Consider the following 46,689-nt stretch of genomic DNA (forward strand, 5'->3'; position numbering starts at 1 on the left):
TCATACCACTCGGCCTTATATTTTAATTTTAAAAGCAACCGATTCCAATCACTTAAAGTAAAATTATCCTCAAAACTTGGGAAAACAGTGGTGTGTTTACTTTTTTTTACGGTTTTAGCCGCTTTGCTTTCTTTATTCTCCCGCAATTCTGGCGGTTTTGTGATAATAATACAATCAAACTGACGCAAAAGAGCAATAGAAAGTTGTTCGGTGAAATCCTCTTTTTGTTTCAGCTTGTGAATATACAATTGTTGCACCTGGGATTTTTGCTTTTGATAGTTTTTCGCTTGTTCTAGTTTAGCATTGCGGCGTTGCGCACTCTTAGCCCGACAACTAAGTCGGCGTTGCGCTTTTTTTAGTTTTTCTAGAACTTGGGTTTGGCAAAAGGTGGGTATCCCCACAATAGGTTTATTCGTCACCACCAAGCCTGTTGGATCGTAGGCAATTTCAATTTCACTGCCCGTTTTGGGTAATGCCGGAATGTCTTCTTCACATAATAAAGAAACATAAAATTCTTGCCGATTTTTAGCTGAAATAGTTGCTGAACGAATTTTCCCTGCAACGCTGCGATGTTGATGCACTAAAACTTTGCTTTTTAACTTAGGAAGCTTCAAACCGTCTTCTGCTAGGTAAATAGTATGTCCTTGATTATTCGTCGTATACGACTGCCAAGCACTTTTCTTACTTTTTAACTTGGGATAACTGGCACGACCGCGATAATAATTTTGAAAAGCTTTTTCCAAATTACGCTGTGCATTAGCCAAAGCTAAGCTATCTGTTGCTTTTAAAAAAGGATAATCTTTTTTTAACTTAGCTGGCGTCATCTTCTGTTTTTGTAAACGTGCTGAAGTACGTTCTTCAACAGTTTTGCCACTTTCTTGCTGTCGTAGTGTTAACAGCATATTATACGTAAAACGAACGCAGCCAAAAGTCTGAATAAAAAAATGTTTTTGGGCTTCGTCAGGATAAAGCGCAAATCTATAAGCCTTTAATGTCTTAATTGGTACCTGCCTCCCCTCACTGATTATTCCTTCAGTTGTGGCGGCTTTTCGTAGGAACATTCCCCTTGCCCTACTTAACCTGACCTAACAAATTTTCTCATCTTACAAAAATACTTTCTAAATTCATTAGTACGAGATTTAAGCTAGCATTTATATCGGTTTCGTAAATTTTTTGAAATTTTGACTTATCCCCAAAGAACACAAAGGAAAACGTTAACCCTCCTACAAAGCTCTTTTTTATCTAAAAAGCAGCTTCAACTTGGCCTTGTGTTAATTTCCGCTGTAATTTTTCTTTAAAAAGCGGAATTTCATCTTCTGAACAATACACATAATGTCCTTCAGCAATTTCGTGCATTCCCCTTTGTTTTCCGTCATCTGGTTGGGGTTGATACTTGATGCGTTTACGATTACGTTCGTGATCTGGATCAGGTAATGGGATTGCTGACAAAAGACTTTCTGTGTAAGGATGAACACCATAATTATAAATGGCATCGCTCGTTCCGACTTCTAATAATTTACCTAAATGCATAACCCCAATCCGATCACTGATATGTTTCACCATAGATAAATCATGGGCAATAAATAGATATGTTAAATTTTGCTGTTCCTGTAAGTCTTGTAACAAATTAACAACTTGTGCTTGAATGGAAACATCCAAAGCCGAAATTGGCTCATCACAAATAATAAATTTTGGTTTTACCGCTAAAGCACGGGCAATACCAATCCGTTGTCGCTGCCCACCGGAGAACTCGTGAGGATAACGGGTGCCATGACTGGGATTTAAACCAACTGTTTCCAATAACTCATCCACGCAGGCATTGCGTTCTTTTTCATCTTGCGCAAGCCCGTTTATATCAATTCCTTCTGCAATAATATCCCGCACTTTCATACGAGGATTTAAAGAAGCATAAGGATCTTGAAAAATCATTTGTACGTCGCGCCGAAATTCTTTTAAACCTTCTTTGCCTTTAATTTTCATTACATCTTGACCATCAAAGTCGATTTCTCCGCCAGTAGGTGTGTTTAAACGGATAATCGTCCGCCCGGTTGTTGATTTGCCACTACCGGATTCTCCCACTAAGCCAAAGGTTTCACCTTCGTAGATGTGAAAGCTAATATCATCTACTGCTTTGACTTCATCTTTACGCCCCACATTGAAGTATTGCTTCAAATGATTTACGTTTAACAAAACTTTTTTCACGCGGCTACCTCCTTAGGCATTTTGTTTTTCTTTGAAAATTTCCCAACGACGGACAATCTCTGCCGGTGGTGTTACTTTAGGAGCTTGTGGTGCCAATAGCCAGGTGGCCGCCTTATGCGTTTGGGAAACTTCAAAGTAAGGCGGTGCTTGCTCCGTATCAATTTTCAAAGCAAATTCATTTCGAGGATAAAAAGCGTCCCCTGTTGGTGGTTGTAGTAAATCTGGTGGTGAACCAGGGATGGCATATAAGCGCTCTTCATCCCCTTCTAAAGTCGGCATTGAACCCAGTAACCCCCATGTATACGGATGCTGTGGATTATAAAAAATTTCTTCTGCCGTTCCGACTTCCACAATCCGTCCACCATACATTACAGCCACCCGATCGGCTACGTTTGCTACCACGCCTAAATCGTGGGTGATAAAAATAATTGAGGTATTAATTTTTTTCTGAATATCTTTCATTAATTCCAAAATTTGAGCTTGGATTGTGACGTCTAAAGCTGTTGTTGGTTCATCCGCAATAAGAACTTCCGGGTAACAAATAAGCGCAATAGCAATCACTATCCGTTGCCGTTGCCCACCAGAAAATTGATGAGGATAGTTTTTCAAACGTTTTTCGGCATTCGGAATACCCACTAAATTTAATAATTCTAATGCAGAAGCCAATGCTTCTTTTTTAGAGACTTTATTGTGAATAATCAAAGACTCTGCAACTTGTTTGCCAATAGGCATCGTCGGATCTAAGGAAGTCATAGGATCTTGAAAAATCATAGCGATTTCCTTACCCCGAATTTTTTGCATTTCTTTTTCCGTTTTTTTGACAATATCGGAATTTTTAAAAAGAATCTCCCCGTTATCGATATTTGCATTACTTGCTAGAAGTCCCATAATACTGCGAGTGGTTACCGATTTACCAGAACCAGATTCCCCCACAATCGCCAGCGTCTCTCCTTTATAAAGGTCAAAACTAACATTGCGAATTGCGCGAACAGTTCCCGCATAAGTATCAAAGGAGATTTCCAAGTCTTTAACTTCTAATACTTTTTCTGGCATCATCATCACTCTTTCATTTTCGGATCAAAGGCATCACGAAGACCATCAGCTAATAAGTTGAAGGCAATCATGATGACTGACAACGTAACTGCTGGTACCCACAACAGGTAAGGCAGATATTGGAAGGTTTTGTAACCATCGCTTAACATTGTACCTAATGAAGCATTCGGCGGTGTCAAACCTAAGCCAATGAAGCTCAAGAAAGCTTCAAAGAAAATCGCCGTTGGAATACTAAACATCATCTGTACAATAATAACACTGGAGATATTGGGTAAAATATGTTTAAAGGCAATTTTGAAATTACTTTCGCCTAACGTTTGAGCAGCCAAAACAAATTCTTGATCTTTTAATTTTAATGTTTGCGCCCGCACAATCCGCGCCATTGGAATCCAGTTGGTGATTGCCATAGCTGCGATGATCGACGGGATCCCTGGTTCAAAAACAACCAACATTAAAATCATTACGACTAAATTGGGAATACCTGAAAGAATTTCCAAAATTCGTTGCATCAAAGTGTCGACAGTGCCACCTTTTAAACCGGAAATTAAACCGTAAGTAACACCAAAAATAATATCAAACATCGCTGCAATAAAGGCAATCAATAATGAAACTCGTGTCCCCATCAGCAGACGACTCAAAACATCACGACCTAAGCCGTCAGTACCAAAATAATAATTTAAATTATCCGGGACATTTGCCGCTGCATATTTATCAACCAATTGTCCGCCCACCATCGCTTTTCCGTTTAAACCATTGATATTAATCCCAGGAATGCGAGGCGGTAAATTCATGTAAGCAACATTTTGTTTGGTTGGATTATGAGGTGAAAAGAGAATCGAAATAATGGAGACAAAAATAATCACTACCAAAATGGCCATACATATTACTGCTGCTTTATTTTTTCTCAGGCGCCGCCAAGAGTCTTGTAAGAAAGTCAAAGACGGCGCAGCGATCATTTCTCGTTCTTTAATGGTACTGCCGTGGTACAACTCAAATTCTGACGCTGGGATTTTGGCAATCGTATCGTATTTAGGTTTTACATTTTCCATTAGCCTTTACTCCCTCCTGACACGCGGATTCGTGGATCAACAATACCGTATAATAAATCAACAACCAAAATGACGATGATTAACATTGCCGAATACAAAACTGTTACCGCCATAATTGTAGGATAGTCATTAGTGGTAATTGATTTTACAAATTGCTCTCCTATACCAGGAATAGCAAAAATATTTTCAACTACCAAAGAACCTGTCATTAATGCTACTGCCAAAGGACCTAATAAGGTCATTAATGGGATTAGACTATTTCGCAAACCGTGCTTAAAGGCAATTTCCCAACGGCTTAGACCTTTTGCACGTGCTAATTCTACATAATCACTATGCATAACCTCTACCATTTCCGTTCGAATAAATCGAGCCGAGTCAGCCAAAGGCGACATCGCCAGTGCGATAGTTGGCAAAATGGTATAAGCAAAACCTTCCCATTTGGCGATTGGTAAAATGTGTAATTTTATTGCAAAAACATATTGTAGTAAAACAGCAAAGACGAAGTTGGGAATAGAGCGACCTAAAATTGCAATTAAAGTAGCTAACGTATCCACCCATGTATTTTGTTTCATAGCAGAAATTGTCCCTAAAATAATTCCAATTAAAGTCCCCAGTAAAATTGCCTGTATCCCTAACTGTAAAGAAGGCCCCACGCGACCAGCCAATAACGCGGCCACTGGTTGATTCTTAAATTGAAACGAAATTCCAAAATCACCTTGAAGTAAATTTTTCAGATAGGTTCCATATTGCACAATAACTGGTTTATCCAAACCCATTTGTTTGTTTAGCAACGCAATTTGATCTGGGCTCAAACGTTCCGCGTTGGTATACGGCGTCCCTGGTAACATTTTTGATAAAAAGAATGTGATCGTTGCAATCAACCACAGCGTTACCAGCATAAAAAACAACCTTTTTAGAAAATATTTGAGAAAGTCATTCAAATTATTTCTCCTCCTAATAAATAAAAAATGCAGTAACAAAAACGTGTACAATCCAAATTAATCAACAATTTATTTTTCTTTCAGAAGCAAATTTAATTTCACTAAAGCGATAAAACCAAGGTATGATACTTTGCTGCCATTTTGAAAACTCTTTTGACTTTGGCAAATGGATTCGCTAAAGTAAAAGAAAAGCTTTGAAAACTTGAATTGCTCTTAAGCAATAAGACGCCATCTGACAAGTTGAAAAAGGATAAACAAGGAGTTTACTATGAAAAAATATCGTCCCTATTTTATTTCCATTCTTATCTTCGGTATCGCCATCATTTGGGGGCTTGTTAAAAATAATTTAAGTCTTCTAACGTTATCTGACACCCTCTTCATGCTGGGATTACCTTTTTTGATTGTCGGCATCTTGTTATGGGTTTTTTCCTCTGGCTTCTTCGATACTTTTCAAAGATCCATGCATGAAGCGCTGGGAAGAAAGCAAAAGAAAAAAGCTAACTATACGCCTTTATCACAAGTTGGCGATGGCGTGTATGGCTTCTGGTTGAAAATTGCCGGCGTGATTTTCGTCTTATCGCTGATTTTTTTGATGCTAAATAACTTTTAATAATTATTAATTTCTAAAACACCAATCACCTTCTAAAAATAAGCAAATAGTTGCAAGAGGCTGGCAGTGCCAGCCTCTTTTTACTATTTAATCATTTGATGATGTTTTAAGTGTTTGTTTTTTGTTGTGCTTATTATTCTGTTACATACGTCCATTTGTAATCCCATGAAGCACCGGCAGCGTGGTGTACGATACCTTTTACTTTCGGATTAATCATGTGGCCTTCTGCCTTTTGGTAAACACCAATTACCCCAGCAGTTGAGCTGATAATTTTATCTGCTTCTTGTAAGTTTTCCCAACGTTTAACCGGATCACCCGCATTTGTTGTGTTAGACTCTTTGACTACTTTGTCATAGTCTGCATTTGACCATTGACCGCGGTTATAAGAATTACCTGTAACAAACAAGTCTGTGAAGCTTGATGGATCAGAATAATCAGCACCCCATCCACCTAATACCATATCGAATTCACCATTATTTGAACGGTCAAGACGAACAGAAAACGGTACTGGTGTTGGTTTAATTTTGATACCCTCCAACGTTTCTTCCAATGTACTTTGCAAGTACTCTAGCACTTTTTTGGTGCCGTCATCGTCAGAAGCCACGATATCAAAAGTAAAACTGTCTTTACCCAGTGCTTTTTTCGCTTTTTCCCAATGATCTTTGGCTTTTTTCTTATCAAAACTTACCAAATCACCAGCTTCTTTAGTGAAATCTTCATTGGTTTTAGGATTTTTAGACATATCCGATGGAATTAAACCAGTCGAGGCAACAGAACCGTCCCCTAATACTGAATTTACAATTGCATTTCGGTCAATCGCGTACGAAATTGCTAGACGTAAATCTTCATTCATAAATGGTGAATCTTTTTTCCGTTGATTCAATTCAATGTATGAAGTTCGCGCTTCTTTTACAGATTGGAAAGCTTCTTGATTTGCATTTTGTTGTGCTAATTCACCACTTAAAATTGCATCATCTGTTTGGCCGTCATTGAATAAATTCAAACCTGTTGAAGATTCTTTTACAACACTAACTTTAACAGAATCTAATTTCACTGTATCTTTATCCCAATACGTATCATTTTTCTTATATTCCCACTCTGTATCTGTTCCCGGACCATCAAACCCTGCTAAAACAAAAGGTCCGTTATAAACTGACTGATCAGATTTTGTTGCAAATTTGTCGCCATTTTTTTCAACAACTTTTTGCGGTTGCGGGAAGAATGAAGGGAAAGCAAATAAATAATCCATGTAAGGTGTAGGACGTGTTAACGTAATTTCTAATTCGTAATCGTTAACTGCTTTAATCCCTAATTCAGATTTATCTTTTTTTCCGGCTGTAATTTCAGCTGCATTTACTACTGGTTCATAAAGATATGCGTACTCTGAAGCGGTTTTTGAATCCACTGTCCGTTGCCAACCAAAAACATAATCAGATGCTTTAACAGGTTCCCCGTCAGACCATTTTGCATCTTCTCTTAATTTAATTGTATATTTCAAACCATCTTCACTAACCTTCGCTTCTTCAGCGGCGCCTGCTGGAACTGGCTTGCTATCTTTGTCTAACCGATAAATTCCTTCGTAAACATTGTTTAACGCAGTGAAACTAATCGTGTCTGTTGCAAGTGATAAATCAGCACTTGGCATTTCTTGTAAGACAGATACTCTAAACTCTTGTTTGTCCGCTTCTTTACCAGAACCGCCTGCAGCACTGCTGCCATCTGTTGTGCCGCCGTTACTGCCGCATGCTGATAACACAACACCGCAGACAGCAATAACACCGAATAATGATGTCTTTTTCATTTTCATTCCCTTTACCCCTTGTCTTGTATTGAATTTTCAGAATATTTAACATTTTCTGAAGTTAACGAAAATTTTAATCAATAATTATTAAAAAAGCAACACTTTATTCATAAAAAAACAAATATATATAAATATTCTGATAATTCAAAAAACAAAGAGTGATTTATTTGTAAAAAAAATACTCACAATCAAAATTCAGAAAACTAGGATAAAACGCAGATTTTCCATTCAATTTATTTGTAAAATACTTCAAATTAATTTGTTTAATTGATTAATAACAAGCGGTTTAAATAAATTGAAAAAGCTATAAAAATTTTCAAAAATAACTAAATTATTCTGCTGCAGCTGCTACTTTAACGATTTCAATAATCGTATCGCGCGCTTTTTCCATTGCTTCTAGGGTAATAAACTCATATTGTCCGTGAAAATTTTCACCCCCAGTGAATAAATTCGGCGTAGCAATCCCTTTGTAGGAAATCTTCGAGCCGTCTGTTCCACCACGAAACGGGGTGATAATTGGTTTTATGCCTAAATTTTTCATGGCAGCAAGTGCATAGTCCACGACACGCGGTTCTTGGTCAATTATTTCTTTCGTATTGTAATATTGATCAAACAATCGATAAGTAATACGAGGATACGTAAACGTTTCATTCAATTTTGCAATAATGGCTACGAGTTCTTCTTTACGGGCTAAAAATTTCGCATGGTCGTGATCTCGAATAATATAATCCAGCGCTGCAAATGAAATATCTCCCTGGAATTTATTTAATAAATAAAATCCTTCGTAGCCTTGTGTTAATTCCGGTACTTCTGCTTGTGGCAAGTGACTGTCAATGGCTTCACCAATCTTAATCGCATTCACCAACTGTCCATAAGCCGTACCCGGGTGAACGCTAGTTCCTTCAATTGAAATTTCAATTTTGGCAGCATTAAACGTTTCATACTCAAAATGTCCAACCCGCCCACTGTCGATAGTATATGCAAAGTCTACCGGAAAATCTGTCACCTCAAAATTATCTGCCCCTTTGCCAATTTCTTCGTCCGGACCAAAAGCTACCCAAACATCTCCGCGCTCTTTTAAGGGAATTTGTTTCAAATGACGTAAAGCATCGATGATTTCAGCAATTCCAGCCTTATCGTCGGCACCTAAAAGGGTCGTGCCATCCGTTGTAATCAGTGTCTCTCCTATATAATCTTTCAAATTTGGAAACTGTTGTGGGGATAAAACAATCTTTTTTTCTGCATTTAAGATTACCTCTTGCCCCTTGTACTGGTGAAACACTTGTGGACGAACATTTTCTGCATTAAAATCTGCCGTGTCTACGTGAGCAATAAAACCAATTGCACTCTTTTTTGGATTACCTTTTAAAGCACCAATCACAAAACTATTTTTTTCAAAATAGGTTACTTCTTGTAAACCCAATTCTTCCAATTGCTCTTTTAATTGCAACGCCAAGTCAACTTGACCGGGCGTTGTCGGAATTGTAGTCGCTTTTTCATCTGAACGGGTATTCACTTTGACGTATCTCAAAAAATCTTCCAATAATTGACTCATTTTTTACTCCTTTACTTTACAGAGGCTGTCCGTAAATTGAAATAATCCCCATAGGCATGAAAAACAATGCCTTTTACTTTTTGATTGATTAAATAATTTGAAGCACTTTGATACAATGGAACTTGTGCTGCGTCTTGGTCTAGCAATATTTTTTCTGCTTCTTTGTAATCTTTAAAGAACGCAGTTGGATCATTGGCATCTACTGTGCGGGCTTTTTCGACTAAATCCGTGTAAGACTTGCTATCGTAACCACCATAATTATAAGAGGAACCTGTTTTGTATAAGTTGAAGTATGAATCCAATTCACTTGATCCTGCAATCCAACCAGAAACTGATAACTCATAGTTTCCGTCTGTTCGCGATTGATTCAAATTCACTTTTGGTTGTTTATTAATCGTAATTTTCAAACCAGGTAGTGTTTCTTGTAATTGACTTTGTAAATATTCCCCAATTTTTTCACCATTATCATCATCAGTCACTAATAATTTCAATTTCAGCTCATCGCCAATAACCGCTTTAGCTTTGTCCCATTCACTTTTGGCTGCCTTGGTGTCATACGTGTTGTAATCACCGCTATACTTGCGGAAATCTTCATTTGTCTCAGGATTTTTATATAAACCTGTTGGAATTAAACCATTTAGCGGTGTGGCACCGTCATTTAATACATTTTTAGCCAGTTGCTCTTTATTAATTGCAAGTGCAATTGCTTTTCGAACGTGCACATTTTCTAACGCTTTATTCGCCTTTTTATTGAAATCTAAAAATTGATTGGCTACGTCTTTTTCTGTTGTTAAGCGGGGATCGTTTTTAAATTGTTCTACGTATTGACCACTAATCCGTTGCAAATCTAGTTCACCACTATCTACAAGTTGAATACCCGTGTTTTCTTCTTTAATAGTGGAGCCGTGAACCTCTGCCAATTTGACATCTTTTTTATCGTAATACGCATCATTTTTCACCAACGTCCACTCGTCACCGGTTTGTTTCCAATCTTTTAATTCAAAAGGTCCGGTATATAAAAGATCTTCACTAGTACGAGCATAATTATCTTTTTTCTCGGTTACAAATTTTTCATTTTGAGGTGCTAGCCACCCAATTGATACCACGGACAAAAAGGAAGGTTGGGCTTGTTTTAATTGCACTTCAAATGTTTTTTCATCCGGCGCTTTTAACCCAATCTCATCAATTGCTTTTTTACCTTCCCGGATATCTTGACTATTGATTACATTATCTAATAAATAGGCATTTGGTCCCATTGTCTGAGGATTTACCAACCGTTTCCAAGCAAAAAGAAAATCATTTGCTGTTACTTTTTCACCATTACTCCACTTGGCGTCGTCTCTTAAGGTGAAGGTGTACGTTTTTCCATCTTTACTGATAGCAACTTTTTGAGCCAATGCAGGAACTGGCTGACTCTTGTCATCAAAACGATATAAGCCTTCAAATAAATGTTGTACCACTGTAAAAGTTACTTTATCGGTGGTTTGCGTGGTATCCAGCGTACTTAAAGGTGCCGGAAAACTGACACTAATTTCTTGTTTTGCTGCTTGTTTGGTTGCAGAACTTGCGCTTTTACTTGTCGCACCACCTGACGTGCACCCTGCTAATGTTAATGCCGCCAAAATTCCTGTTGCCACCAAAATACTCTTTTTCCTTTTCATCTTTCCAACTCCTCAACTTGATCTAGATACTGCTAAATTTACTTTGCTTAAAAAATTCACTACCTTGAGATGAAATCTGTCAAAAAACAAAAAAAAATCTCCATCCCTTTGCTTGTCAAACTATGACAAACAAAGGGACGAAGACTTTTCGCGTTACCACCCTTATTCATATTATTCTCACGAATAATATCTCAACGGTACCTGTTGATACCCGGCAAATTAACGATTGCTTTTCGTTCAAATAGCGTAAACCATTTGAAATACTCAGAGCTCATCTTCACTAAATTGCGCAATGTCCTTTCCCACCGGCCGGACTCTCTGAAACTGCTCGTTTTAGCTACTCTTCTCTTCAACGTATAAATTCTTTAATTGATTGTTAGCTTACTTAGGTTTTTATTATTTGTCAACAAATTTTTTTGTAAAATTTTTAAAAATCGGAATATTTCCGGACATAAAAGAGCAAAAAAAGCTATTGAAACAAAGAACGCGCGTAAAAAAGAAGGAGAAAAAATTTTTTAGCACGTTGAAAAAATAGCACGCATAAAATAAGGCCGCTTGCTTTTATTTTTAAATCTCCCTGTCTACTCCTTAGTAAAATACCACAAGTTAAGACGGCTATAGCAAAAATGCCCCATTTAAATAAACGTCAAAAATCGTCCATCCCAAATTTTCTCATAAAACGTAATGTTCTGTGTGGCTGTCATAAATTCATTGTCATAGGTAGTAGACATGTTTTTTTGCATCCGCAAATCATACCCCATTCCGTGGGCAAACTTAATGGTTGCATCGATACAATATTCCGTTTGCGCCCCACAAATTTCTAGCGATTTCACGTTATTTTTAGTCAAGATACGTGACAAATCTGTTTGATAAAACGAATTGGCATGGGTTTTATTTACAAAGTGACTTTTCATACCTATTTGTATTCCTGACAGAATTTCCCAGTCAAAAGAGTTTTTGCGTAATGTAGCATCTTGGTGTTGTACAAAAATAATGGGTAGTTCTGCGGTGTGATAGAACGCAATGCGCTTATTTACTGCTACCACCAATTCTTCTAAATGATCAATCTGCTTGCCTTCAGCATGGCAAACGCCATTTTGTAAATCAATGATTATGAATGCGTCACTTAATTGTTCCACTATCCCCACTCCTTTTTATCATCTTATGTCAAATGTTATTTTTTGCAAAGTTTTTCGACTTTTTTATTGTAAATAGCGGCCATAAAAAAGACAAAGGGGTATCTGCGTAAAGCAAGACCCCCCTTTGTACTATAAAAAGATTTTATTAGCTGCGTAAACCTCTTCCACGACTAATTAAATAATAGCAAACCGCATAAAGTACTGCGATAAACAGGACTAGAACAAGCAGTGAAAATACCACCGATACATCCGTAGTGCCTAAAAATCCATACCGAAAACAAGAAATCATGTACACAATCGGGTTGATTTTAGATACTGCTTGCCAAAAAGGCGGCAACATCGAAATCGCATAAAAGACCCCACCCAAATAGGTTAATGGTTGTAAGACAAATGTTGGCACAATGGATACATCATCATAGGATTGGGCAAAAACACCATTAATTAAACCCGCTAAGGAAAATAAAATGGCTGTCATCAGCAAGGTCAAAACCACTAACAACCAAGAGTGAACATGTAAGGGGACAAAAAATAAAGATATTATCGTGACCAACGTCCCTACTAATGTACTACGACCTATTCCGCCGATTACAAAGCCCCAAATAATAATGTGCGCTGGCACTGGTGCCACCAATAATTCTTCAATATTCTTTTGAAACTTTTGTGAAAAGAAGGAAGAAGAAACATTCGCATAAGAACTCGTAATGGCAGACATCATAATCAAGCCTGGAACAATAAATTCAATATAAGAAAATCCTCCCATATCCCCAATACGTCCACCAATCATCTTGCCAAAAATAATAAAATACAAAGAAGTTGTAATGACTGGTGGAACCAAAGTCTGCACCCATATACGCAGATAACGATTGGTTTCTTTCACGGCAAGACTTTTTAATGCTGTAAAATATAGACTAAACATGATGCTCCTCCAATCCATTTTTATCTTCTGTAATCTTTAAGAACAGTTCTTCCAAGCGATTGGATTTATTTCGCATCGACAAAATTTTGATACCTTGTGCGCTTAGTTGCTGAAAAATTTCATTCATTCCTTGCTCCCTCTGCACTTCTACAGCTAATGTGAATTCGTCTTCTAAGGTAGCTTTATAGCCTTTTATCACAGGAGCGTGTTCAGATGGTGCTAAATCCAAAATAAACGTTTCATACTGTAACTTGGCTAAAAGCGACTTCATACTGGTATTTTCAATCAACGTACCAGCTTGAATAATGCCAATGTTTCGGCAAAGCATTTCTGCTTCTTCCAGATAATGTGTCGTTAAAATAATTGTTGTACCACTTTCATTTAAAGCAGTTAAAAAAGCCCACATCTCTCTTCTTAATTCAATATCCACCCCAGCAGTAGGTTCATCTAAAATTAATAAACGTGGTTCGTGCATCAATGCTCTTGCAATCATTAAGCGCCGTTTCATCCCTCCTGAAAGCATTCGTGCCCGCTCATTTCTTTTTTCCCACAAATTCGATTGCTTTAAATATTTTTCACTACGTTTTAACGCTTCTTTACGGGAAACGCCGTAATATCCTGCTTGATTGACCACAATTTGTTGCACTGTTTCAAAGGGATTAAAATTAAATTCTTGTGGAACCAGCCCAATTTGTTGCTTGGCTTTATCTAATTCTTTGTCCAGATCATAACCAAATACTTTTACTTGACCAGAAGTTTTATTGACAAGAGAAGTAATAATTCCAATCGTCGTGGATTTTCCAGCACCATTTGGCCCTAAGAGGGCATAAAAATCACCTTGTGCTACTTGCAAATCAATTCCTCGCAAGGCCTCGACACCTGTACTGTATACTTTTTTTAAATTTTTTATTTCAAGTGCATCTACCATTTATTTGTTCCTTTCATCATAAAACATTGTTACAAAAATGCGTGTCTCTGACACAGTTTGTACTTCTTTAGCTTTCCTTGACGCAATTTTCATTTGGATAAATAGCAACCGTCTCTTCTTTTATTGAAAATAGCTGCAGCATACTCTGCATAAACGCTGTTACAAAGTGCTCTGTCAATTTGTAATGATGCCAAATTCCCTCTTTTTTCACCACCACTACGCCAGCTTTTTCCAGCACTTTCATATGATGAGATAATGTTGGCTGCGTAAAATCAAAGTGCTGTAACAAATCACAAGCACATAAACTCCCACCTGAAAGTAAATCAATAATTTTTAATCGGTTAGGATCACCTAACGCCTTTAACACAATCGTCATCTCTTCATAATTCATTTCGTTTTCTCCTATATAGATAAACATCTATATAAAAACCTAACGAATTAACTTCAGATTGTCAATGGCTACAACCGCAAAAAAAAAACCGTATCGCTCTTTAAAAGAGGATACGGTTTTTTAAACTATTAACTTTAATCACCACCAGCAGCGATTTTAGCACGATTGTAAATAGCTTCTTTTTTGGGAACGTATAGACCATTTTTGATTTTGCTAATACTCATCAGAAAAAATAACAATATATATTTGTCTAATTCACCGATTACCTGAAGCAAAATAGTAAAACGCGGTACTTTTCCTCAGCTTCTTTACTGCCATATCAGCTAGTGACTACTTTTTGGCCTGTAAGGCTTCTTTTCTAAGTTCTACTGCTAACATTACTTCATCCACATCTTCTTTATTACGCACTTCAAAAGACGTACCAGGAACTAACGCTAAAAAGTAGTCTTGTTGCGGATAAATGGTACAAAATGATCGCCCGCTTTTTTGATATTTAATATTCCAACCTCGCCAAATATTTTGATTCATTGTACAGTTGGAATAAGAAAATTTAGGTTTGATTTGATATTTTTCTTGCAAATACTGATCTAAAGCAACAAAAAGCAAGAAATTTTCGGAGCTCATAAACTCCTTGATTGCGGTTTGTGTTGGCTGTTCTGCGGATTTAAATACTTGATAGTTTAACATCTGACTTCTCCTCTCCTTTGACTAAAAAGGGAATGGAACATTTTTTACTTTAATCGGGTTTGATTCGTAACATCACACATTACCCCATACACATCAATTAGCTGTCTTCTTCGTCTTAAAACAACAAGTGACACGAACTAATAAAAACGTATTTCACTGATTACTTTTTGACCACAAGCTATTGCTTTTTAGCTGTCAGAAGAAATGATAATGGTAGGCCTTGCTTATCATAGACATCGGTTAAACCAACATCATAATCATATTCATTTAACGCTAATACGTAAAAACCATTTGTAGCTAAACTCGTAATGATTTCTGCCATCGTGTGGGAAAAACTAGTGAATGTTTTGGAATGATATGTGTTTGACATATAGCACATGCCATCATTTTCAATCCAAGGAGTGGTTCTAAAATACGAATAGCTTACCTGATTTAGTTTGTCCTGATCAAATTCTTCTTCTCCAGGTAAAGGCAACATATTCATAAAAGGATGATAATCGTGAATGAGTAAGATACCATCTTTTTTCAAACAAGCGGCTACTTTTGCAAAAAGGGTGGCTAAATCTTCAAACCAAGTAATCGCCCCAATTGTAAAAAAGATAAAATCAAATTGATTGTGATAGTCACTCGGAATATCTAAAATATTAAGCGCGACAAATTCACAATTGGTGATATTAGCCTTTAAAGCCGTGGTTCTGCCTTGTGCTAAAATATTTTCAGCAATATCAAAACCCACGCCACTTTTAGCGCCAAGTTGTAACAATGCCAACAATTCCCGCCCATTATTGCAACAAAACTGCGCAATGCGTTTGTTTTTAAAATCCATTTTTTTCAGTTCATAGGCGACATTTCTATCAAAGAAAGGTAGCTCTTCTTTCAACAGACGTTTGAAATTATCTTCCCCCCAATTTTCCTGTCGCTGTTCAAAAGCCTCTTCCCAAGCTAACTTGTTGCCTTTAATATAATCCATATTTAACTCCTTTTTGCATTCTCTTTCTCTTTTAGAGTATTCTTTTTAGCCTTTAAAATTAACGTTCCAAGATAAAATTAGTGGTGATTTTAGCGTATTCTGCAGGTGAGATCACTTGAATTTTCCCAGGATACTGTGCTTCAATTTCTTTTAATCGCGGGGTAACAGTCGGTGCTATTGCTATCATGCCGATATTTTCTTTGTTTAAAATTTCTGGCAACTCTGCTGGTTTAGCTGCTCGCCATTCATACATATGGTGGATTTTACTAAGATTGGCAATAAAATCTCTAGTTCCATAATCTTTTGCCTCTTTACCCCATTCGCTATTATTGGATGGGGTATAATTACTAACAAGAAAAATTGCTTTTTTCATGATTGTTTCCTCCTCTTTGATTGCTTTGTGGGTGACTTTAATTAATTCATCGACAGTGATTTGGAAGAATTCAGACAGTCCAATTAAATATTCAATTGTAGGTTGGCTCACGCCCCGTTCCCACTTTGAAATTGTCTGGCGGCTGATGTGAAGTTCATTAGCCAAATCATTTTGCGTGTAATGATGCAATGTGCGATAGTATTTAATATTTGCTCCAACAGCCGTCAATTCTTGTCCCTCCTTTTAATTCCACTGTAACCGCAATCATTTCTAAGAGTAAAGAACTTCTCCTGATTTTTGTGTAACTTATTCGTAGCATCCGCTTGGTAGCAAGGTTTTAGCGGGGGATTCTGGTCTTATAAGTTGGCAATCTTCCGTACAGTATTGGCTGTGCGAATTGTAATCTTGTCTTTTATTTTTTTCTTGGCGGTTTTTGACCACCAGGAAGATTTTTGATAATCTTCTCGCACAAACGACCAAAAAATCAGATTGTGATCCGAAGATTCCTGTTCTATTTGAGCATTCACATTTCCCATTGCTTGATAAAATTCAGCAAGACCAAGAGGCGGCATGAGAAAAATCAGATTGTCATAAATTTTTTTATCATCTGTGCCCCACCAATTTGGCGCATGTGCCAAAACTGCGATTAAATCTTCTTGTAAAATCGTCAATACCGGTATTTCTAATCCAAAGCGCTCATGAATCATTGCACTTATTTGTTGGGTCAGCAGCGCTGGATCTTCATTTGCCGCCGTGAAAATAATATTGCCGCTATTGAGAAAAGTAATAACATTTTGATAGCCTAACGAAACAAATCCCGCCTTTAGTACTGGCATCGCAATTTTATTTTTACCACCAACATTGATGCCCCTTAGCAAACTGATATAGCGTCTCAATGAGGTACCTCCTTCTTGAAACACTAGCATTTTTTTACAAGTCCTATAAATCAGCAAACCCCTGCATCTTTTTGTCAATTAAGAAAAAAGCTATATGATAAATTTTACCATGTAAGAAAATTATTGGCTTCTTTCAACCTATTGCTGCGTGTCTTTTTCTTCCAAAAAACCAGTCACCTAAATGTTGACTGGTTTTTATCACCTTGTGTAAAAAGGGATCGTCTTACTATTATTTTTGCACAACGAGACAAAACGTTGTACTTGCTTCATCATAGCTTGCTCCTGCGACATCTCCGAAAACCGTACTACTTGAAAAACCAATCTGGTGAAGTTCATTTTTTAATTCTGTCGGCGTGAATACTGTATCCCAAATAAAAAACTCTTTATAATGATTCGGATAAATTAAATAGTGACTTTCCAAATAGGTATTCGTATTTACATAGTGTTGATTTTTCTGCAAGTGAAGACATTTTTTACGACTCCAAAAACCGCCCACTTCAATTTCCCAAGCAGTTGAATCACCAAAACTTTGATAGTATTTTGATGTAAAAACATCAAAGATAAAAAGACCACCCGGTTTCAACAATTGGTAAATTTTGCGGAATAGCTGCTTTCGAGCTGCTGGGGAGAACACACCTAAATCACAATAAATCAGCAACACACAGTCATAAGATGCTGTGGCAAAGTCATAGTCAACATAATTTCCTAAGAAATACTGAATCGTTAGTTTTTTCTTTTTTGCTGAGGCTAGGGCGTAAGTTATACTCGCGGCAGAAAAATCAATACCTGTGATAGCATAACCTTTTAATGCTAGTTTTTCAGCATACAATCCAGGGCCGCATCCTAAGTCTAAAAGCGAACTATTCGGCGCATCTTTCATAAGTGAAGCAATCCAGTTGACTGAATCACTTATGAACAACTTCTTGCGGGAAGCGCCATCTGTTGTTTGATCCAGATGGGCCTTCAATAATTGGTGCGAAATATGCAGATCTAACCAGATAGCATCGCGGCTTTGTTGATAAAGACGTGGTTTTACGCGTAAAAATTCCATACACTCTACTCCTTATGCGTGATAATCAGACCAATGAACACAACAAAAAACGTGGATAGACGGCTCACCAAATAAACATAAAAAATCGGAAAATTTTTTAGTTTAATTGGTTTGGTCTTCTCTCCACGTTTCACTGACTTACTTTATCTTGCGTAAGGAATAGTGCGCCGGAACAAATCAGTCTCCTTTATAAAAATCTTGACTATCACTACTATCAATATACTACTTTCAAAAATACTTTTCCATTTTCTATCTGTTGCAAAAATTAACGATTGTCGCAGGTATTGGTAGAAAAGATAGCACCAATAAGCGCAACTTTACCATTATGTTGCACCATAGAAAAATTTTATTGCTGAAAAAATTGATGAACAACTCCCCACTCTGATTTTTCTAAAAGAAATCATTGCCGGCTACTTTTATTGTTGCTAAAGCCTGATTAACGCGTGTGATTTCAGCGGCAGTCATCTGTGATAGACGTTTTTTTAAAGGCAAAATTGCCTTATCTTCTGCTTTTAAAATATCATTGATTTGCAACCATTCGTTATGCTGCTCTGATTTTACCCACAGTAAAAAAGCGATGAATACTGTTAGATCAAGATAGGCTACTACTTTTGAAAATTCATTTTCAGTAAGTACTCTATCTTCACGCAGCGCGATTAAATCAAAAGGCGAGGCAATTTTTTGCGCCACTGTTTTTAAACTCATTCCTGACTCAATAGCGGCAGTTAACTGGGTATATACTAAAGCTGACATAGGTTCGGCAAAAATAATTTTATCTTGCGGCGCTTTTTTAATAAGAAGCAAGCCGCTTAAATCAGCGACATTCGTAATATGGTTTAGCTTTGTCTGCAATTTTTTTAAAGAATGTCGATAGTAACGATTTTCTTTAATGAAATTTATTTGACTTAAAGTAAGATAAATTTCGTCTTTGTGGGCAAGCAGATAAGACGCCTCATTTTCAGATAGCACTAAGGACGTATTAGAAGTAACACTCTTTGACAAAAAGATGTGGGTGAACACCTGATTGAAGATCACTTCGTAAACATTATTCACATCAACACGATAATCAATTCCCAAATCGTGACTGTATTCCTCTAGGGTTATAAGAATAACTGCTTCAGAAATATTATTCAAAAACTGCATCTCACAATAAAAATTGGTTAAATAGTGCCAAACAAAATCGATTCCTTGATACAACTGGTCATCTACCGGCTCTGCCAACTGGTAATCTAGACAAACCCCTAGGACAAGGTGAGCACCAAAATTTAAATCATATTGTTGAAAAAAATCTTTAAACCCTGTAATACTACCCTTTAATGCCTCTATTTCGTAACTTTTATATTGGATCAAGATTTTCTCATATAAAACTTTTGTCGCTTCCACCTGCTCTTGCAAAACCTGCCGGCCTTGTTGATAGCGTTCAATAAGCGAACCTGCCTCACACTTATTTAAGACAAAGTTGATAGACATTTCAATATTTTCAACATCTTCTACCGCAAGAACAGACGAGCCGCTTAAGCGGGATAAAATCACATTGATTAATAAGTCGCGATATTCTTGCTGATTATGCGTTATTCCATATTCCATAATGCTTCCCCCTCTGAAAGTAATGGATGATTTTCAAAATATCCAATTGTATTTTCCAAATCATTTTCGTAATGGGCAAAAACAGCTGCAATTTGCGCAATCAAATCTTCATCGCTGTAGGCATTATTTTCGGATGCCCGTAAATAGTAAAAAATCGCCGTCACCTCTTGCAACTCACTAACAAAAGGGTTTACGTCTAAACGCGTTTCCAAAAGCATTTCTGCCAGTTGTACCGTATTTTCCAAAGAGAAATCGATTAAATGATTTTCCATTAGTGAAATATTACGGGCTTCATAAATAGCTGTCACTTGTTTAATGGTGAGCTTGTAGCCTGCAACTTTAGTTACGCGGACCAAATCGTGTTTAAGTTTAGCGATTGCTTGAGAAGAATCACTATAAAATAACGAAAAATCATTTTTAAAATCCATCCCTATCACCCCTTTGCAGACTAAATACCACAATTGTAGTAAAAAATGCAATCTTGAATTTCAAGCAAAAATGTGGTAATATAAAGAAAAGGCAGAGATATATTCTCTGCCTTTTTAACGTTTTCTTAATATTTTTGAGTACTGATTTTTAAAAGTGAAATTTGTTTAATAACAGAAATAAAATAGTAGTATCTAGTATCTCATCTATTCTGATAAGACTTAGTGAATGGCAAAAATGCGCCGCCTAAATAATCATTTAGGTGGCATTTTTTTACACAAAAAACATTCAGCAAAACAGCACACCACAATTAGTGATAATTCCTGTAAACTATTATCCGCATACCTTACGAGGCCAAAAGTATGGCGTGAAATGAATTCCTCTACTTTTTTATTAGAAAGCCAATAACATTGCCGATCACACTGATGGGAATAAAAAAGATAAAGAAAATAAAATACCAGAAAGCTTCATTAAAATTAACAACAAATAACGTTACGAGTAATAAAGCAGAACAAAAAACAGCAAACAACAGCGCAAACTGCTTTTTATTTTTGATTTCTCTAGTAAAAAAAGACAAGAGCAAAAGTAGGGATGAAATACCACAAAGAATATAGCCAATCAATTGATTATCATCTAATTTGAATCCCACCCCATACCCTGTTGAAAAGTAGAGTGCTGCTAAATAAATACAAACATAAAGCCCAAAGACAAATTGAATTTTTAAAAATCGCTTTTTTATAATTTTTCCCCTTAAAGAATAAACAGGTTTAATCAGATATTAAGGATTCTAGGAGGATAAAACAAGTGCCCCTAGCTAGACAACTATTTAAAATTGTCTTATCGAGACAAGATTTACTCGTATCACAGACCCTAACTTACTTCCCACCTGTCTATTAATCTAAAATAAGAAAAAAACATTGAGAAAAGCTATTACTACTACAAATATCGGTAAATAGCGCGTTTGGGATTCTGGTAAGTTTGTTTTTTGGCGCCGGAAAAGTTTTGTTGCAATTTTAAAACAGCACCACCCCAGCAGTGTGCCAAAGGTATTGGTCAGTAAATCATTAATATCGGTGGCGCGATATAATGTGAAAATTTGGCTGATTTCAATTGCCAAAGAAAGGCCGCTACCTAATAATACTGTTTTACCCATTTTTTCAAAATTACGGCTCATAAACGGAATTAAAAAACCAATTGGGATAAAAACAAAGATGTTGGCAATAAAACCGGCAGAAAAACCATCCGCTAGTGGCAGCCACTCCATTTGAGGATGAATTAATCCTTCTCCAAGACTGATTAACCGGCGAAATTCGCCAATGGTGGCAATGCCAAAAATAGCATCTAAACTGATTGCTAAATAATAAAACAGCAATAATGACGGAATTAAAATGGCAATTTTGCGTGACCAGGATAATTTTAAAACGCAAATTAAAGCTGTAATCATAATCATCCCTATTAAGGCAGCGGGATTAACAAAAAGCAGCTCGTAAAAAAAGGCAAAAATTGTATAGTTGTCCATAGCTTGCTCCTTTTCTAAAAACGCTAGTGTACTATTAGAGATAGTACACTAGCGTTCACTTAGCGTCAATTGCTACTACAGTATTTCTTTCCGATTTAAACAAAATCCTAATATTTACTTTTTAGCTTTTGCACCTTTCATTTTTAACTTGCAGCCATCTTCTTCTTACAACTTTTTCCTACCAAAATGTTTCACGTGTAACAATAGAGTCACTTTTTTTAATGACAGACAAAATTTGTTTTAGGAGTTTTTCTGTGCCTCTTTAATCTGCTCTGCGACTTTTTTTCGTAATTTTTTACGATAATAAGCGCGGACTTGGCGGGAAATCTTTTTCCGCTGGTTGCTTGTGGATTTGCCACGACCACGGCGATAAAGATGGGAAAGCGTATCCTGTCCAGCTTCCTTTTTTGAGACGAATTGGCTATCTGCAAGTAAGACTGCAAAGGCATGTTGTTCCGCATTACTAAGTTGGCTAAAAATTTGTTGCAACATTTCCGCCAACTCTACGTCCGCAATAAAATCAAAATCTGATGCAATTTGGGCAGCCTGGTCGTTTTCTAAAGTTTCGGGTCGGGCTTTTAGATATTTACGGCGACAATCTTGACACAACCACTGAAAACGGCGAAACAGGTAACTGTTATTGTAGTCTTCTTTAAAAACTTCCAAATCTCTGTAATCATGTAAAAGCTCAATCAGGTTAAAACGCATTTCTTGCAAACAATCATCATATTCACTGTGATCGGGATAAATTTGTTCTCTTGTCAAAACACGACGAAATAAAGAATCGTAATCCGCTAAGGCTTCATTCATCAGCTGTTCTTTCATCATTTTTCCTCTTTTATTTTATTCCGGCCGGTAATATCATTTTAGAAAATCTTGTTTTACCCGTTGGCACGAAAAAAATGTGCAAAAGTTGATTTGTGAAAATAAACTAGCAAAATAATGCGTATTTTTATTTAGAAGTATCTTGGGAAAGGAAGCGATAATATGGATAATATGTCTTATGTTCCGATTGATGAAAACCGTTTGAAATTTCACCTGCGGGAGGAAATAAATCACGTCCGCCAACAGATTGCGCCTTTTTTACCACATCGGCATTTTGTTTTAACCAAAGAGTCACGTCTGCAATTAGCTGCCCATTTAATTCCTCATGCTGAACTTACACCCTGTAAAATTTACTATGCTTTAATTCCCTTTGAAAAACAAAAACAGCAGTATTCATTTGTTTTTAGTAATGAAGGGGTATCGTTGGTTTATGGTAATCCGACGCAGCTAATGATGAAAAAAATTATTCCTTTGTATCGTTGCCAAGATAGCAGAATTTTCTTTGAAACAGTCGCACATTTATACAATTTTAAAAAAGCACCCTTTGCTACTCGTGATTTTTGTCTTATGCCGTTAACGAGCAGCAAACTTTCACCTAAAAATACGGTTTGGCTCAATCCAGTTATTTTAGCTGACTTTTATACCAAAAATCATCAAGCTTATGTCTCCACTTTATTGGGATTTGATTGCATGATTCCAATTAAACGCCCTGCCTTAGTGAATTGTATGAGTAAAGCCTTTATTTTACATGCTCAAATAAAAAAAGAAGAAAACTACGAACGCTTTACGCATCTGGACTCAGCGGCCCATTATTTGGGGATTGCGCCCACGCCTTTAATTAATTGTGCCTGCCAAAAAATTGACTGCGGCAATCGTATTTGGCCTAATCACTTTTTTTACCCTTTTTATGATAAATTACGACGCGAAAAAGAAGTGCAATTGTTATGTGAAGAATACGAAGAATGGTATAGCCAAAAAAAGAAGAAACGCTAAATGGACCCATTTGGTGCTCAAGCAATAAGATGAATTCTTGATACATTCCTCTTTCATTTTTGAATTTTCCCGAAGAGTTGCTGCCTGTGGGGGAAAATAAGAAAAGCGTATCCATAATATTTCTTGTAAAAATCCTATCATCTTTTTGCCTACAAAAAAGGTGCCAGCTATCTCTAGCTGGCACCTTTTCTATTACATGGCATCATCACGTAAGGATAATGAAGAAAACTTGTTATATTCTTTAATGAACATCAACTCAACTGTCCCTCTGGCACCCGAACGGTTTTTTTCGATAATCACTTCGATAATGTTATCTCTGGTGTCATCTTGTTCATCTGGATCATCTGAATCTCGCTGATAATAATCATCACGGTATAAAAAGGCGACGATATCCGCATCTTGTTCAATCGAACCTGACTCCCGAATATCCGACATGACAGGTCGTTTATCCTGTCGCTGTTCCACCCCACGAGAAAGCTGGGAGAGAGCAATTACGGGGACTTTTAATTCTTTAGCTAATTTTTTTAGTTGGCGAGAGATTTCCGAAACTTCTTGTTGCCGATTTTCACGACCCGTTCCTTCAATCAACTGTAAGTAGTCAATTAAAATCAACCCTAAATCTTTTTTCTCTTGCGCTAGGCGCCGACAACGGGCACGAATTTCGGAAACTTTAATCCCTGGAGTATCATCAATAAAAATGCTGGCCCGCGACAAACTTCCCATTGCCACTACCAAATTACCCCATTCTTCATCCGTTAGCTGCCCTGTTTTTAAATGCCCTGCGTCAATTAATCCTTCGGCACATAACATCCGCTTAACCAAAGACTCTGCATCCATTTCCAAACTAAAAATAGCCACCGAAGCATCCGTTTTCGTTCCAATATTTTGGGCAATATTTAAAGCGAAAGCTGTTTTACCGACAGCCGGACGGGCCGCTAAGATAATCAATTCTCCTTGTTGCAATCCTGCGGTCATTTTATCTAAAGCTGGATAACCGGTTGGGATACCGGTGATTTCTTCATCATTTTGTGCTAATTGATCGATATTGCGAAATGTTTCTTGTAAGACATCTTCAATCGCTTGAAAGCCAATACTATTGCGGCGCTCGGAAACTTCTAAAATGCCCCGTTCTGCATCTTCGACAATAGCAGAGACATCTTCATCTTGCTCATAACCTGCTGCCACAATTTTATTTGCCGCTTGAATTAAATTACGTAATAAGGCTTTATCCGCCACAATTTTCGCATAAAAACTAATACTGCCAGCATAAGGAGTGGCTTGGGAAAGCTCCACTAAGTAACCCACACTGCCGACATCTTCTAACGCATTGCCCCGCTCCAATTCTGCTTTTAACGTCACCACGTCGATAGCTTCATTGCGATCAAACAAATTAATCATCGCTTGATAGATTAATTGATGGCGCCGTTGATAAAAATCTTTGGCACCTAAAACTTCCATCGCATTAATCAGCTCATCGGGAGCCAAAAAAATTGAACCTAAAACAGCCTGCTCCGCTTGGATATCTTGGGGCGGCATGCGGTCTTGCCACATATCTTCTACTGCCATAATTATAATCGCTCCTAAAAGTTTTCAGTCTACTAATTTTACATAACTTTCAGTAAAAGTACAATAAGCGTAAAAGACTATTAACATAATGATTTTTTATGATAGCCTACTTACTCAATTGAAAATAAGCACACAAAATAAAAAATCTATTGGATGTTTGTTATATTTACCCATTTTGTCAGTGGAGGAAGGACTTGTTTTGTATAACCATTTAAACCCTGATTTTTTAACTCCAAGCTAGAAACAGTCTTGTCATGATTTACAAATTTTTTTTTGAGCAAAGGTTGCAGTATTACTTGTTGTTACCAATGACTGTTCACTAAAATTTCTCAACTTTACTTTTTCAGGTGATAAGCTTCCCATAGATGCTTTTGAATCGTAAAAAAACGTCAATGGTTGGGCATCAGTGAAAAGATAAATATCTTCATTTTTTTGGATAAAGGCAATATTTTCAAAAGAGTAATCCTGAGAAGTAAATAAATCTTTTAATTCCGCTACCAAAAAACCACTTAAATTGGTTTGCCAAGACTGATGAGTACGGTAGCCTATCACAGTCTTGACTAACTTTTTATTGACATAAAAAGGAAAACAAAAAGTTGTTTCATTTAAGTCATCATTAAAAATCGAAAAAGGTTTACCCAGTGCCTGATGCTGGTCGCTAATTTTGTCATCTACAGCCAACATGGCACTGTAATAGGGTAAACGAAACATAACCAGTTGGACTAACTCTTGTGGTGGTTCTTCAGTTAAGATGGTGACATTATCTTCGGTGGCAAGTACTGTGGGCTGCGAGAAAAACATCGTGCTACTCATTGCTAAAAAAATAAATGTTCCAATTATTTTTTTCATAAAACGCCTGCTCCTTCAATATTGATTTCAAATATAGCATTCATTCCTATGACAATTCATTATTAATTTAAATTTACAATTACACTCCTTTTAAGCAAAGGAAAAATTATTTCCTGACTAAAATCATTGCCTATTTTGTTGATCAATGTCAGTAACTAACCGCATTGTTCGGATTTTTTATGAATGCTGCTTTATTATGGTCGCCATTAAAATCAGTGTGATTAATCAGTACGCACTCGTTTTTTCTCACTACCAGGAGTAAAAGTTTTCTAACTACTAAAAGATTACAATCACTTTCATTATATTTTTCTATTTTAGCTATTAAGTGGATAAATCGTAAAAATTAAAATAACATGTATAATGAATTGTGTTGCTTAAAAAAAGAAATCTCATTGATAGAAAGGAACGCACGTATGTCTGTTGACGCTTTAAAAAAAAATAAAACAATTTTACCCGGCTTTTTCTTATCCTTAGCCGTAGCAATTATCGCAAAGCTAGTAGCCATTTTACTGCCGCAACTTGGAGGAGCTACTTTAGCAATCTTACTTGGTATCATTTTGGGAAACACTTTCTTTAAACAACCCCAATTAGCCGCCGGCACAAAATTTTCTGAGAGTCGTTTATTGGAATACTCGGTGGTCTTACTTGGATTTACCGTCACTTTTCAAACAATCAGCGAAATGGGTATTAAGGGGTTACTATATGTCATTTTAATGATGAGTACGGTGATTATCGGTGCTTATACATTAGGACGCAAACTTGGGTTCAATGAAAAAATGGCCTTAATGATGGCCGGTGGAAATGCCGTTTGTGGCTCATCTGCGATTGGTGCAATTGCCCCTGCCATTGAAGCCGAAGACACAGAAAAAGGCCAGATTATCACGCTGGTTAATTTACTGGGGACTGTCATGATGCTCACCTTGCCATTTTTAGGAATTCACCTGTTTGGAGATAACTTATTAGCCAAAAGTGCCCTTCTAGGCGGAACTTTGCAATCTGTCGGCCAAGTCGTGGCGGGTGCTAGCTTGGTCAATGCGGAAACGGTCCAGTTTTCAATGCTTTTCAAAATCACACGTATCATCTTTTTAGTCGTGGTGGTTTTTATTTTTGAACAAAAAGTTGCCCGTGATGGGATCGTGACAGCAAAAAAAGCTAAAAAAAAACTTCCAATTCCTTGGTATGTACTTGGCTTTTTAATTATCTGTATCGTGAATAGTTTTTTGCCATTACCGGATTTGATTAATCAAGTTGCCCATTTCATCAGCACTTGGTTTGAAACGATTGCCTTGGCTGCGATTGGTTTACGTTTAGATTTTCGTAAATTCCTAAAAGAAGGCCCGCGCTTTTTACTTTATGGCTTATCAGTCGGCGCAGTCCAAACGATTGCTGCTTTATTCTTTATCTTTCTTTTACACATCTAGAAGGGCGCTTACTAAGTTAATCTCTATCTTATAAAAAATTTTTCTCTTTTAATTCATTAAAAGCCCATAGCAAAACTTGCTATGGGCTTCATACATTAATTAACTAGATATTGCTTTTCAACTAATCTTCCATGACCTTTAAAAGGGTACGAAATTGTCAAAACACCCTCACAAGTATCAGCTAAACCTGAATATAATTCACAAAAATCATCATTATGATAAATCATCCCGGAAGGAAAACAGCAATCTTGCAAAAATTCGCGTTTCGCTGGTGCTGCTGGATAACAATTTCTTGTTCCAATAATTTGATAGTCGTCTATTTTTAGTGTTAGCGGATCCAAGACAAAAGACATAATAGTGTAAACACTTTGATCATCTTGCTTAAAGGATAAATGGCCAATTACACCAATTTTTCCTGTATCCAATAAAAATGCTTGATTGACACCGCCCCATTCTAAGTCGGCAAACAAATTAGGCAATATTTGTGCTTGGTTAATTTTTTCAGCAGTCAACTCTTGTAAATTATCAATAATGGTAAAACCAATTAATGATTCACTACCATATGCATCAATTAACTTTTTATCGCGTGGTCGCGAAAAAACCCCGATTCGACCATCCGCAAGTGGAACAATGCGAATATCTTTCATATTTCTTGGCCCTGTCGTAAAGTATTTCAAATTATCTAGTTGTTTGCCATAATAGAAATAACCATAATAAGTGTCTAAAACATCTTCTTGTTTTACTTGAACATGGGTACCACCGAGGACAAAATCGTCTACAATTTTAGCAATATATGGATCTTCCAATTGGTAAATCATCGAATCTTTAACCAGTTCCCAATAATTTTTCTGTGTCCTTGTAAAGAGTCTCACCCATGAACGCATCCACTCCTCGCGGCGCTCAATGCGACCAAACATATACCAATCGTTGTCAACTTTAAAAGGTTGCGAACAATTATAAACATCAAAATCTTCCACACCTGAAAAAGTTAAGATTTCCCCTTTTAAGTTATCTAAAATACTAGCCTCAAATTCTCGCTTTCGCTTTTCTGCTTTCATATAATCACCTTATATTTCTGTCAGCATTTGATGAAAATCTGTTTTTAAAGCTTGTAGTTTTTCTTTTGCCGACTGCTTTGAAATAGCATTTACGGAGTAATAAATTTTAAATTTGGGTTCTGTGCCAGATGGTCTAACACAAACCCAAGATCCATCTGCTAAAATCAATTTTATGACATTGGATTGGGGCAAGGTCAGTTCTATTATCTTTTTTGTCTGTAAATCTTTTTTCGTCCCTAATTCGTAATCCTCTTTATATAGAACTGACGCATTAGCTAATTGCGATATTTCTTTTTGACGTAATCGCTCAACTAGTTGTACCATTTCAGTAATGCCATCTTTTCCTGGAAAACTTTTTGTTTCCAAATCTTCTACAAAATAGCCATATTCTTGATAAATTTCATCTAAACGATCTAACAATGTCTTACCAGCTAGCTTACAAACAAGTGCAACTTCTGCTAATAACGTTGCGGCCTGAATCGCATCTTTATCCCTTACAAAAGGAGAGATTAGATAGCCAAAACTTTCTTCATAACCAAAGAGAAATTTTTTATCTTGTTTTTGTTCAGATAATTCGATTTGTTCACCAATAAATTTAAAACCCGTTAACGTATTTCGGACTTGAATTCCATTTTTTTCCGCAATTTTTGTACCTAAATCAGAAGTAACAATTGTTTTTGATAAAAAATAATCGCCAAGATTTGTGGTTGATTTTTGTTGAATCAAATAATCTAAGAGTAAAACACCAATTTGATTACCATTTAAATAGATAGGTTCGTTTTGTTTAAAAACAACCACCCCTAAACGATCGGCATCCGGGTCAGTAGCAATTAATAGATCGGCAGAATTTTCCTTTGCTTCTTCCAATGCCAAAGCAAATGCCGCTTGGTCTTCAGGATTAGGGGAAACAACCGTAGAGAAATTGGGGTCTGGCTCTTGTTGCGCGGCAACAATTCTTAAATTTTCAAAACCAAAAGTTGAAAAAGCTTTTTTGATTAAAACTTTCCCTGTCCCATGAAGTGGGGTGTAAATAATGGCAAGATTTTTTCCTTCTTTTGCAACGAGGTTTTGATTTTGTATAACAGCTTTTAATTCTTCTACATACCACTGATCAACTTCACCTGAAAATATGGTAATCAGTTCATTTTCTTCGTAATAAGATTGAGATTTAGCAGTTATTGTAAATTCATTGGTAATATTTTCTAATATCGACATCAGACGCTTAGCTGTTTCTAAGGTAATCTGACCGCCATCAGAACCGTATACTTTAAAGCCGTTGTATTGTTTAGGATTGTGACTAGCCGTTATCATAACGCCTGCAAAAGCATGATAATGCCGAACGAGATAAGAAAGTTCCGGAGTAGGACGTAACTTATCTGACAGAAAAACTTTAATGCCATAAGATGCCAAGATACGGGCAGTCCATTGGGCGAACTCTCTTGATTTGTGCCGATTATCATATGAAATTACTACACCACGTTGACAAGCCGTAATTCCTTTTTCTTCAATATAGCCGGCTAACCCCAAAGCAACGCGCTTAATCGTATAATTATTGATTCGATTCGTGCCAACTCCTAGTTCTCCTCGCATACCACCTGTGCCAAACTCCAGATAACGATAAAAACGATCTTCTAAATCAACTGGACTAGTCACTTGATCTAATTCATTTTTTAAGTCTAAATCTAAATCTTCAAAATTTTGCCATTCTTGTAATTTTTCTTGCCAATTCATTCTTTCTAACCTTCTTTTATTTGTTGAATAATTTCGGCAATAGAAAATGTACAACCTGCCATTGATGTATCAGCAACACCGTAATACATGGTTAATTGATCATCTTTTACTATGCCACCAGATCCAAAAACAACATCACTAAAGAAACCATTCTTTTCATATACTGCATCTGGTTCCATAATTGGCTTTTTAGAGCGAGCTAAAACTTTAGTAGGATCTTCTAAATCTAATAAGGCAGCTCCCATACAGTAGCGATGTTCTGGCGTGGCGCCATGATAAAGAACTAACCAACCTTCTGCCGTTTTAATTGGTACTAACCCACCACCAACACGACCACTATCCCAAGAATCAGGACGAATACCGATTAAATGCTGATGGTGTCCCCAGCTTTCTAAATCCGGAGAAGACGCAATCCAGATATCATAATTACCGATACTTTTTAGTGAAGGTCTATGAAGTGCATAATACTTTCCATTGATTTTCTCAGGGAAAATCAATACGTCCTTATTTTCTGGTGCAAAAATATTTCCTAAATCTTGATAGCTTTTAAAATCTTTTGTAGCAATTAATGAATCACACACGCCAACTGGTGATACCGAGCTGAAATTAACGTAATAAGTATCGCCAATTTTTGTACAACGGGCATCTTCAATCCCGTAACTTTGATACTCATTAAACGGGTATAAAAACGCAGTATCATCAACAGTAAAATGATGTCCATCTTTGCTACGAGCAATACGAATATAAGAAATAGAGGTCAAATAAGCAAAGCTATCCAGCTTGTCTTTATGACGAATCATACGCGGATCTTCAAAATTATATTCTGAATTATTACGATTGAATTCGATAATTGTCATTTCTTTTTTGTGTGTATCATAAACTGGCGCTTTAATAATTTCAGGATTTTTTGAGATAGGTCTTTCTGCTACGCGCAGTAATAGCAATACTTCATCATTATATTTGGCAACGCCACCATTAAAAGCACCAATCACTTCATAACCTTCATGAAGAGGGCTCACATCAGCTGGCGTAATTAACGGATTTTCTGTAAAACGATCTATTTTCATGTCATAACCTCTATCTAAACGGATTTTCAATCTCTAATTTTTGGGCACCAGCATCACTAATACCCGCATATATCTCGGCTTTTTGATCTTTTAGCACAATACCACCACTAAACACTACATCGCCTAAATCAGCTCGCTTAGCAGGACCAGCTGCAAAGTCTTTTCTTTCTGCAATAATTTTGGCATTTTTCATAGCCAAGTTTTCTAAATCTAATTCAAAAGACATGGCATAATAATGGCGATTGTTATCTGCATCAAAATTAGCAATATGACCTAAAACCCAAATAGTATCTTCTATTTGGTGAATTTCGTTGGCACCACCCCACTGAATTTCCGTAAATTGATTTTCTAGGAGTGGCGCACTTTCAATTCGTTCAACAGATAAATCTGTTAAATTGTCAATTACAAAAGTACCGATTTTTCCTCTACCACCTTTTGTTCCTTGTGGTCTGGTTAATACAAGAATCTTCCCATTATTTAATTGTTTTAAACGTAAATCCTTCATTCCCCAAGGACCCGCGAAAATTTGTACAGCATTTTGAACGGACACTAGCCGGTAAAACACAGTTCGCCATTTAGCATGTCCGGAAGGGAAAAAGTTTACCTCCACACCACCTAAAATGATGTAACCATCAATTTTTGTAAAAAAGGGATCTTGTAAAGGTAAACGAATACTATCTTTAATTGGAACCCATATATTCTCTTCGCTTTCTGTAAATAAAACGATTTCTGAATGCTCATCATCTCTTGACTCAACTCTGCCAGCAAGCATTATTTGTCCTTCTAGTACAAATGGCGCTGTAATATTATAAACGTCTTTTTCTCCCACATCTTTAAATGTTAAAACGGAGGCTTTAGAAGGAAATTGTTTTTCTCTGTATTTTTTTAATAATTCTTCTGCGTAAATCATTTAATTCTCTTTCCTATCCAACCTGCTCTTTGAGGCAAGTAAATTTTATTTTTTTCAAAATATGGCAGATTATATGACCATAAAGTTTGCCATGCTGTCTGTTTTGTTAATTCAACTTGATGCGCTTTCTCAGAAAAATTTAGTATGACTTGAATATCACCGCTGAAATAAGAAAGAAGGTCCTTTTTCACTTGAATATTTTCTAAAGGTAAGAATGGTCCTTCTTTACGTCGTAGTCCAATTAGTTCTTGGTACCACGTGAAAATTTCTTTTTCCGCTGCATTAACTTTTGCCATTCCAATCCAGCCATTTTTATTTTCAGGGAAAGGTAACATACCTCTGGAACGATCACGATTAACCAGGTTTGCTTGATCTAAAGCTTTCACGTTATCCCAATTTGGTAGTATCTCAAAATACTTATTCTTTGCTTGAATATCACGAATATCTGAAAAATTAGCTGGTAAGAAATCACCTAAACCTAATTCTTCCCCTTGAAATAAAAAGGGTACACCATGATTTATTATTAATAAAACAATCAACAAGTGATAAATATCTTTATTTTTATCTGCCAAACGTTCCCAAGATCGACTCATATCATGACTATTAAAAAAGAGTGTTGGTAATTGTTCTGCGACAGAGTTCATGGCTTTATACTGTTCTCCAAAGTAATCTAAGCGCAGCTCATTTTGACTACCTAAATTAAAATTAAAAGCGGTATCAAATAATTCCGATCCAATATATTGATTAATAACTGTAAGATTATCAGAGCTAATTTCAGCAACGGTAAACAATTCCGGATTACATTTTTTAATATACGTATTGATTTCTTTTAAGATGTCTAGAACACCTGGTTGATTTACATCGTTTTGATGAACCTGCCGACCTATTTCGTCCATAGGATTATCTTTAAAATCCTCGCTTACAGTCAAATTATTAATCACATCAAAACGAAAACCATCTATTCCTTTTTCAATCCAAAAATCTAATATTTGAATGATAGCTCGCTTTACTGCTGGATTGTGCCAATTCAAATCAGCTTGTTCTTTGGCAAAACTGTGATAATAATATTGCCGACTTTTTTCATCATATTCCCATGCTGATCCACCAAAAAAGCTTTCCCAATTATTTGGCTCATCTTTCCATACATACCAGTCTCTTTTTTCAGATTCGACACTTTCTAAAGCTGATTGAAACCAAGGATGTTGCGTCGATGTGTGATTAAAAACAACATCAATAATGATACGTAAACCATATTTTTTTGCTGTATTAATCAATTTTTCAAAATCTTCTAGCGAGCCGTATTGATTATCTACATTACAGTAATCAGCCACATCATATCCATTGTCAATTTTGGGAGAGGGATAAAAAGGGGTCAGCCAAAGTGCATCTATTCCTAATTGCTTCAAGTAAGGCAATTTTTCTCTTATTCCGTTAAAATCCCCAATGCCATCACAATTGCTATCTGCAAAAGAAGGAAGATAAATTTCATAAAAAACTGCTTTTTCCCACCACATATTTTCTTACTCCTACTTTAAGGTAAACTGCATACCGTCTTGGAATCGTTTCGAGAAAATTAAAAATAAGATAATCAATGGTAATGTCAGTAATACCGAAGCAGCATACATTGGTCCAGGATAAGTGCCATAAGGACCGAACATTTGGGAGATTAAAACATTCAAAGTAACAGTACTATCACTTTTTGAAACAATCATATCCCATAATAAATTGGTCCAGCGATCAGTAAACATAAATAAGAATATGACTGTCGTAATTGATTTTGACATTGGTAAAACCACTTTAAACAGTACTTGTAATTCAGAAGCACCATCTAATTTTGCGGCTTCAATCAAGGCATCTGGAATTGCCTTGAAAAAGTTTGTATACATAAAAATTGCCCATAAGCTAATAGCCGTTGGAATAATCATTCCTGCATATGAATCTAACAAGCCGATATTGGTAATCATTAAAAACTGTGGAATTAATAAGATGATGGCTGGAAAAAACATTTGAAATAAAATGAAATTATTGACAAATTTTTTACCCTTAAACTCAATTTTTGCTAACGCATAGCCTACCATCAAAGCAAATAACAACATTAAAAATGTCGCAATTGTAGCCACAATTACCGTATTGATAAACGCGCCAATCCAAGGAACATTTGCAGAAGTAGCAGAACCGCCAAATAACCACGTCCACGAGCGTAAGCTAAAATGACTAGGTATCAGTTTTCGATCCACTTGATCCCACGATGCAAACGAATGCATTACGAGGTACACAAATGGAAAAATCATAATTAACATTACTAAGGTAGTAATGATATACAGTAGAATGGTTTGTCCCTTCGTTCTTTTAAGCCCAACCATTTCTTTCACCCCATTTTTCTAAAAGCTTACGAATAATCCCAATTGATGCAAAAGTAACAACCGATGCCAATAAAGCCACCGCAGATGCATAGCCTGACTTCAAGCCGACAAATGCTTGATTATAAATTTCCATTTGCCATGTATTCGTAGCAAAATTGGGGCCTCCGCCTGTTAATTGATAGACCTCGGTAAATATTCCAAAACTTACCCCTACTGCTAAAACCGTAACCGTAAAAAAAGCCGGGTATAGCATTGGAAAGGTAATTTTCCAAAAACGATTCCATGGAGTAACCCCATCAATTGCAGCAGCTTCATAAATTTCATGGTTAATACTACTTAAACCTGAAATTAAAATTAAACCGTAATAGCCTGACATTTTCCAAGCAATCATCAAAGATACAATGATAATCGCAGTATGTGGATTACCTAACCAGTCAATATCCCAGCCCATTTTATTGCGCAAAAACGTATTGAATGGACCATTATAAGATAGTAATCCTTTAACAATTAAAGAAGTCACAACGCCGCTGGAAAGATATGGTAAGAAAAATGCTACCATATACAATCCCTTTAACTTCGGTAAACTATTAACTAATAATGCAATAATCATCGACATAATCATGGCCATTGGCACAAAAACAATCAAAAACTTATATGTAACAACAAAAGCCGATTGAATTGCAGGACTTTTGACTGCATCGATAAAATTTTTGATTCCGACAAACTCAACATCGGGTGAAATCATGTTCCAGCTGGTTAAGGCTAACCAAAATGACCACAGTAATGGTAAAAGGAAAAATATAAATGTAAAAATAAGGTATGGGCTGGTAAATAACCAGCCCAATTTTGTATTTTTGTTCATTATTGAAGCGCCCCTTCAACGGCTTTCTTTGCATCTGTAACAGCTTTCTCCGGTGCTTTTTCACCACGAACAACAGGAACCCATGCTTGTTCGCCAAATACTTGTTGAATATCGTTGTATTTCTCATTATCCATTGCTGGAACTGCATTTGGTACATTCGCAGCATAAACTTCCATTACTGGATTTTTTTCAAAGTATTCTTTAAAGGCAGCATTTTCTGTTGCATCATCTCGCGCTGGAATTAAAGAAGTTGTTTCCAATAGTTTCATATCGTTGTTCTCATCACCAAAAACAAATTCTAAAAATTTCATAGCAGCATCTTGCTCTTTTTCAGTAGCTTGGGCATACATAACAATCCCTTTAGCATCTGCGTAGGTAGAAACATTTTCTTCATTTGCCAATTCATCTGGCACAACAGGTGTTGTAACTGTGTAGTTTTCACCAAATTTTAGTTCGGGATATTTTTCAGCCCAGTTAGGAAAAGTCCAAGGTCCAATATCTGTCATAACGCTATCGCCATTTTCAAATGGATCTGTCGCTTCGCCAGTTCGCAATACTTTGTCTTTAGATAATGTACTCATTAAATCAAAAACATTTTCCATTGCTTTTTCATCCGCAACAAATTTATTATCTTCTACAAAATTAGCACCTTTACTTGCTGCATCATATAATGGGAAAAAGTCAAACCAACGCATCCAAGCTGTTGGATCAGCGATATCTTTTTTCGCCCATAAAGCTTTATCTGTCCCTTTAATTTTTTCAACAACTTTTAATAATTCCGAATATGTCTTAGGTGGTTCATTAAAACCTAATTCTTTTAGTGTATCTAATCGCCAACCAAATAAAATTGGATTAGAGTATACTGGTAAGACATACTGACTACCGTCAGAGAATTTCCAACTCTCAATTGTTTTACTCATATTTCTTTTTTCAACAATATTATTGAAGTCACTTTCTTTATCTAATGGTAAAATTGCCTTACTAGCTGCCAATTGTGCTGCAAAACTACGATTAATATTTTCAGATAGTGTCGGTGCCGTTTTTGAAGCAATCGCACTTTGAATAGTAGCTTCAGAAGATGGGCTTTCTTTCATTTGACTAACTTCAACATCAATATCTTTGTTTTCTTTTTCAAATTCAGTTGCCATTTCTTCCCAATACTTTACTTGGGTAGGATTTGGGGCTGCCCAGAAAGTAATTTTAGTTTTTCCATCACTTGAACCAGAATCTTTCGCGCCAGAACTGCCACAACCAGCTAAGACAACCGTTCCTAATAATAAAGCTGAAATACCTACAAATAGTTTGTTCATTTTCATCATCGTTCCTCCTAAATGGTAAACGTTTTCTTTACAACACGTATCTTACATCGTGTAACTTTAATTGTCAACATTACAATAAATGTTTATATAATTACTTTTTATAATTACAAACAATTACATTTTTAAAAATTTATGTTATAATGAAAATAAAGCTTAGAAAATAAGGTGATAGATATGAAGAAAGCGTCAATGCAAGATATTGCAGATGCACTAGGAATCTCAAAAAATTCAGTTTCACAAGCATTACGAAATAAACCCGGTGTCAGCCAAAAAACTAAAAATTTAGTCCAACAAAAAGCGGATGAACTTGGGTACGAATACCAAATTATCAACAGTAATAGCGGAACTCAAAGAATCTTACTAGTTGCAACAGAATTTGCTCTTTCACAAACAAGTTTTTTTGGTGAAATTATTAAAAGTATTGAAAATGAGCTTAGAAAAGAAGATTGTCAATTAGCTATTCATCCATTATCCCAAAATGAAATTGAAAGTTTAACTTTACCTCCAAATATTTTGGACTACGATGGTGTAATCATATTGTCTCATAGTGACAATAATTACATAAAAGAAATATTAGCTACAAAACTACCAGTTATATTGGTTGATCACCATGATCCATCTTTGTTAACAGATGCTATTCTTTCTAAAAATATAGATGGAACATTCCAAGCGGTCTCACTATTAATTGAAAATGGATTAAATAGAATCGGTTTCATTGGAGATATTAATTTTTCACCGAGTTATTTGGAACGTTATCGTGGCTATCATCGTGCGCTGAGTGAACATGATTTAATCTACGATAAAAAAATTGAATTAACTCAAATTGAAGAAACACAGGGAGCTCTTTTTAATAAGCTTAAAAGCATTGAAACCATGCCAGATGCTTGGTTTTGTGTGAACTCTGGATTAGCCTTTATGTTAAACAGCTATTTACAATCTGCTGGTTATACAATTCCTGAGGATATTAGTATTATTTGTTACGATGATACTGAATTCACTCGGATGGCTGTCCCGCCAATCACAAATGTTGCAACGGATTTACACTTTATGGGGCAATTGGCTGTGAATTCTCTTATGAAAAGAATAACGAATCCTTCTGCTCCTTTTATCCATCAACAAATTATTCCAAATTTGAACATTCGTGGCTCTGTAAAACTGAGAAAATCATAATTTCTACAAAAAAAGATTACAAACTACATGACAAATAGTTTGTAATCTCTTTTTTAATTATTAAAACCACTACCCCAACACTTGCCAGCTTTTTTCTTGATCAAAATAAGCGGCTTCTTTTTTAGCATTGGCAACTAAATCACTTGGATACCCTAAAATACCCAGTAAAGCGATCGCATTGCGGGATTTTGCAGCACCTTGCCGCAAGCGATAATCAAATGAAATGCCATTTTCAGCCGTGACTTGTTCTTCAAAATGAAGATTGTCGCAACTTTTTTTCAAAATTTCGGTTAATTCAATATCATGGGTAGCTACAAAAGCCAAGCTCGGTTGTTGTCCCAGCCACTCCACGACACTGCTCGAAGCGGCGATTCGCTCGATCGTGTTAGTCCCTTTCAAAATTTCATCAATAAAACAATAGCAGCGTTCTTTTGTCGCCACTTTATCCAAAAGGCGTTTAATCGATTTGATTTCGGCTACAAAGTAACTATCTCCTTCAAATAAATCATCTTCGACTGCCATAGAGCTTAACACATGACCTGCTTGTAATGTGAAAGCTTCTGCTGTAGCAGTATTAATGGTTTGGGCTAAAATACAATTAATCGCGATACTTTTGACATAAGTTGATTTACCAGAAGCATTGGAACCAGTCACCAATGTATTTTTTTGCCAGTCAACTGGGTTTGCGACCGCATTTTGAATTAAAGGATGATAAATTGCTTCAGCCTCCACGCCACCTGTTTTTACTGTTGGCAAACAGGTTAATGGCATATAGGTACGAAAGTTCAAAATAGCTAAGGCGACTTCCAAATCTCCTAAATTATCCCACAATGAAATGGCTGCTTCATTGTAACGACTAATTTTTCCCAAGACATAATTATAAGAAATTAACGGCAGTAAAAAGATCATATTGACTAATTCAAATATAACTTCAGCTTCCGAATTCCCTTTGACGCGAAACGAAAAAGCAAATTTTTCAATTCCCTTAAAGGGTTTGACCTTTTCCTTTAAATCAGCTTGCAGAGGTGTATCTACTTTACTAAGTTTTTTCGCTAAAACGAGTGTTTGTACCAAATAGCGCATAATCGTCAGTTCCGTTTCCAAGCGAAATTTTTGAGTGAAATAGAGGACAACATTCAGAAAAAAACTAAATAAAATAACAATTAGAAAAAGTGATGGTTGCAGTGGTAAAGCCAATAATGCCAAAATTGGTATACATCCTAAAATAACATATAGCCAAGTATTAGGTAATTTATTTTTACCACCTTCTGCCAAATACTGTTTGGAAAAATTATTGTCTTGTTTTCCCAAATTAGCAAATAGGTATTGTACTTTTTCTCGTGTCGCGGCATTTTCTGCAAAAAATTTGATTAAAGGTTCATATTGTTTTTGATCGCTAAAATTATAATTGCGCAAACGTTTATACAATGCCTCTGACCCAACGCTGGAATAAGTGTTGTTTAAAAGTGCAAAAATACTATCCATATCTAAATCATACCAAGTTAAATCATCGACTTCTGCTGTGTAATGATGGTATTTCTTTTCTTCTAACCAAGCTTTTTTCAAACTTTCTTCGTGATCAAAACGCTTTTGATAAGGTTGGGCACCCCATTTTTGTTTGATACTTTGTTTTAACTGATAACGGGTACGATAATTCATGGCAATTAAGGCAATGGGCACTAGTACAACTAGCGCCACGATTAAAATTATTTCTTGTGACATCCTGTTTCCACCTCTTATTTTTACTTCATTTTTCTAGCTTTCAGCTCACTTATATAAGCAAAATTGCCGCAAGCCTTCTGAATTATTGAGGATTTCAAGCATTCAAATGATATAAGAAAAATCATTTCGGTTTTAAAAGCCACGTCCTCTTAAAAAAAGCAATCTGCCCTTATTATACCGAATATATTCTTTTCTTTTTGAGATTTTTTTATAACTGAATTTTCAGTACAGTACACAGGGTGTCAATACAACTTGTAATCGCTTTTATGCTAAAATTAAAACAGATTAAAGAAAAAAATTTAGAAATTATTTTATTCGTTAAATCAGAAAGGGAGTATAGGATGAAAATTGGCGACATAGTAACGTTTGATCGTTATCAGTGGCGGATATTAGCAAAAGAGGAGAACCGGCTTTTACTTTTAACTGAAAATATTATCGATCAACGCCCCTACCACCAACAAAAAGGTGACGTAACGTGGGAAAACAGTGAAATGAGAGCTTACTTAAATGACACTTTTTATCATAGTTTTACGCCGGAAAATCAAGCTAAAATTTTAACCACCGAAATTACAACACCTGGAAATCCTTGGTACGACGTAACAGGTGGTGCAAAAACCTATGATCGGATTTTTCTTTTAAGTTTAGAAGAAGCCGTTTGTCATTATTTTGGTGACAGTAGCAAAAATTTAATGCAAAAAAGCCCCAAGCAACGTTATTGGTTCCAAAAGAAAGATCCCAACAATGAAAAACGGCGCACTTTTTATGATGATTATATTTGGTGGTGGTGGCTACGAACACCCGGACGAAATTTACAGCGGGCCATTTATATTCACGGCGACGGCAATATTGGGATTCAAGGCAATGGTACTTATCGTTATAGCAGTCAAACGATTCATCCTTTAACTAGAGATAATAGTGGCGGAGTACGCCCAGCATTGTGGCTAGAAGTAGACGCCTGACAAAATTAGATCTTTATGAAATGGACTAAAAAACACCAATTTCAAAAGACGAAAGCACAAAAGGCGCTGTCTAGAAATTGGTGTTTTTGATTTAATTTGGATCATTCAGACTGTAAATGTGCTTATTCTTCTCCCACATGTACTTTTAAAGTGGCTGTTACATCTGGGTGCAGCTTCGCAGGCACATTGGTAAAACCTAAAGAACGGATAGGATTTTCCAATTCGATTTTACGTTTGTCAATTTTAACCTTGTATTGTTTTTCCAAGGCTGTGGCGATTTGTTTGGAAGGAATGGAACCAAATAAGCGGCCGTCTTCTCCGGCTTTGGCTTTTAATTCAATGACTGTTTCTTCTTTTTCCAATTTTTCTTTTAACGCTTTGGCTTCAGCCAAAATTTCAGCTTCGTGTTTATCTTGGGCTTTCTTTTTAGCAGCAAGCTCAGCCACATTGCCTTTATTGGCTTCTTGCGCCAATTTATTTTTAATTAAATAGTTTTGGGCGTAACCAGTAGGAACTTCTTTGATTTCACCTTTTTTACCTTTGCCTTTTACATCAGCTAAAAAAATAACTTTCATGTAATTTCCTCCTCATAAAGATGTTTAATTGACCTTTTAGCAACGGAGAAGCCACATATCGCCTAAACGAACTTGTGTCAATTTCCCTTGCTAACAGTCAAATTAAGTCTTAATTTTGCCATGGACCTGGTTATTGCCATCGATTTATACTCTTTTTGCGTAATAATCATTGCGGCATCTCCACAGCCAATTTTATTCTTTCTTCAAACTGTGCTGTATTTCATTATAAAGCATTGTTTTCACTTCGTTAAGGGATTTCTCTTTGATTTGTGTTGCGGCATTGGTAAAGTGGCCGCCTCCACCCATATCTTCCATAATGGCTTGTACATTAATTTTGCCATTACTGCGAGCAGAAATTCCCACTAAGCCATCTTTTCTTTTCGTAATAACAAAAGAGGCTTGTACATCATTCATAGAAAGCAATGTATCTGCCGTTTTGGCAGTCGTTACGCTGTCATAAACTTTATCTTCACTGGCACAGGCTACAACTACATCTTGATCGATAAATTCACTTTTTGAGACCAATTCACTAATTTCTAAAAACGAGGTTAAATCAGAACTTAAGATATATTGCACTAATTCACCGTTGGCTCCTCGTGATTTTAAATAACTAGCAATGTCAAAAGTTCTCGAACTGGTACGGACGGAAAAATTTTTCGTATCAACAAAAATTCCTGCTAATAATAACGTTGCAGTCAATTTATCCAATTGTTTTTGAGCGTTACTTTGATATTGAATCAACTCTCCGACTAATTCGGAAGCAGATGAAGCAGATGACTCAATATAGGTTAACAGGGGTTGGTTAGGAAACTCTTCCCCTCGGCGATGATGATCAATGATAACAACTTTATCAAACTTCTCATAGAGCTCCTGAGAGATCGATAGCGAAGGTTTATGGTAGTCTACCATCACTAACAGACTATTTTGCTTAATCTGCCCTAATGCTTGCTTAACGGAGATTAAATGGCCTTCTAAAGCTTCATCTTTATGGATTTCGGCTAAGCAACGTTCTACATCAGGAATCAATTCATTTTCATTGATGACCACATAGCTCGTTTTTCCTTGAAAATCAGCAAGAGTTGCTACCCCATAAGCAGAACCTATCGCATCCATATCCGGATAACGATGTCCCATGATATAAATATCTTCTGCACTTGCCAAAATTTTATTGAGCGCCGTTCCCATCGCTCGCGAGCGAACACGCGTTCGTTTTGTTACACTCGCGGTTTTGCCACCATAAAACTTTGGTTTGGCTTCATCGTTGGCTTCTTTTACCACTACCTGATCGCCACCTCGTACTAAAGCAATATCCAAACAGGTTTGTGCGACTTCACCGATTTTTTCTCCAGTTTCATCCCCATAACTAATGCCCATACTAATCGTCAATGGAATAGATTGTTCTTCAGCGGCAGTCCGGATTTTGTCTAATAAAGAAAATTGTTCTTGGGCCATTTTCTTTATATCAGAAGCATGAGCAACGAAATAAAAACGTTCAGCATTCAATCGTTTCAAGTAAATGTCATATTCATCTGACCAGTCAGAAATAAAGGTCGTCACAAAAGAATTCAGATAAGATGTTTCTTTATCATCCATTTTATCCACGACATCGTCGTAATTATCTACGGAGATAATACCAATCGCAGTTTGTTGATTTTCTTGATAGTTTTGGGCGGCTACCTCAGCAGTACGATCAAGTAAAAAGATAATATTTTTTTTACGATCAATGATATATTCAAAACTTCGATCTTCTACTCGCATCGAGCCATCGTCTTTGCTGCCAACTAATAATGGTTTCAGCGTTTTATCCCAAAGTAGCTCTTGACCGACTTGTTCTTTTAAATCTAAAGCACGATGATTCATCCAGTCCAGGCGAAATGTTTTGGGCTCATAGATAAAAATAATTGATGGCGATACGCTAGATAAAAACTTTGAATTATCAATAGCAATTTGCGCAGATTCGCGAATACGTTTATCATCTGTCAACGCATTTAAATTTTGTAAAGTATAATAAACATAGTAAATAAAGATATTTAGTGCAGCAAAAATGGCAATGTTTGCCCATAGATGGGGGTTAAACACCAAACAAATGAACTCTACAATGAAAATCAGTACCATCACTTTTAGAAAAGGGTATTTTTTCATAGCTTACTCCTCATTTTAACGTCTTGTCATGGAGGCAATCTTAGTCTTTAGCCAAAATAGGCCTTAACACTAGTAAACCCACTTATCCAGACGTAAAAATTTTATCACAACAAAACCAGCAAAATTTACATTTTTGCTATCCTTCATTTTAGCATAAATCCTATAATAGCGCGATTTTTAGTCTTTTTCTCCTAAAGTCATCCCAAAATGTTTCACGTGAAACATTTTTACTATCATGATGGCAGTGATTCTCTTATTTCATCATAAAACAATGAATCAAGATTGAGAAATTATGGCGGTTTTTACGCTCTTTATCAAAAGAATAGCTGAATAGGTGGTGATGCAAAAAAATAAAAGAAAAATTTTTACTTTCAGTCTCGTTGTTAAAATTACAGCTAACTATAAGTCTTAGACAACTAAAATCATTTTCAACAACATTTCAAATACTATTACCAATTTCCACGTAATAAATAACAAAAAAATAAAATGTATAAGTATTCAATATATACGGTAGCATCTTGTTTTTAATTTCACAAGATAATATTCTTCGTATTTTTTGCTTCAATAAAGTTTTCCACATTGTGGAAAACTTTATTGTGATTTCGTGTGCATTTCTGCAATATAACTTGTTAAATCAAGGGATCACGTCTGTTACGGAATTGTGGATAAGTATAGATTTTTTTATAGGTTTTCTTTGCTTAAACAAAAAAATTTCTAGTCGATTTTATAGATACCTCAGGCATCTAACTAGAATATAAATTTTTAGTTCCAGAATTTTAAAGGATAAAAAAACACCTCAGTCTTAAAGACTGAGGTGTAAAATAATTTTTATTCTTCGCCTACGAAAGGTAGTAAGCCCATAATCCGTGCGCGTTTGATCGCTACGGTAATTTTACGTTGGTTTTTCGCGCCTGTACCAGTTACACGACGTGGCAAAATTTTGCCTCGTTCTGAAATGAATCGTTTTAACAATTCAATATCTTTGTAATCGATATGTTCGATATGGTTAGCTGCGATATAGTCTACTTTGCGACGTTTACGTCCGCCTCTTCTTTGTTGTGCCATCCTATTTCCCTCCTATCAATTGCTTAGAATGGTAAATCATCGTCTGAAATGTCGATGGTTGATGCGTCAGACCCGAATGGATCAGAAGTGTCGCGATCAAAACTCGGCATTCCGCTGTTTTGAGAAGGTTGGTTTTGATTAAAATTGTTTTGTTGGCTGGCACCACCGTAATTATTGTTGAAACCACCGCCACCGTTAGTAGTTGACCCACCTTGTTGACGTTGTTCATTTGCAGAACGTGATTCTAATAATTGGAAGTTTTCAGCAACCACTTCAGTTACGTAAACACGTTGACCTTGTTGGTTTTCATAATTCCGTGTTTGGATGCGGCCAGTAACACCTAGCAGCGTTCCTTTACGGGCATAATTCGCTAAAGTTTCGGCTGGTTTACGCCAAATCACACAATTGATAAAATCTGCTTCGCGGTCTCCGCTTTGGTTCGTGAAGTTACGATTTACTGCTAAAGTAAATGTCGCAACTGCTGCACCATTCGCTGTATAACGCAAATCAGGATCTTTGGTTAATCTGCCGACTAAAACTACATTGTTAATCAAACCGGATCATCTCCTCGTCATAGATTTGTTTCACGTGAAACAATATTAAGCTTCTTCCTTAACGATCATGTGACGCAAAATGCCGTCATTGATCTTAGCCAAACGGTCAAATTCATTGATCGCTGGAGCATCTGATGGAGAAGTAACTTTGACGATATGATAGATGCCTTCACGGAATCCGTTCATTTCATACGCTAGACGGCGTTTTTCCCAATCTTTTGATTCAACAACTTCAGCGCCGTTGTCTTTTAAGATTGCATCAAAACGTTCGATCAAAGCAGTTTTTGCTTCTTCATCAATGTTTGGACGAATGATGTACATGATTTCATACTTCGTGTTTTCCATTGATTTTTCACCTCCCTATGGACTTTAGGCCCTTAGTGTTCTAAGAGCAGAGAGAGTATCATTGAGACTACTCACAAAGTAGAATTATACAGGAAACGTCCGATTAAAGCAAGAATTTTTTATTTTCTACTTCAGATATTTGCTTTTGCTCCTTCATTTTTATTTACGCATTTTGACAGGAATTTTTTTTAATTTTTAAAATATGGCATAATAATGTCAACTGCTTTACTGTCTGTCATTATTTTCGCTTGATCCAACTGAAATTTTAGCCGTTGACAGGATAAATCAAATAATTATTTCAATAAAGGAGCACAGCATGGCTAATAAAACCTATTTCACCGCAACCATTCACGATATTGCGTCATGGCTTGCTATTTATCAAAGTAAAAATGCCTTTGCGCCGCTGATTCAAGCAATTTTTGAAAAAGAACAGTTACCCTATGGACCCCTCAAAAATTTGACCTCTGCTTCTAATGCAATTTTTGGAGTAGGAAAAGATTATGTCATCAAGCTTTTTATGCCAACAGAAACGAGTTATAGCAATCCTTTAGCCGCAAAAATCGAAAAAGCCGGACTAACTCATGCCAATCGTGTGATTCCTTCACCTAAATTATTTGCCAGTGGTATTATCTATGACAAATATAATTTTTCTTATTTAATCATGGAGCAAATTGCAGGCATTGATTTTACAGCTTTTTCACCAGCAGAAAAAAGACCTTTTGTTCCGACGGTAAAAGAATTTTCCCATAATTTGGCCACTTTTTTTCCCGATCCAGATATTCCTATCCTAACAAAAGAAGAATGTTTGAGTAATCCCCGCTGGTCTGTTTTTCCAGAAAGCTTTCAAGCCGAGCGCAAAAAAATCATTTTGACAACCAACTTTGATGCACCAGTTTTTGTTCACGGTGATTTCAAAGCGGCTAATTTGCTTTGCACCGCTTCAAATCAGTTAAATGTTATCGATTTTGCAGATTGTTATTTTGCCCCCAAAGAGTATGAATGGCCCTATTTAATCTTTGGCTTATTTGGTTGTGATACCGCAATGATCAACACCTACTTTGCAAAAGAACTTGATGCTACTTTTATTCAGACTCTTACTGGCGCTTTTCTAATGCATAAGTTTGGCGCTAATCTTTTGAGCCAAATTTTTGATTTAAAGCACATCGATTTGGCCACTATCACTAGCCTTCCCGCATTAACGACAGTTCTAACCGAGTGTCTCGCCCAGGAAACATTTTTAACGGAATAATTTTATGTCTGTTGGGCAAAAGTTATCAACAGTGGATAACTTTTGCCTTTAAAAAAACATTTTTTATCCACAGCATCTTTAAACGCCATTATTAAAGAAAAGCTTTACGAACTTGTTCAGCTCGCCAGCAATAAGATGGAATCTCAATAAATTGTTTTGTAATTTCTTGAGATTTTAGCTTATTGTCGC

At 36.3% G+C, this 46,689-nt stretch carries 43 protein-coding genes and 1 other annotated feature (1 of these 44 running past the window's edge); of the genes, 6 read left to right on the plus strand and 37 right to left on the minus strand.

Going from position 1 to position 46,689, the window contains the following annotated elements; all coding sequences use genetic code 11:
- From RK01_RS10295 to opp3b, 5 genes are all read right to left on the minus strand, one after another.
- Positions 1-1,061, minus strand: partial view of an RNA-guided endonuclease TnpB family protein gene (locus tag RK01_RS10295; protein WP_016173224.1) — the 5' portion only. The gene continues 40 nt to the left of window position 1, outside the view; only the first 1,061 of its 1,101 coding nucleotides appear in the window; its start codon is at positions 1,059-1,061; its stop codon lies off the left edge, out of view.
- Positions 1,062-1,242: 181 nt separating this feature from the next.
- The gene (locus RK01_RS10300) at positions 1,243-2,202 is read right to left on the minus strand and encodes an ABC transporter ATP-binding protein (RefSeq protein WP_016173225.1); all 960 of its coding nucleotides are present in this window, start codon (positions 2,200-2,202) and stop codon (positions 1,243-1,245) included.
- A gap of 12 nt (positions 2,203-2,214) precedes the next feature.
- Complete coding sequence (locus tag RK01_RS10305; RefSeq protein ID WP_143139799.1) at positions 2,215-3,258, minus strand: ABC transporter ATP-binding protein; 1,044 nt, start codon at positions 3,256-3,258, stop codon at positions 2,215-2,217.
- A 2-nt stretch (positions 3,259-3,260) separates the two neighbouring features.
- Positions 3,261-4,304: an ABC transporter permease gene (locus RK01_RS10310; protein WP_016173227.1), complete on the minus strand. Its 1,044-nt coding sequence runs from the start codon at positions 4,302-4,304 to the stop codon at positions 3,261-3,263.
- Entirely contained in the window at positions 4,304-5,245 is a 942-nt protein-coding gene (gene opp3b, locus RK01_RS10315) for an oligopeptide ABC transporter permease (protein WP_016173228.1), read from the minus strand. The genes RK01_RS10310 and opp3b overlap by 1 nt, the downstream gene beginning before the upstream one ends.
- 268 nt (positions 5,246-5,513) lie before the next feature.
- On the opposite strand from opp3b, the gene RK01_RS10320 reads away from it, so the two are divergent.
- Positions 5,514-5,855 (plus strand): DUF3899 domain-containing protein, encoded by a 342-nt coding sequence (locus RK01_RS10320; protein WP_016173229.1) that lies wholly within the window; start codon positions 5,514-5,516, stop codon positions 5,853-5,855.
- A 133-nt stretch (positions 5,856-5,988) separates the two neighbouring features.
- On the opposite strand, the gene RK01_RS10325 is transcribed toward RK01_RS10320, so the two are convergent.
- The 16 genes from RK01_RS10325 to RK01_RS10405 form a co-directional block, all read right to left on the minus strand.
- Entirely contained in the window at positions 5,989-7,656 is a 1,668-nt protein-coding gene (locus tag RK01_RS10325) for a peptide ABC transporter substrate-binding protein (RefSeq protein WP_016173230.1), read from the minus strand.
- Positions 7,657-7,987: 331 nt separating this feature from the next.
- Entirely contained in the window at positions 7,988-9,211 is a 1,224-nt protein-coding gene (gene pepT, locus RK01_RS10330; protein WP_016173231.1) for a peptidase T, read from the minus strand.
- Between the two features lie 11 nt (positions 9,212-9,222).
- Positions 9,223-10,872 carry a peptide ABC transporter substrate-binding protein gene (locus RK01_RS10335; RefSeq protein ID WP_016173232.1) on the minus strand — a complete coding sequence of 550 codons (1,650 nt, stop codon included), beginning with the start codon at positions 10,870-10,872 and terminating at the stop codon, positions 9,223-9,225.
- 130 nt (positions 10,873-11,002) lie between these two features.
- Positions 11,003-11,234, minus strand: a binding site (T-box leader).
- 273 nt (positions 11,235-11,507) lie between these two features.
- Positions 11,508-12,011, minus strand: coding sequence for a cysteine hydrolase family protein (locus RK01_RS10340; RefSeq protein ID WP_016173233.1), 504 nt, complete (start codon positions 12,009-12,011; stop codon positions 11,508-11,510).
- Positions 12,012-12,156: 145 nt separating this feature from the next.
- Positions 12,157-12,927 carry an ABC transporter permease gene (locus tag RK01_RS10345; RefSeq protein WP_016173234.1) on the minus strand — a complete coding sequence of 257 codons (771 nt, stop codon included), beginning with the start codon at positions 12,925-12,927 and terminating at the stop codon, positions 12,157-12,159.
- On the minus strand, positions 12,920-13,855 hold the full coding sequence (locus RK01_RS10350; protein WP_016173235.1) for an ABC transporter ATP-binding protein: 936 nt from the start codon (positions 13,853-13,855) through the stop codon (positions 12,920-12,922). Before RK01_RS10350 ends, RK01_RS10345 begins: the two co-directional genes overlap by 8 nt.
- Before the next feature lie 67 nt (positions 13,856-13,922).
- Positions 13,923-14,246 (minus strand): ArsR/SmtB family transcription factor, encoded by a 324-nt coding sequence (locus RK01_RS10355; protein WP_016173236.1) that lies wholly within the window; start codon positions 14,244-14,246, stop codon positions 13,923-13,925.
- A 330-nt stretch (positions 14,247-14,576) separates the two neighbouring features.
- Entirely contained in the window at positions 14,577-14,933 is a 357-nt protein-coding gene (locus tag RK01_RS10360; RefSeq protein ID WP_016173237.1) for a DUF3788 family protein, read from the minus strand.
- 178 nt (positions 14,934-15,111) lie between these two features.
- Complete coding sequence (locus tag RK01_RS10365) at positions 15,112-15,903, minus strand: class I SAM-dependent methyltransferase (protein WP_016173238.1); 792 nt, start codon at positions 15,901-15,903, stop codon at positions 15,112-15,114.
- A gap of 58 nt (positions 15,904-15,961) precedes the next feature.
- A complete protein-coding gene (locus RK01_RS10370) occupies positions 15,962-16,504 on the minus strand; it encodes a helix-turn-helix domain-containing protein (RefSeq protein WP_016173239.1) in 543 nt (180 codons plus the stop codon).
- 128 nt (positions 16,505-16,632) lie between these two features.
- Entirely contained in the window at positions 16,633-17,172 is a 540-nt protein-coding gene (locus tag RK01_RS10375) for a DUF1697 domain-containing protein (protein ID WP_229084917.1), read from the minus strand.
- A 229-nt stretch (positions 17,173-17,401) separates the two neighbouring features.
- Positions 17,402-18,223: a class I SAM-dependent methyltransferase gene (locus tag RK01_RS10380; protein ID WP_016173241.1), complete on the minus strand. Its 822-nt coding sequence runs from the start codon at positions 18,221-18,223 to the stop codon at positions 17,402-17,404.
- Between the two features lie 390 nt (positions 18,224-18,613).
- Positions 18,614-19,810, minus strand: a complete 1,197-nt coding sequence (locus RK01_RS10385) for a DUF6179 domain-containing protein (protein WP_016173242.1) — start codon at positions 19,808-19,810, stop codon at positions 18,614-18,616.
- Positions 19,795-20,238, minus strand: a complete 444-nt coding sequence (locus RK01_RS10390) for a DUF6323 family protein (RefSeq protein WP_016173243.1) — start codon at positions 20,236-20,238, stop codon at positions 19,795-19,797. Before RK01_RS10390 ends, RK01_RS10385 begins: the two co-directional genes overlap by 16 nt.
- 896 nt (positions 20,239-21,134) lie before the next feature.
- Positions 21,135-21,755 (minus strand): VanZ family protein, encoded by a 621-nt coding sequence (locus tag RK01_RS10400; RefSeq protein WP_016173244.1) that lies wholly within the window; start codon positions 21,753-21,755, stop codon positions 21,135-21,137.
- Between the two features lie 240 nt (positions 21,756-21,995).
- Positions 21,996-22,580, minus strand: a complete 585-nt coding sequence (locus RK01_RS10405) for a sigma-70 RNA polymerase sigma factor region 4 domain-containing protein (RefSeq protein WP_016173245.1) — start codon at positions 22,578-22,580, stop codon at positions 21,996-21,998.
- Between the two features lie 162 nt (positions 22,581-22,742).
- On the opposite strand from RK01_RS10405, the gene RK01_RS10410 reads away from it, so the two are divergent.
- Positions 22,743-23,573, plus strand: coding sequence for a hypothetical protein (locus tag RK01_RS10410; protein ID WP_016173246.1), 831 nt, complete (start codon positions 22,743-22,745; stop codon positions 23,571-23,573).
- Positions 23,574-23,765: 192 nt separating this feature from the next.
- Here RK01_RS10410 and dnaB read toward each other — a convergent pair whose 3' ends face one another.
- Positions 23,766-25,139 carry a replicative DNA helicase gene (gene dnaB, locus RK01_RS10415; RefSeq protein ID WP_016173247.1) on the minus strand — a complete coding sequence of 458 codons (1,374 nt, stop codon included), beginning with the start codon at positions 25,137-25,139 and terminating at the stop codon, positions 23,766-23,768.
- A 252-nt stretch (positions 25,140-25,391) separates the two neighbouring features.
- The gene (locus tag RK01_RS10420; protein ID WP_016173248.1) at positions 25,392-25,988 is read right to left on the minus strand and encodes a hypothetical protein; all 597 of its coding nucleotides are present in this window, start codon (positions 25,986-25,988) and stop codon (positions 25,392-25,394) included.
- A gap of 413 nt (positions 25,989-26,401) precedes the next feature.
- Between RK01_RS10420 and RK01_RS10425 the strand changes: the two genes are divergently transcribed.
- Complete coding sequence (locus tag RK01_RS10425; protein ID WP_016173249.1) at positions 26,402-27,409, plus strand: YeiH family protein; 1,008 nt, start codon at positions 26,402-26,404, stop codon at positions 27,407-27,409.
- Positions 27,410-27,504: 95 nt separating this feature from the next.
- Here RK01_RS10425 and RK01_RS10430 read toward each other — a convergent pair whose 3' ends face one another.
- From RK01_RS10430 to RK01_RS10465, 8 genes are read right to left on the minus strand one after another with little or no spacing between them, the layout of a single operon-like run.
- Entirely contained in the window at positions 27,505-28,467 is a 963-nt protein-coding gene (locus RK01_RS10430) for a DUF1861 family protein (RefSeq protein ID WP_016173250.1), read from the minus strand.
- Between the two features lie 9 nt (positions 28,468-28,476).
- A complete protein-coding gene (locus tag RK01_RS10435; RefSeq protein ID WP_016173251.1) occupies positions 28,477-30,198 on the minus strand; it encodes a phospho-sugar mutase in 1,722 nt (573 codons plus the stop codon).
- A 5-nt stretch (positions 30,199-30,203) separates the two neighbouring features.
- A complete protein-coding gene (locus RK01_RS10440; protein WP_016173252.1) occupies positions 30,204-31,265 on the minus strand; it encodes a BtaManbiosPhlase in 1,062 nt (353 codons plus the stop codon).
- Between the two features lie 10 nt (positions 31,266-31,275).
- Positions 31,276-32,175, minus strand: coding sequence for a DUF1861 family protein (locus RK01_RS10445; RefSeq protein WP_016173253.1), 900 nt, complete (start codon positions 32,173-32,175; stop codon positions 31,276-31,278).
- Complete coding sequence (locus RK01_RS10450) at positions 32,172-33,689, minus strand: alpha-amylase family glycosyl hydrolase (protein ID WP_016173254.1); 1,518 nt, start codon at positions 33,687-33,689, stop codon at positions 32,172-32,174. The genes RK01_RS10445 and RK01_RS10450 overlap by 4 nt, the downstream gene beginning before the upstream one ends.
- A 12-nt stretch (positions 33,690-33,701) precedes the next feature.
- Complete coding sequence (locus RK01_RS10455) at positions 33,702-34,538, minus strand: carbohydrate ABC transporter permease (RefSeq protein ID WP_016173255.1); 837 nt, start codon at positions 34,536-34,538, stop codon at positions 33,702-33,704.
- Positions 34,525-35,400, minus strand: coding sequence for a carbohydrate ABC transporter permease (locus RK01_RS10460; protein WP_016173256.1), 876 nt, complete (start codon positions 35,398-35,400; stop codon positions 34,525-34,527). The genes RK01_RS10455 and RK01_RS10460 overlap by 14 nt, the downstream gene beginning before the upstream one ends.
- The gene (locus tag RK01_RS10465; protein WP_016173257.1) at positions 35,400-36,716 is read right to left on the minus strand and encodes an ABC transporter substrate-binding protein; all 1,317 of its coding nucleotides are present in this window, start codon (positions 36,714-36,716) and stop codon (positions 35,400-35,402) included. The genes RK01_RS10460 and RK01_RS10465 overlap by 1 nt, the downstream gene beginning before the upstream one ends.
- Positions 36,717-36,893: 177 nt before the next feature.
- On the opposite strand from RK01_RS10465, the gene RK01_RS10470 reads away from it, so the two are divergent.
- Complete coding sequence (locus RK01_RS10470; protein WP_016173258.1) at positions 36,894-37,889, plus strand: LacI family DNA-binding transcriptional regulator; 996 nt, start codon at positions 36,894-36,896, stop codon at positions 37,887-37,889.
- A 69-nt stretch (positions 37,890-37,958) separates the two neighbouring features.
- Here RK01_RS10470 and RK01_RS10475 read toward each other — a convergent pair whose 3' ends face one another.
- Positions 37,959-39,611, minus strand: a complete 1,653-nt coding sequence (locus tag RK01_RS10475) for a MutS-related protein (protein WP_016173259.1) — start codon at positions 39,609-39,611, stop codon at positions 37,959-37,961.
- A gap of 341 nt (positions 39,612-39,952) precedes the next feature.
- Here RK01_RS10475 and RK01_RS10480 point away from each other — a divergent pair, with 341 nt between their 5' ends.
- Positions 39,953-40,570, plus strand: coding sequence for a DUF6273 domain-containing protein (locus RK01_RS10480; protein WP_016173260.1), 618 nt, complete (start codon positions 39,953-39,955; stop codon positions 40,568-40,570).
- A gap of 122 nt (positions 40,571-40,692) precedes the next feature.
- On the opposite strand, the gene rplI is transcribed toward RK01_RS10480, so the two are convergent.
- From rplI to rpsF, 5 genes are all read right to left on the minus strand, one after another.
- Entirely contained in the window at positions 40,693-41,145 is a 453-nt protein-coding gene (gene rplI, locus RK01_RS10485; RefSeq protein WP_016173261.1) for a 50S ribosomal protein L9, read from the minus strand.
- Between the two features lie 192 nt (positions 41,146-41,337).
- A complete protein-coding gene (locus RK01_RS10490) occupies positions 41,338-43,287 on the minus strand; it encodes a GGDEF domain-containing protein (RefSeq protein ID WP_016173262.1) in 1,950 nt (649 codons plus the stop codon).
- An 828-nt stretch (positions 43,288-44,115) separates the two neighbouring features.
- Positions 44,116-44,352: a 30S ribosomal protein S18 gene (gene rpsR / locus RK01_RS10495; protein ID WP_016173263.1), complete on the minus strand. Its 237-nt coding sequence runs from the start codon at positions 44,350-44,352 to the stop codon at positions 44,116-44,118.
- Between the two features lie 23 nt (positions 44,353-44,375).
- Entirely contained in the window at positions 44,376-44,906 is a 531-nt protein-coding gene (gene ssb, locus RK01_RS10500) for a single-stranded DNA-binding protein (protein ID WP_016173264.1), read from the minus strand.
- 45 nt (positions 44,907-44,951) lie between these two features.
- A complete protein-coding gene (gene rpsF / locus RK01_RS10505) occupies positions 44,952-45,251 on the minus strand; it encodes a 30S ribosomal protein S6 (RefSeq protein WP_016173265.1) in 300 nt (99 codons plus the stop codon).
- Between the two features lie 316 nt (positions 45,252-45,567).
- Between rpsF and RK01_RS10510 the strand changes: the two genes are divergently transcribed.
- A complete protein-coding gene (locus tag RK01_RS10510; protein WP_016173266.1) occupies positions 45,568-46,500 on the plus strand; it encodes a phosphotransferase in 933 nt (310 codons plus the stop codon).
- Positions 46,501-46,689 lie beyond the last annotated feature (189 nt).

Origin of the sequence: Enterococcus dispar ATCC 51266, assembly GCF_000406945.1 — a bacterium.
In the GTDB taxonomy this organism is placed as follows: Bacteria; Bacillota; Bacilli; order Lactobacillales; family Enterococcaceae; genus Enterococcus_C; species Enterococcus_C dispar.

What these genes read in the sequence shown, in the direction of transcription:
- RK01_RS10305 (WP_143139799.1), bottom strand. Translation starts at nt 3,258, where the DNA reads ATGATGCCAGAAAAAGTATTAGAAGTTAAAGACTTGGAAATCTCCTTT.
- RK01_RS10310 (WP_016173227.1), bottom strand. Translation starts at nt 4,304, where the DNA reads ATGGAAAATGTAAAACCTAAATACGATACGATTGCCAAAATCCCAGCG.
- RK01_RS10320 (WP_016173229.1), top strand. Translation starts at nt 5,514, where the DNA reads ATGAAAAAATATCGTCCCTATTTTATTTCCATTCTTATCTTCGGTATC.
- RK01_RS10325 (WP_016173230.1), bottom strand. Translation starts at nt 7,656, where the DNA reads ATGAAAAAGACATCATTATTCGGTGTTATTGCTGTCTGCGGTGTTGTG.
- pepT (WP_016173231.1), bottom strand. Translation starts at nt 9,211, where the DNA reads ATGAGTCAATTATTGGAAGATTTTTTGAGATACGTCAAAGTGAATACC.
- RK01_RS10335 (WP_016173232.1), bottom strand. Translation starts at nt 10,872, where the DNA reads ATGAAAAGGAAAAAGAGTATTTTGGTGGCAACAGGAATTTTGGCGGCA.
- RK01_RS10345 (WP_016173234.1), bottom strand. Translation starts at nt 12,927, where the DNA reads ATGTTTAGTCTATATTTTACAGCATTAAAAAGTCTTGCCGTGAAAGAA.
- RK01_RS10350 (WP_016173235.1), bottom strand. Translation starts at nt 13,855, where the DNA reads ATGGTAGATGCACTTGAAATAAAAAATTTAAAAAAAGTATACAGTACA.
- RK01_RS10355 (WP_016173236.1), bottom strand. Translation starts at nt 14,246, where the DNA reads ATGAATTATGAAGAGATGACGATTGTGTTAAAGGCGTTAGGTGATCCT.
- RK01_RS10360 (WP_016173237.1), bottom strand. Translation starts at nt 14,933, where the DNA reads ATGTTAAACTATCAAGTATTTAAATCCGCAGAACAGCCAACACAAACC.
- RK01_RS10365 (WP_016173238.1), bottom strand. Translation starts at nt 15,903, where the DNA reads ATGGATTATATTAAAGGCAACAAGTTAGCTTGGGAAGAGGCTTTTGAA.
- RK01_RS10380 (WP_016173241.1), bottom strand. Translation starts at nt 18,223, where the DNA reads ATGGAATTTTTACGCGTAAAACCACGTCTTTATCAACAAAGCCGCGAT.
- RK01_RS10385 (WP_016173242.1), bottom strand. Translation starts at nt 19,810, where the DNA reads ATGGAATATGGAATAACGCATAATCAGCAAGAATATCGCGACTTATTA.
- RK01_RS10390 (WP_016173243.1), bottom strand. Translation starts at nt 20,238, where the DNA reads ATGGATTTTAAAAATGATTTTTCGTTATTTTATAGTGATTCTTCTCAA.
- RK01_RS10400 (WP_016173244.1), bottom strand. Translation starts at nt 21,755, where the DNA reads ATGGACAACTATACAATTTTTGCCTTTTTTTACGAGCTGCTTTTTGTT.
- RK01_RS10405 (WP_016173245.1), bottom strand. Translation starts at nt 22,580, where the DNA reads ATGAAAGAACAGCTGATGAATGAAGCCTTAGCGGATTACGATTCTTTA.
- RK01_RS10410 (WP_016173246.1), top strand. Translation starts at nt 22,743, where the DNA reads ATGGATAATATGTCTTATGTTCCGATTGATGAAAACCGTTTGAAATTT.
- dnaB (WP_016173247.1), bottom strand. Translation starts at nt 25,139, where the DNA reads ATGGCAGTAGAAGATATGTGGCAAGACCGCATGCCGCCCCAAGATATC.
- RK01_RS10420 (WP_016173248.1), bottom strand. Translation starts at nt 25,988, where the DNA reads ATGAAAAAAATAATTGGAACATTTATTTTTTTAGCAATGAGTAGCACG.
- RK01_RS10425 (WP_016173249.1), top strand. Translation starts at nt 26,402, where the DNA reads ATGTCTGTTGACGCTTTAAAAAAAAATAAAACAATTTTACCCGGCTTT.
- RK01_RS10430 (WP_016173250.1), bottom strand. Translation starts at nt 28,467, where the DNA reads ATGAAAGCAGAAAAGCGAAAGCGAGAATTTGAGGCTAGTATTTTAGAT.
- RK01_RS10435 (WP_016173251.1), bottom strand. Translation starts at nt 30,198, where the DNA reads ATGAATTGGCAAGAAAAATTACAAGAATGGCAAAATTTTGAAGATTTA.
- RK01_RS10440 (WP_016173252.1), bottom strand. Translation starts at nt 31,265, where the DNA reads ATGAAAATAGATCGTTTTACAGAAAATCCGTTAATTACGCCAGCTGAT.
- RK01_RS10445 (WP_016173253.1), bottom strand. Translation starts at nt 32,175, where the DNA reads ATGATTTACGCAGAAGAATTATTAAAAAAATACAGAGAAAAACAATTT.
- RK01_RS10450 (WP_016173254.1), bottom strand. Translation starts at nt 33,689, where the DNA reads ATGTGGTGGGAAAAAGCAGTTTTTTATGAAATTTATCTTCCTTCTTTT.
- RK01_RS10455 (WP_016173255.1), bottom strand. Translation starts at nt 34,538, where the DNA reads ATGGTTGGGCTTAAAAGAACGAAGGGACAAACCATTCTACTGTATATC.
- RK01_RS10460 (WP_016173256.1), bottom strand. Translation starts at nt 35,400, where the DNA reads ATGAACAAAAATACAAAATTGGGCTGGTTATTTACCAGCCCATACCTT.
- RK01_RS10465 (WP_016173257.1), bottom strand. Translation starts at nt 36,716, where the DNA reads ATGAAAATGAACAAACTATTTGTAGGTATTTCAGCTTTATTATTAGGA.
- RK01_RS10470 (WP_016173258.1), top strand. Translation starts at nt 36,894, where the DNA reads ATGAAGAAAGCGTCAATGCAAGATATTGCAGATGCACTAGGAATCTCA.
- RK01_RS10475 (WP_016173259.1), bottom strand. Translation starts at nt 39,611, where the DNA reads ATGTCACAAGAAATAATTTTAATCGTGGCGCTAGTTGTACTAGTGCCC.
- RK01_RS10480 (WP_016173260.1), top strand. Translation starts at nt 39,953, where the DNA reads ATGAAAATTGGCGACATAGTAACGTTTGATCGTTATCAGTGGCGGATA.
- rplI (WP_016173261.1), bottom strand. Translation starts at nt 41,145, where the DNA reads ATGAAAGTTATTTTTTTAGCTGATGTAAAAGGCAAAGGTAAAAAAGGT.
- RK01_RS10490 (WP_016173262.1), bottom strand. Translation starts at nt 43,287, where the DNA reads ATGAAAAAATACCCTTTTCTAAAAGTGATGGTACTGATTTTCATTGTA.
- rpsR (WP_016173263.1), bottom strand. Translation starts at nt 44,352, where the DNA reads ATGGCACAACAAAGAAGAGGCGGACGTAAACGTCGCAAAGTAGACTAT.
- rpsF (WP_016173265.1), bottom strand. Translation starts at nt 45,251, where the DNA reads ATGGAAAACACGAAGTATGAAATCATGTACATCATTCGTCCAAACATT.
- RK01_RS10510 (WP_016173266.1), top strand. Translation starts at nt 45,568, where the DNA reads ATGGCTAATAAAACCTATTTCACCGCAACCATTCACGATATTGCGTCA.